The sequence below is a fragment of the Cupriavidus sp. FW306-1B-F12B genome (assembly GCF_058781795.1).
Window position 1 is genome coordinate 1 of sequence record NZ_JBYSXC010000002.1, and the last position, 57,525, is coordinate 57,525.

The 57,525-nt window shown below is 67.4% G+C and carries 47 protein-coding genes, 1 rRNA gene and 1 pseudogene (1 of these 49 only partly in view); 34 read left to right on the forward strand and 15 right to left on the reverse strand.

Annotated elements, in window-relative coordinates; translation table 11 throughout:
- Positions 1–166: 166 nt before the first annotated feature.
- Positions 167–279, forward strand: a 5S ribosomal RNA gene (gene rrf, locus AC3WLE_RS03280).
- Between the two features lie 278 nt (positions 280–557).
- Positions 558–1,526 (forward strand): DUF3047 domain-containing protein, encoded by a 969-nt coding sequence (locus AC3WLE_RS03285; RefSeq protein ID WP_492321598.1) that lies wholly within the window; start codon positions 558–560, stop codon positions 1,524–1,526.
- Positions 1,527–1,542: 16 nt separating this feature from the next.
- Here the strand turns inward: AC3WLE_RS03285 and AC3WLE_RS03290 are convergent, their stop codons facing one another.
- Together AC3WLE_RS03290 and AC3WLE_RS03295 are read right to left on the reverse strand one after the other, a co-directional pair.
- Positions 1,543–2,568 (reverse strand): DUF2891 domain-containing protein, encoded by a 1,026-nt coding sequence (locus tag AC3WLE_RS03290; RefSeq protein WP_492321597.1) that lies wholly within the window; start codon positions 2,566–2,568, stop codon positions 1,543–1,545.
- Between the two features lie 51 nt (positions 2,569–2,619).
- Positions 2,620–3,813, reverse strand: a complete 1,194-nt coding sequence (locus tag AC3WLE_RS03295; RefSeq protein WP_492357521.1) for a M20 aminoacylase family protein — start codon at positions 3,811–3,813, stop codon at positions 2,620–2,622.
- A 335-nt stretch (positions 3,814–4,148) separates the two neighbouring features.
- Here AC3WLE_RS03295 and AC3WLE_RS03300 point away from each other — a divergent pair, with 335 nt between their 5' ends.
- The 5 genes from AC3WLE_RS03300 to AC3WLE_RS03320 all read left to right on the forward strand — a co-directional run bounded on the left by AC3WLE_RS03300 (position 4,149) and on the right by AC3WLE_RS03320 (position 9,872).
- Entirely contained in the window at positions 4,149–5,735 is a 1,587-nt protein-coding gene (locus AC3WLE_RS03300) for an ABC transporter substrate-binding protein (protein ID WP_492357520.1), read from the forward strand.
- A gap of 153 nt (positions 5,736–5,888) precedes the next feature.
- Positions 5,889–6,866 (forward strand): ABC transporter permease, encoded by a 978-nt coding sequence (locus AC3WLE_RS03305; RefSeq protein ID WP_492321594.1) that lies wholly within the window; start codon positions 5,889–5,891, stop codon positions 6,864–6,866.
- A 3-nt stretch (positions 6,867–6,869) separates the two neighbouring features.
- Positions 6,870–7,802 (forward strand): ABC transporter permease, encoded by a 933-nt coding sequence (locus tag AC3WLE_RS03310; RefSeq protein ID WP_492321593.1) that lies wholly within the window; start codon positions 6,870–6,872, stop codon positions 7,800–7,802.
- A gap of 13 nt (positions 7,803–7,815) precedes the next feature.
- Positions 7,816–8,814 (forward strand): ABC transporter ATP-binding protein, encoded by a 999-nt coding sequence (locus AC3WLE_RS03315; protein WP_010814791.1) that lies wholly within the window; start codon positions 7,816–7,818, stop codon positions 8,812–8,814.
- Between the two features lie 26 nt (positions 8,815–8,840).
- Positions 8,841–9,872 carry an ABC transporter ATP-binding protein gene (locus AC3WLE_RS03320; protein WP_167686585.1) on the forward strand — a complete coding sequence of 344 codons (1,032 nt, stop codon included), beginning with the start codon at positions 8,841–8,843 and terminating at the stop codon, positions 9,870–9,872.
- 47 nt (positions 9,873–9,919) lie between these two features.
- Here AC3WLE_RS03320 and AC3WLE_RS03325 read toward each other — a convergent pair whose 3' ends face one another.
- Positions 9,920–11,122, reverse strand: coding sequence for an ABC transporter substrate-binding protein (locus AC3WLE_RS03325; RefSeq protein ID WP_492321592.1), 1,203 nt, complete (start codon positions 11,120–11,122; stop codon positions 9,920–9,922).
- A gap of 290 nt (positions 11,123–11,412) precedes the next feature.
- Between AC3WLE_RS03325 and AC3WLE_RS03330 the strand changes: the two genes are divergently transcribed.
- Positions 11,413–13,521, forward strand: coding sequence for a molybdopterin-containing oxidoreductase family protein (locus AC3WLE_RS03330; RefSeq protein WP_492357519.1), 2,109 nt, complete (start codon positions 11,413–11,415; stop codon positions 13,519–13,521).
- Positions 13,518–14,651, forward strand: coding sequence for an aminopeptidase (locus AC3WLE_RS03335; protein WP_492357518.1), 1,134 nt, complete (start codon positions 13,518–13,520; stop codon positions 14,649–14,651). The genes AC3WLE_RS03330 and AC3WLE_RS03335 overlap by 4 nt, the downstream gene beginning before the upstream one ends.
- Before the next feature lie 20 nt (positions 14,652–14,671).
- Here AC3WLE_RS03335 and AC3WLE_RS03340 read toward each other — a convergent pair whose 3' ends face one another.
- Positions 14,672–17,980, reverse strand: coding sequence for an acetyl-CoA carboxylase family protein (locus AC3WLE_RS03340; protein ID WP_492357517.1), 3,309 nt, complete (start codon positions 17,978–17,980; stop codon positions 14,672–14,674).
- Positions 17,981–18,193: 213 nt separating this feature from the next.
- Between AC3WLE_RS03340 and AC3WLE_RS03345 the strand changes: the two genes are divergently transcribed.
- Together AC3WLE_RS03345 and AC3WLE_RS03350 are read left to right on the forward strand one after the other, a co-directional pair.
- Positions 18,194–18,856, forward strand: a complete 663-nt coding sequence (locus tag AC3WLE_RS03345; protein WP_492321588.1) for a TetR/AcrR family transcriptional regulator — start codon at positions 18,194–18,196, stop codon at positions 18,854–18,856.
- Positions 18,857–19,044: 188 nt separating this feature from the next.
- A complete protein-coding gene (locus AC3WLE_RS03350) occupies positions 19,045–20,727 on the forward strand; it encodes a long-chain fatty acid--CoA ligase (RefSeq protein ID WP_492321587.1) in 1,683 nt (560 codons plus the stop codon).
- Between the two features lie 72 nt (positions 20,728–20,799).
- On the opposite strand, the gene AC3WLE_RS03355 is transcribed toward AC3WLE_RS03350, so the two are convergent.
- The 4 genes from AC3WLE_RS03355 to AC3WLE_RS03370 all read right to left on the reverse strand — a co-directional run bounded on the left by AC3WLE_RS03355 (position 20,800) and on the right by AC3WLE_RS03370 (position 24,192).
- On the reverse strand, positions 20,800–21,246 hold the full coding sequence (locus AC3WLE_RS03355) for a hypothetical protein (protein ID WP_492321586.1): 447 nt from the start codon (positions 21,244–21,246) through the stop codon (positions 20,800–20,802).
- Positions 21,243–21,746 carry a MarR family winged helix-turn-helix transcriptional regulator gene (locus AC3WLE_RS03360; protein ID WP_492358178.1) on the reverse strand — a complete coding sequence of 168 codons (504 nt, stop codon included), beginning with the start codon at positions 21,744–21,746 and terminating at the stop codon, positions 21,243–21,245. Before AC3WLE_RS03360 ends, AC3WLE_RS03355 begins: the two co-directional genes overlap by 4 nt.
- Before the next feature lie 130 nt (positions 21,747–21,876).
- Entirely contained in the window at positions 21,877–22,878 is a 1,002-nt protein-coding gene (locus AC3WLE_RS03365; protein WP_492356130.1) for a tripartite tricarboxylate transporter substrate binding protein, read from the reverse strand.
- Between the two features lie 174 nt (positions 22,879–23,052).
- Positions 23,053–24,192: a porin gene (locus tag AC3WLE_RS03370; protein WP_492321583.1), complete on the reverse strand. Its 1,140-nt coding sequence runs from the start codon at positions 24,190–24,192 to the stop codon at positions 23,053–23,055.
- A gap of 338 nt (positions 24,193–24,530) precedes the next feature.
- Between AC3WLE_RS03370 and coq7 the strand changes: the two genes are divergently transcribed.
- From coq7 to lpxC, 18 genes are all read left to right on the forward strand, one after another.
- Positions 24,531–25,154: a 2-polyprenyl-3-methyl-6-methoxy-1,4-benzoquinone monooxygenase gene (gene coq7 / locus AC3WLE_RS03375; RefSeq protein WP_492321582.1), complete on the forward strand. Its 624-nt coding sequence runs from the start codon at positions 24,531–24,533 to the stop codon at positions 25,152–25,154.
- A 418-nt stretch (positions 25,155–25,572) separates the two neighbouring features.
- Positions 25,573–26,001: a division/cell wall cluster transcriptional repressor MraZ gene (gene mraZ / locus AC3WLE_RS03380; RefSeq protein ID WP_010814778.1), complete on the forward strand. Its 429-nt coding sequence runs from the start codon at positions 25,573–25,575 to the stop codon at positions 25,999–26,001.
- A gap of 7 nt (positions 26,002–26,008) precedes the next feature.
- On the forward strand, positions 26,009–27,010 hold the full coding sequence (gene rsmH, locus AC3WLE_RS03385; protein WP_013958081.1) for a 16S rRNA (cytosine(1402)-N(4))-methyltransferase RsmH: 1,002 nt from the start codon (positions 26,009–26,011) through the stop codon (positions 27,008–27,010).
- Complete coding sequence (ftsL, locus tag AC3WLE_RS03390; protein WP_011616092.1) at positions 27,007–27,324, forward strand: cell division protein FtsL; 318 nt, start codon at positions 27,007–27,009, stop codon at positions 27,322–27,324. Before rsmH ends, ftsL begins: the two co-directional genes overlap by 4 nt.
- On the forward strand, positions 27,321–29,126 hold the full coding sequence (locus AC3WLE_RS03395; RefSeq protein ID WP_010814775.1) for a peptidoglycan D,D-transpeptidase FtsI family protein: 1,806 nt from the start codon (positions 27,321–27,323) through the stop codon (positions 29,124–29,126). Before ftsL ends, AC3WLE_RS03395 begins: the two co-directional genes overlap by 4 nt.
- Positions 29,123–30,685, forward strand: coding sequence for a UDP-N-acetylmuramoyl-L-alanyl-D-glutamate--2,6-diaminopimelate ligase (locus AC3WLE_RS03400; protein ID WP_492321599.1), 1,563 nt, complete (start codon positions 29,123–29,125; stop codon positions 30,683–30,685). Before AC3WLE_RS03395 ends, AC3WLE_RS03400 begins: the two co-directional genes overlap by 4 nt.
- On the forward strand, positions 30,682–32,082 hold the full coding sequence (locus AC3WLE_RS03405; RefSeq protein WP_492356128.1) for a UDP-N-acetylmuramoyl-tripeptide--D-alanyl-D-alanine ligase: 1,401 nt from the start codon (positions 30,682–30,684) through the stop codon (positions 32,080–32,082). The genes AC3WLE_RS03400 and AC3WLE_RS03405 overlap by 4 nt, the downstream gene beginning before the upstream one ends.
- 13 nt (positions 32,083–32,095) lie before the next feature.
- Positions 32,096–33,265: a phospho-N-acetylmuramoyl-pentapeptide-transferase gene (gene mraY / locus AC3WLE_RS03410; RefSeq protein WP_010814772.1), complete on the forward strand. Its 1,170-nt coding sequence runs from the start codon at positions 32,096–32,098 to the stop codon at positions 33,263–33,265.
- A gap of 69 nt (positions 33,266–33,334) precedes the next feature.
- Positions 33,335–34,846, forward strand: a complete 1,512-nt coding sequence (gene murD, locus AC3WLE_RS03415) for a UDP-N-acetylmuramoyl-L-alanine--D-glutamate ligase (RefSeq protein ID WP_492353046.1) — start codon at positions 33,335–33,337, stop codon at positions 34,844–34,846.
- Entirely contained in the window at positions 34,843–36,084 is a 1,242-nt protein-coding gene (gene ftsW, locus AC3WLE_RS03420; protein WP_010814770.1) for a putative lipid II flippase FtsW, read from the forward strand. The genes murD and ftsW overlap by 4 nt, the downstream gene beginning before the upstream one ends.
- A complete protein-coding gene (gene murG / locus AC3WLE_RS03425; protein WP_492321578.1) occupies positions 36,081–37,151 on the forward strand; it encodes an undecaprenyldiphospho-muramoylpentapeptide beta-N-acetylglucosaminyltransferase in 1,071 nt (356 codons plus the stop codon). Before ftsW ends, murG begins: the two co-directional genes overlap by 4 nt.
- Positions 37,152–37,173: 22 nt before the next feature.
- Positions 37,174–38,607 (forward strand): UDP-N-acetylmuramate--L-alanine ligase, encoded by a 1,434-nt coding sequence (gene murC, locus AC3WLE_RS03430; protein ID WP_492353047.1) that lies wholly within the window; start codon positions 37,174–37,176, stop codon positions 38,605–38,607.
- Positions 38,604–39,587 (forward strand): D-alanine--D-alanine ligase, encoded by a 984-nt coding sequence (locus AC3WLE_RS03435; RefSeq protein ID WP_492321576.1) that lies wholly within the window; start codon positions 38,604–38,606, stop codon positions 39,585–39,587. Before murC ends, AC3WLE_RS03435 begins: the two co-directional genes overlap by 4 nt.
- A gap of 27 nt (positions 39,588–39,614) precedes the next feature.
- Positions 39,615–40,538: a cell division protein FtsQ/DivIB gene (locus AC3WLE_RS03440; RefSeq protein WP_492321575.1), complete on the forward strand. Its 924-nt coding sequence runs from the start codon at positions 39,615–39,617 to the stop codon at positions 40,536–40,538.
- Positions 40,535–41,767 carry a cell division protein FtsA gene (gene ftsA / locus AC3WLE_RS03445; RefSeq protein ID WP_010814765.1) on the forward strand — a complete coding sequence of 411 codons (1,233 nt, stop codon included), beginning with the start codon at positions 40,535–40,537 and terminating at the stop codon, positions 41,765–41,767. Before AC3WLE_RS03440 ends, ftsA begins: the two co-directional genes overlap by 4 nt.
- 178 nt (positions 41,768–41,945) lie before the next feature.
- Positions 41,946–43,139 (forward strand): cell division protein FtsZ, encoded by a 1,194-nt coding sequence (ftsZ, locus tag AC3WLE_RS03450; RefSeq protein WP_316151592.1) that lies wholly within the window; start codon positions 41,946–41,948, stop codon positions 43,137–43,139.
- A gap of 450 nt (positions 43,140–43,589) precedes the next feature.
- On the forward strand, positions 43,590–44,096 hold the full coding sequence (locus AC3WLE_RS03455; protein WP_492321574.1) for a peroxiredoxin: 507 nt from the start codon (positions 43,590–43,592) through the stop codon (positions 44,094–44,096).
- A gap of 152 nt (positions 44,097–44,248) precedes the next feature.
- Positions 44,249–45,166 carry a UDP-3-O-acyl-N-acetylglucosamine deacetylase gene (gene lpxC / locus AC3WLE_RS03460; RefSeq protein WP_340529039.1) on the forward strand — a complete coding sequence of 306 codons (918 nt, stop codon included), beginning with the start codon at positions 44,249–44,251 and terminating at the stop codon, positions 45,164–45,166.
- Between the two features lie 63 nt (positions 45,167–45,229).
- Here lpxC and AC3WLE_RS03465 read toward each other — a convergent pair whose 3' ends face one another.
- Positions 45,230–45,733 carry a hypothetical protein gene (locus AC3WLE_RS03465; RefSeq protein WP_010814761.1) on the reverse strand — a complete coding sequence of 168 codons (504 nt, stop codon included), beginning with the start codon at positions 45,731–45,733 and terminating at the stop codon, positions 45,230–45,232.
- A gap of 295 nt (positions 45,734–46,028) precedes the next feature.
- On the opposite strand from AC3WLE_RS03465, the gene secA reads away from it, so the two are divergent.
- The 5 genes and pseudogenes from secA to AC3WLE_RS03490 all read left to right on the forward strand — a co-directional run.
- Entirely contained in the window at positions 46,029–48,806 is a 2,778-nt protein-coding gene (secA, locus tag AC3WLE_RS03470) for a preprotein translocase subunit SecA (RefSeq protein WP_492356127.1), read from the forward strand.
- 163 nt (positions 48,807–48,969) lie between these two features.
- Positions 48,970–50,196, forward strand: coding sequence for a bifunctional glutamate N-acetyltransferase/amino-acid acetyltransferase ArgJ (gene argJ / locus AC3WLE_RS03475; RefSeq protein ID WP_492320375.1), 1,227 nt, complete (start codon positions 48,970–48,972; stop codon positions 50,194–50,196).
- 42 nt (positions 50,197–50,238) lie between these two features.
- Entirely contained in the window at positions 50,239–51,144 is a 906-nt protein-coding gene (locus tag AC3WLE_RS03480; RefSeq protein ID WP_492320374.1) for an ATP-binding protein, read from the forward strand.
- A complete protein-coding gene (locus AC3WLE_RS03485; RefSeq protein ID WP_492320373.1) occupies positions 51,141–51,587 on the forward strand; it encodes an NUDIX domain-containing protein in 447 nt (148 codons plus the stop codon). Before AC3WLE_RS03480 ends, AC3WLE_RS03485 begins: the two co-directional genes overlap by 4 nt.
- A 122-nt stretch (positions 51,588–51,709) precedes the next feature.
- Positions 51,710–51,919 (forward strand): annotated as a pseudogene (locus AC3WLE_RS03490) (OPT family oligopeptide transporter); the annotation flags it as partial.
- A gap of 30 nt (positions 51,920–51,949) precedes the next feature.
- Here the strand turns inward: AC3WLE_RS03490 and AC3WLE_RS03495 are convergent.
- The 6 genes from AC3WLE_RS03495 to pilB form a co-directional block, all read right to left on the reverse strand.
- On the reverse strand, positions 51,950–52,138 hold the full coding sequence (locus AC3WLE_RS03495) for a DNA gyrase inhibitor YacG (protein WP_013958063.1): 189 nt from the start codon (positions 52,136–52,138) through the stop codon (positions 51,950–51,952).
- Positions 52,139–52,155: 17 nt separating this feature from the next.
- Positions 52,156–52,914, reverse strand: a complete 759-nt coding sequence (gene zapD, locus AC3WLE_RS03500) for a cell division protein ZapD (RefSeq protein WP_010814754.1) — start codon at positions 52,912–52,914, stop codon at positions 52,156–52,158.
- 209 nt (positions 52,915–53,123) lie between these two features.
- Positions 53,124–53,750, reverse strand: coding sequence for a dephospho-CoA kinase (gene coaE, locus AC3WLE_RS03505; protein WP_010814753.1), 627 nt, complete (start codon positions 53,748–53,750; stop codon positions 53,124–53,126).
- A 63-nt stretch (positions 53,751–53,813) separates the two neighbouring features.
- Positions 53,814–54,728 (reverse strand): prepilin peptidase, encoded by a 915-nt coding sequence (locus tag AC3WLE_RS03510; protein ID WP_492356126.1) that lies wholly within the window; start codon positions 54,726–54,728, stop codon positions 53,814–53,816.
- A 3-nt stretch (positions 54,729–54,731) separates the two neighbouring features.
- Positions 54,732–56,003: a type II secretion system F family protein gene (locus tag AC3WLE_RS03515; RefSeq protein WP_492320370.1), complete on the reverse strand. Its 1,272-nt coding sequence runs from the start codon at positions 56,001–56,003 to the stop codon at positions 54,732–54,734.
- Between the two features lie 65 nt (positions 56,004–56,068).
- Positions 56,069–57,525: the 3' portion of a type IV-A pilus assembly ATPase PilB gene (gene pilB / locus AC3WLE_RS03520; RefSeq protein WP_492353051.1), read on the reverse strand. Its footprint extends 268 nt past the window's final position; 1,457 of the gene's 1,725 nt are visible here — the last part of the coding sequence; its start codon lies beyond the right edge, outside the window — the gene reads right to left on this strand; it ends in the stop codon at positions 56,069–56,071.

Consider the following 57,525-nt stretch of genomic DNA (forward strand, 5'->3'; position numbering starts at 1 on the left):
GCGCAGTAATGCGTTAAGCTAACCAGTACTAATTGCCCGTAAGGCTTGATCCTATAACCAGTGTGTTTTGCCTGGTGAGTCGATCGCCTTGTGCCAGATACGCACAACCCCAACTACATCCCTATTCGCAGCGTTGACCTCAACCTCAGCGCTGCAACCCCTCATGCCTGGTGACCATAGCGAGCTGGAACCACCCCTTCCCATCCCGAACAGGTCCGTGAAACAGCTCCGCGCCGATGATAGTGCGGATTCCCGTGTGAAAGTAGGTCATCGCCAGGCTCTTATACCGCAGAACCCCCAGCCCCAAAGGCTGGGGGTTTTTGCTTTGGCGCGGCGCAAACGCCCGGGGGCCGGCGCAGGCACGCATGTCCTCGTTGTTTTCATGCCGCATCGCGGGTCGCCGAGCATTCCGGGACTGTCCGCCTTCTGCTATGGTCGACACCCAAGTGCCCACATGCGGCACGAAGGCGGTTGCAACGCGTGTTTGCAGCAAGTAGTGAGCAATAGCCGGACCCTTGCCAACAGAGCAGGTCCGGATTCGGGTTTCGAGGGGTTACATGACGGCCAAGGTGTTTCGGCTGGTTTTGACTGGCGCCGCCGGCGCGCTGCTGCTGGCAGGATGCGCATCCACTCCCCCTGTTTCCACGGTTCCCCCGGGTGACACGGCCACTATGGCCGACACTTCCGCGATCGATTGCCAGGCATTCGCCAGGCGCATGGCCGGGTACGCGGCAGCGCAGACGGACCCGGCGGTGACTGCGGTGTCGTCGCCCGATCCGCTGGCTGCCGCCGATCCGCTGGCTGCCGCCAACACCAGTGCGGCCGAAGCCGAGGCGGGCGACGACGGCGAAGCCGCCGATGCCGCGCCGCCGCTGACCCTGGCCACGCTGCCGTTGTTCTCGGTGTCACCGCATCGCGACCAGTTGCCGATCGGCTGGCAGCCTTGGACCATCAACCGCAACAAGACGCCCACCCGTTATTCGATGGCAGAGGTCGACCAGCGCGTGGTCGTCCATGCGCAGGCCGAGAGTTCGGCCTCCGGCCTGTATGTCCCGCTGCGCGATCGCGATGCCGGCATGCTGCGCTGGACCTGGAAGACCAGCGGCATTATCCGCAACGCCGACAACAGCCACGGCCCGCGCGAGGATTCGCCGTTGCGCCTGTTCGTCGCCTTCGACGGCGACAAGGGTGCACTGCCCTTGAAAGACCAGCTGATGTACGAGATGGCGCGGCTGACTACCGGCCGCGAAATGCCCTACGCCACGCTGATGTACATCTGGGGCGGACGGCGCGCGGAAGGCTCGTTGGTGAGGAATCCGCACACCGACCGGGTACGCATGATCGTGGTGGATAGCGGCATGAAGCACGCCAATGAGTGGCGTTGCCATGAGCGCGACCTGCGCGCCGACTACCGCAAGGCCTTCGGGACCGACCCCGGCCCGGTCATCGCCGTGGGCATCATGACCGATACCGACAACACCAAGAGCAAGGCCGAGTCCTGGTACGGCGACATCGCGCTGGACTGAAGCCCCCGCGGCGCCTTCAGCCGCCGATAGGCTCGGCCAGCGCGAGCACCGCGAACGAGGCCAGCCAGTGCGTGGACACATACTCGCCCTCGACCGCCTGCGGCAGCGATGCCTCGAGATGATCGGACCATGCCCGGATGGCCAGCGGCCGCAGCGGCTCGGGCAGGGCGGGCTCCAGCATGCGCCAGCACCAGGCACGCGAAAGGTTGAGCCCGTCCAGGTGCGAGGTCTTGGGGTCGCTGCGATTGGTCACTTCCACCGGCGTCAGCCAGTTGGCCAGTTCCGCCTGCCCCGGCACGAACAAATCCCACCATTCTGAAAACGCGCAGCCGTCCATCACGGCGTGCATCAGCACGGCTTCGGTCAGCCCGCCGGACAGGAATTCATCGCCGCCGGGCTCATATCGCGCCGGGTATTTCTGATCATGTCCGAACCAGCGGTGGGCGCGCCGCACGATGGCGCGCCGCAAGGTGAAGTCCTGGTGTGCGCGCGCATAGGCCATGGCCATCACCAGGGCGAAGGCGCTGTTGTAATGGGTGCCGGTGCGCACCGGGAATACCGCTGCATCCAGGAAATCCGCCAGTTGCCGTGACAGGTGCGATGCCAGCGGCGCACATGCCTCGGCCCAGGTGGCTGCCTGGGCGTCCTGCCGCGCCAGCGCCAGCAACTCCGCCTGCAGTTTCAGCATCCAGCCCCAGCCATAGGGGCGTTCGAAGGTGCGCGAAAGGGGCTGCTGGAAGTAGGCCAGTTCGACCGCGATGTGCTCTGGACGCAGTTGGGCGTCCAGCGTTGCGCGGATGCGGGGCGCCTCCTCCAGGTCCGGCGACAGCGCCAGCAGCCGCGCCAGCAACCAGTGCATGTGCACGCTGGAGTGCCAGTCGTAGCTGCCGCAGAAGACCGGATGCCAAGCCGACGGTTCGGCCAGGTCACCGGCGCTGGCCATCATGTGGTCCAGCTTGTACGGATAGCGGCGCAGGATATTGTCCAGCGCCACGCGCGCGAAGCTGCGCGCTGTCTCGCGATCCAGCGCCAGGCGGCCCATCGCGGATGCTCCCCGGTTTTTTATCGTTGTGCTGTGCTCAGGTACGTAACGTCACGCAGGCGCCAGCCACTTTTCCACCAGCCGCACGAAGAACGTCGAGCCGACCGGCAGCAGTTCGTCGTTGAAATCATAGCTCGGGTTGTGCAGCATGCAGGGCCCGATGCCATGGCCGGCGTCGCGATGGCCGCCGTCGCCGTTGCCCAGGAACAGGTAGCAGCCCGGCTTGTGCTGCAGCATGAACGAGAAGTCCTCGGCGCCCATGGTGGGCTCGACATTGCTGTCGACGTTGTCCGCACCGACCAGTTCCGCGGCGACCGTGGCCGCAAAGCCGGTCTCGGCCTCGCTGTTGATGGTCGGCGGATAGTTGCGGTGGAATTCGTATCCGATGGTGCAGTCGAATGCCGCCGCCACCGCGCGCGCCACTTCTTCCATGCGCCGTTCGATCAGGTCCAGCACCGGCACCGTGAACGTGCGCACCGTGCCGCCGATCCAGGCCTGGTCCGGCACGATATTGGTGGCGTCGCCTGCGTGGAACTGCGTGACCGAGATCACCGCGGTATCGATCGGGCGCTTGTTGCGCGTGATGATGCCCTGCAGCGCCGACACGATCTGCGCAGCGGTGAAGACCGGGTCGTTGCCGTTGTTGGGCATGGCCGCATGCGCACCCTTGCCGCGCACCACGATGCGGAACTCGTTGCTCGATGCCATCAGCGGGCCCGCGCGCGTGCCGAACGAGCCGACCGGCATGCCCGGCCAGTTGTGCACGCCGAACACCGCGTCGCACGGAAAGCGCTCGAACAGCCCGTCCTTGATCATTTCGCGGGCGCCGCCGCCGCCTTCCTCGGCCGGCTGGAAAATCAGGTGCACGGTGCCGTCGAAGGGCTTATGCTGCGCCAGGTAGCGCGCCGCGCCGAGCAGCATGGCGGTGTGGCCGTCGTGGCCGCAGGCGTGCATCTTGCCGGTGTGCTGCGAGCGGTGATCAAAGGTGTTCGCTTCCTGCAGCGGCAGCGCGTCCATGTCGGCGCGCAGGCCGATGGTGCGCGGGCTGTTGCCGTTGCGGATCACGCCCACCAGGCCTGTGGTGCCCAGGCCGCGATGCACTTCGATGCCCCACGATTCCAGGTTCTGCGCGACCACGTCGGCAGTGCGCTGTTCTTCGAAGCAGAGTTCCGGGTGGGCGTGGATGTCGCGCCGGATCGCGCGGATTTCGGCTTGTGCCTGCAGGATTTCGGGGATGAGCTTCATGATGCCTGGCTGCCCTGGACGTTAGGGGCGTTAGCGTTGGATACCCCGATCATACGATGCCTCTCCGCAAAGCGCCAAAATGCGGCGATTTCCTGCGCGCTTGCCAGGTTGGCGCAGTGCAATATGCCAGCGCGGGTGGGTTTCCCCGCATTGCCGCGACATGCGCACTGCTGGAACAGTTCATGCTTGAAGTGCCCGGCCGGCAAATTCGTCGCTTTGTGATGCGCAACCGCACCCCAAACCGCACCAAAACGCAGCGCCGCCGCGTGACCCGCGGCGCGGCGCATTGCCGATCCTAAAACGTCTGCTTCACTTCCTACAGGGAGAATTGCGCGATGTCCCTTCGCACTTTCAAGAAGGCAATTGGTGTGGTGGCGGTAGCCGGGGCCCTTGGCCTGGCGCTCGCCGGCACCGCCCAGGCCGCGGACCTCAAACTGGCCATGAGTTCGCCGCCAACCTCGATGGATCCGCACTTCTACAACCTGTTCTCCAACATCAACGTCTCCGAGCATATCTTTGACTCGCTGACCAAGATGGACCCGGACAGCCGCATCATCCCGGGCCTGGCCGAGTCGTGGAAGCTGGTCAACAACCTCACCTGGGAATTCAAGATCCGCAAGGGCGTGAAGTTCCACGACGGCTCCGAGCTGACCGCCGAAGACGTGATCTGGTCGCTGGACCGCCCGGCCACCATCCAGAACAGCCCGGGCAAGTTCGATGTCTACACCAAGGCGATCGTCAACAAGAAGATCATCGACAAGCACACCATCCAGCTGACCACCAACCAGCCTTATCCGCTGATGCTGAACGACCTCACGTCGATCTTCATCGTGCAGAAGAAGGCGACGCAGGGGCTGAGCTCGGATGACTTCGCGCAGGGCAAGGGCATGGTCGGCACCGGGCCGTTCAAGTTCGTCAGCTATGCCCGCGACGACCGGGTCGAGCTGGTGCGCAACAACGACTACTGGGGCGCCAAGCCGGCCTGGGACAAGGTCACGCTGCGCTTCATCCCCAATCCGGCGACGCGCCTGGCGGCGCTGCTGTCGGGCGACGTGCAGGCGATCGAGAACGTGCCCACGCCTGACCTGCCCAAGGTGCGCCAGGATCCCAAGCTGTCGTTCTTCTCCAAGATCTCGCACCGCGTGATCTACCTGTATTTCGATGCCAAGCGCGACAAGTCGCCCTATGTCACGACGAAGGAAGGCGCACCGCTGGACAAGAACCCGCTGAAGGACGCGCGCGTGCGCAATGCCATCAGCATGGCGATCAACCGGCAGGGCATCAAGGACCGACTGATGGAAGGCCTGTCCGAGCCGACCAACAACCTGGTGCCGCCGACGCTGTTCGGCTACAACCCCAACCTGAAGACGGTCAAGTACGACCCCGAGGCCGCCAAGAAGCTGCTGGCCGAGGCCGGCTTCCCGAACGGTTTCGGCGTGACGCTGCACACGCCCAACAACCGCTACGTCAACGACGAGAAGATCGCGCAGACCATTGCGCAGAACCTGACCCGCATCGGCATTGCCACCAGGGTCGAGGGCATGCCGATGGCCACTTACTCGTCCAAGGGCATCAAGCACGAGTGGTCGTTCGGCCTGCTCGGCTGGGGCGCCCAGACCGGCGAGGTCAGCTCGCCGCTGCGCGCGCTGCTGGCGTGCGAAGACAGCAAGAAGGGCTTCGGCACCACCAACTGGGGCGAGTACTGCAACCCGAAGATGGACGTGGTGCTGGAAAAGGCGCTGTCGACGGTGGACGACACCGAACGCTCCAAGCTGCTGCAGGAGGCCACCGCGATCGCGATCAACGATGGCGGTATCATCCCGATCCACCAGCAGGTGACCACCTGGGCCACGCAGAAGGGCATCGTCTACGTGCCGCGTACCGACGAGCGCACCTACGCGCATAACTTCAAGCCCCAGTAAGCTCCGGTCAGCCCAGACAGGAGCCTCGGCCGGCGGATGGTCTGCTGGCCGAGTTTGCGGTGCCGCGCATGGCTGCCGCGCCACACCCGGGAAGCGCCACGGCGCGGCCCGGGCGTGGCGTGCATTCGCGCGCGAAAGGAAAGTGGTTCGAATATGCTGGTCTTTATCATCCGGCGCCTGATGCAGAGCGTGGTCGTGCTCTTCGTCATGTCGCTGCTGGTTTTCCTCGGCGTCTTTGCCATCGGCAATCCCGTCGACATCCTGATCAACCCGCAGGCCGACCAGGAGGACATCAAGCGCACCATCGCGGCGCTGGGCCTGGACAAGCCGCTGTGGGAGCAGTACTGGGTGTTCCTGCAGAATGCGCTGCAAGGCAACCTGGGCACTTCGTTCGCGCACGGCACGCCGGCGCTCAAGCTGATCTTCGAGCGCATGCCCGCCACCATGGAGCTGGCCATCTGCGCGATCCTGCTGGCGATCGTGCTGGGCATCCCGCTGGGCCTGTGGGCCGGGCTGCGGCCCAAAGGCATGGCCGGCAAGTCGATCATGGCGGTGTCGATCTTGGGCTTCTCGTTGCCCACCTTCTGGGTCGGGCTGATGCTGATCATGGTGTTCGCGGTGCAGCTCGGCTGGCTGCCCTCCAACGGGCGCGGCGAGACCGTGCGCGTGCTCGGCATCCCGCTCAGCTTCCTGACTGCCGACGGCATCCGCCACCTGATCCTGCCGGCGGTGACGCTGTCGCTCCTGAATATCGCCATGGTGATCCGGCTCACGCGCGCCGGCACGCAGGAGGCGATGATGCAGGACTACGTCAAGTTCGCGCGCGCCAAGGGCCTGTCGAACACGCGCATTGTCGGCGTGCATGTGCTGAAGAACATCCTGATCCCGATCGTCACGGTGATCGCGCTGCAGTTCGGCTCGATCATCGCGTTTGCGATCGTGACCGAGACCATCTTCGCCTGGCCCGGCATGGGCAAGCTCATCATCGACTCGATCCAGCTGCTGGACCGGCCGGTGATCGTCGCCTACCTGATGGTGATCGTGACGCTGTTCATCCTGATCAACCTGGTGGTGGACATCATCTACAGCATGCTCGATCCGCGCGTGCGCATTGCCGACAACAAGGGCTGAGCCATGAGTGCCGTATCTGTAGAACAAGAGGACAAGACCCCGCCGCCCGCCGCGGCGCGCGAACAGTCGCCGTGGCGGCGCTTTGCCGCGGAGTTCTTCTCCAGCAAGATTGCCGTGGCCGGACTGGCCACGCTGGTCATCATCATCCTGATCGCCATCTTCGCGCCGTGGCTGGCGCCGCAGAACCCCTATGACCTGGCCACGCTGGACGTGCTCGACGCGCGCCTGGCGCCGGGCGAGCAGGCCGGCACCGGCATGACCTTCCTGCTGGGTTCGGACGAGCAGGGCCGCGACATCCTGTCGGCGGTGATGTACGGCCTGCGCATCAGCATCGGCGTGGGCGTGGTCAGCACCGTGATCGCGCTGCTGCTGGGCGCCACGCTCGGCCTGCTGGCCGGCTTCCTGGGCGGGCGCACCGAGGCCTTCATCATGCGCGTGGCCGACCTGCAGCTGTCGTTCCCGCCGATCCTGCTGGCGCTGATCCTGCTGGCCTTCCTGCGCCCGGGCCTGGGCAATATCGTGATCGCGCTGGTGGCGGTGCAGTGGGCCTACTACGCCCGCACCACGCGCAGCGCCGCGCTGGTGGAGCGCCGCAAGGAATATATCGAGGCCGCCACCTGCCTGGGCCTGCCGCCGATGCGCATCATGTTCCGCCACCTGCTGCCCAACTGCCTGCCGCCGCTGATCGTGATCGCGGCGCTGCAGGTGGCCTCGGCGATCACGCTGGAAGCGACGCTGTCCTTCCTCGGGCTGGGCGTGCCGGTCACCGAGCCCTCGCTGGGATCGCTGATCTCCAACGGGCAGCAGTACATGCTGTCGGGCAAGTACTGGATCAGCTTCTTCCCGGGCATCGCGCTGGTGGTCACCATCGTGGCGATGAACCTGGTGGCCGACCAGCTGCGCGATGTCCTCAACCCGCGCCTGCAGACGCAATAACCAGGAGCGGAACATGGCACAACCGACGTTGGTGGTTGAACACCTGAAGACGCAATTCCACACGCGCGGCGGCATCGCCAAGGCGGTCGACGACGTGTCCTTTACCGTGGGCCGCGGCGAGATCATGGGGCTGGTGGGCGAGTCCGGCTCGGGCAAGTCCATGACCGGCTATTCGATCATGGGCCTGATCGACCCGCCCGGGAAGATCGTCGACGGCCGCATCGCGCTGACCAGCCGCGACGGCATCACCCGCGACCTGCGCGCGCTCACGCCCGCGCAGCAGCGCGACGTGCGCGGCAACCGCATCGCGATGATCTTCCAGGACCCGATGATGACGCTGAACCCGGTCCTGCGCATCGACACGCAGATGATCGAGGCGGTCCTGGCGCATGAAAAGGTGGGCAAGGCGGTGGCGCGCGAACGCGCGCGCAATGCGCTGGCGCGGGTCGGCATCCCGTCGCCGGACGAGCGCCTGCAGGCCTATCCGCACCAGTTCTCGGGCGGCATGCGCCAGCGCGTGGCGATCGCGATCGCGCTGCTGAACAAGCCCGACCTGATCATTGCCGACGAACCGACCACCGCGCTGGACGTCACCATCCAGGGCCAGATCCTGTACGAGATGCAGACCCTGTGCCGCGAATCGGGTACGGCGCTGATCTGGATCACGCACGACCTGTCGGTGGTGGCGGGGCTGGCCGATACCGTGTGCGTGATGTACGCCGGCAAGATCGTCGAGGCCGGCGACGTGCGCCAGGTGCTGGAACACCCCGAACACCCCTACACCCACGGGCTGATCAGCTCGGCGCCGTCGCGCAATCCGCGCGGCACGCCGCTGCGGCAGATCCCGGGCATGACGCCGTCGCTGCTGAACCTGCCGGGCGGCTGTGCGTTCCGCGAACGCTGTCCCTACGCCACCGCTGCCTGCAAGACCGAGCCGCCGCTGGAGACCGCCGCCGACGGCCGCCGCCTGCGCTGCTTCCATCCGGTGCTGGCCAACCAGGAGGCAGCATGAGCGCAACTGAACTGCAATCCCGACCGATGACGAATCCTGCAGCGGAAGAGGGGGGCACGCCGAGCGCGCCGATCCTGGAGCTGCGCGGCGTGTCCAAGCGCTTCGTCAAGTCGCTCGACACCGCCGCGCGCATCGCCAACCTGTTCGGCGCCCATGCGCACGACGAGGTGGTGCACGCGGTCGACCGCGTCGACCTGAGCATCCGCGCCGGCGAAGTGGTGGGCCTGGTCGGCGAGTCCGGCTGCGGCAAGTCCACGCTCGGGCGCATGGCCGTGGGCCTGCACTCGCTGACCGAGGGCGAGCGCCTGTGGCGCGGCATCAACCTGGACCACCTGCCGCCCGACAAGCGCCGCGAGAAGCAGCTGGCGATCCAGATGATCTTCCAGGACCCGTACGCCTCGCTCAATCCGCGGCTGCGCGTGCTGGATATCGTGGGCGAGGCGCCGGTGGTGCACGGCATGGTCGAGCGCGGCGCGCAGAAGGGCTATGTGGAAGACATGCTGGTGCGCGTGGGCATGGACCCGACCGTGCTGCGGCGCTTTCCGCACCAGTTCTCCGGCGGGCAGCGCGCGCGCATCGGCATTGCCCGGGCGCTGGCGGTGAAGCCCGAGTTCCTGGTGTGCGACGAGTCGGTGGCGGCGCTGGATGTGTCGATCCAGGCCCAGGTGCTGAACCTGTTCATGCGCCTGCGTGAAGACCTGAACCTGACCTACCTGTTCATCAGCCATGACCTGGGCGTGGTCAAGCACATCAGCGACCGCGTGGTGATCATGTACCTGGGGCGGGTGGTGGAATCCGCGCCGACCGAAGACGTGTTCGCCGCGCCCAACCATCCCTATACCCAGGCCCTGCTGGCCGAGGCGCCCAAGCTGGAGGTGGCCCGCAAGACCTATGTGGCGATCCGCGGCGAGATCCCGTCGCCGCTGAACCCGCCGCCAGGCTGCCATTTCCACCCGCGCTGCCCGCATGCGATGCCGCGTTGCCGGGAAGAGCAGCCGCTGCTGAAGGAGATTGCGCCGATGCGGTTCTCGGCGTGTCACCTGAACGACATGGAGTAGGGCCTGGTTTTCTCCTCCCTGCGCGAGGGAGGAGAAAACCTTGAGTCTCAGCGGATCACCTGCCCCTTCGAATTGATGATCGTCATCTCCACGAACTTCGAGCCCACGTGATTCTCCGGCGTGAAGTTGACGATAAACCCGCCGAGGTCATAGCTGCGCATTGACTCGAGGGCGGTCACCAGCTTTTCGCGCGTCAGGTCCTTGCCCGCGCGGCGCAGGCCCTCGGTGAACGCCTTGGCGGCGATAAAGCCTTCGATGCTGGCGTAGTCGAATTCACTGGGCTTGCCGGCGGCCTGCAGCAGGCGCAGGTACTCCCGCACGATCGGCAGCGTGGCGTTGCCCGGGTGCGGCATCACCTGCGAGATGATCACGCCGCTGCCCTGCGCGCCGACCTCGTTGGCCAGCGCCTGCGTGCCGACGAAGGAGACGTTGTAGAACTGGCCGTTGTAGCCGCGGCGCAGCGCTTCCTTCACGAAGGCGCCGGCGGTGCGGTAGGCACTGATCATCACCACGGCGTCGGGCCTGGCCTTCATCGAACCCTGGATGGCGTCGCCGATTTCCGTGGTGTTGCGGACCACGGGTTCGCGCGCGACGATCTGCACGCCGCTGTCGGGCGCGGCCTTGAGCGCGCGCTCCAGACCATCCAGTCCGGCCTTGCCGTAGGCGTCCTCGTTGTAGACCACGGCCACGCGCCTGAGCCCGGTGGTCTGGATCTGGCGCAGGATGGCCGCGGTTTCCTCGTTGTAGCCGGCGCGCACATGGAAGACGTAGCGGCTGCGCGGCTCGCGCAGCGACTGCGCCCCGGTGTACGGGCCAAAGAACGGCACCCTGGCCTGGATTGCCAGCGGCAGCGCGGCCTGGCTGGTGGGCGTGCCGACATAGCCGAAGAGGGCGAAGACGCGGTCTTCCTCGATCAGCTTCCTGGTGTTCCTGGCGGCGGGCTCGGGTTCGTAGTAGTCGTCTAGCGCCTCCAACCGGATCTTGCGGCCGTGGATGCCGCCCTGCTGGTTGATATGGTCGAAATACAGCCGTGCGCCCGAGTTCATCTGCTTGCCGAGCACGGCGGTCGGGCCGGTCAGCGCGGCGGACTGGCCCAGCAGGATGGTGTCGGCGGTGACGCCGTTTTCGGATGTGGCGGGGATGCCCGCCGTGTTGGCCGCGAAGGCAGCGCAGGATGCGCCACCCGTGCCGATGGCGCACGCCACCAGCAGGCCGGCAAGCCGGCCATTGACCCCGGATCGGAACGACATAAACCCCCCGCGAAATGTGGTTCGATTACCCGTTTGCCGCGTCGGCCGGTCTCTCGCCGGCGAATTGCTCACGTCGTGCGGCATGGTGCGCGTACCGGTCTGTGCCGGCAGCGCGCCGGCACATCATAATCGAATACAATCGGATCGAGATACTCCCCGCCATCCCCCCGCACGGCCGGGAAAGCGCCGCCCGCCGGCGCGGCTCGGGCGCCGCTACCAGCGCGCCTGCGCCGGCATCTCCAGTTCCGTACGACCGAACGAAAAAACAACACACCCCGCCCGGAGACCCCATGGCTTCCCGCATCGTCCGCGCCGCCTGCCCGCATGACTGCCCCGACACTTGTGCCTTGCTCGTCACCGTCGAGGACGGCCGTGCCGTCAAGGTAGCGGGCGATCCCGACCATCCCGGCACGCAGGGCGTGCTGTGCACCAAGGTGTCGCGCTACACCGAGCGCACCTACCACCCGGACCGGCTGCTGACACCGATGAAGCGCATCGGCAGGAAGGGCGAAGGGAAGTTCGCGCCGATCTCCTGGGACGAGGCGCTCGACACCATCGCCACCCGCCTGCAGGCGATCGCGGCGCGCGATCCGCAGGCGATCGTGCCGTACAGCTACGCCGGCACCATGGGGCTGGTGCAGGGCGAGAGCATGGCCGCGCGCTTCTTCAACAAGCTGGGCGCGTCGCGGCTGGACCGCACCATCTGCGCCAGCGCCGGCGCCACCGCGCTGCGCTACACCTACGGCGCCAGCGTGGGCATGGACATGGAGCACGTGGTCGATGCCAGGCTGGTGATCATCTGGGGCGGCAACCCGATTGCCTCCAACCTGCATTTCTGGACCCGCGCGCAGGAAGCCAAGCGGCGCGGCGCCACGCTGGTCGCGATCGACCCGTACCGCTCGCTGAGCGCCGAGAAGTGCCACCGCCATATCGCGCCGATGCCCGGCACCGACGGCGCGCTGGCGCTGGCGCTGATCCATGTGCTGATCCGCGACGACCTGCTCGACCACGACTACATCGAACGCCACACCGTCGGCTTCGAGGCGCTGCGCGAGCGCGCGCAGGCCTACACCCCGGCACGCGCGGCCGAGATCTGCGCCATCCCGGCCGAGGACATCGAATGGCTGGCCGGCCTCTACGGCCAGCTGGCGGTGCGCGAGCGTCAGCCGGTGGCGATCCGCCTGAACTACGGCATGCAGCGCGTGCACGGCGGCGGCCAGGCGGTGCGCGCGGTGGCGTGCCTGCCGTCGCTGGTGGGCGCCTGGCGCCAGCCCGCGGGCGGGCTGCAGCTGTCGACCTCGGGCTTCTTCCCGATCAACGAAGCCGCCCTGCAGCGCCCCGACCTGCTGCCTGGCTGGCCGCAGCAGCTGCCGCGCATCGTCAACATGAGCACCATCGGCGACGCGCTGCTGGCCGAGCCGGCGCCCGGCGCGCCGCGCATCGAGGCCGTGGTGGTCTACAACAGCAACCCGGTCGCGGTGGCGCCGGAATCCGGCAAGGTCGCCGCGGGCTTCGCTCGCGAGGACCTGTTCACGGTGGTGCTGGAGCACTTCCGCACCGACACCGCCGACTATGCCGACATCCTGCTGCCGGCGACCACGCAGCTTGAGCACACCGACGTGCACAAGGCCTACGGCCACACCTATTTCCTGGCCAACAACGCCGCCATCGCGCCGATGGGCGAGGCCCTGCCCAATACCGAGATCTTCCGTCGGCTGGCGCAGCGCCTGGGCTTCACTGAAGCGTGCTTTGCCGACAGCGACGAGGCCATCGCCGCGCAGGCCATCATTCCGGGCGATGCGCGCGCGGCCGGCATCAGCTGGGAATCATTGAAGGAGCAGGGCTGGCAGAAGCTGGCGCTGCCGGCGGCGCCGTTCGCCGAGGGTGGCTTCCCGACCGTATCGGGCAAGTGCCAGTTCTATTCGGAGCCGATGGCGCGCGACGGCCTCGACCCGCTGCCTGACTACGTGCCGCAGTACGAGGCGCCGCTGACCGCGCCCGAACTTGCGGCGCGCTATCCGCTGGCGATGATCTCGCCGCCGGCGCGCAACTTCCTCAACAGCTCCTTCGTCAACGTCGACAGCCTGCGCGCCACCGAGGGCGAGCCGCACCTGGACATCCACCCGGCTGACGCCGCCGAGCGCGGCATCGTGCACGGCGCCATGGTGCGCGTCTTCAACGACCGCGGCAGCATGGTGGCGCGCGCCCGCGTCACCGACCGCGCCCGGCGCGGGCTGGTGGTGGGCCTGTCGATCTGGTGGAAGAAGCTGGCTTCGGACGGCAAGAACGCCAATGAGCTGACCAGCCAGCGCCTGACCGACCTGGGCCGCGCGCCGGTGTTCTATGACTGCCTGGTGCAGGTCGAGGCCTGCACGGAAGGGGCAGTCCGGCCGGCATGACGCCGCAGCCTGGCCGCCGGCGCTGGGCGGCACTCCTGGCGGCGACCGGCCTCACCACGGTGGTCCTGGTGACGGCCGGGTGTGAGGCCGTCGGCTACTACGCGCAGTCGATCGGCGGCCACTTGGGCGTGATGGCCCAGGCACAACCGCTGACCGACGCCATCGCCAGCGCGCGCGACGCCAACGATGCGCGCCTGGCGCAGCGGCTGGCGCTGGCCGGCCGCATGCGCGACTTCGCCTCGCGCGAACTGAAGCTGCCCGAGAACGGCAGCTACCGCCGCTACGCCAACCTGCACCGGCCCTATGTGGTGTGGAGCGTGTTCGCCACGCCCGAGCTGTCGATGGACCTGCGCAAGTGGTGCTTCCCCATCGTCGGCTGCATCAGCTACCGCGGCTACTACGCCCAGTCCGATGCCGAGCAGTATGCGCAGGGATTGCGCCGCGACGGGTTTGAGACGTACGTGGCTGGCATCCCCGCCTATTCGACGCTGGGCTATTTCGACGACCCGCTGCTCAATACCTTCGTCTATCTGCCCGAGGGCGAACTGGCGCGGCTGATCTTCCACGAACTGGCGCACCAGGTGGTGTACGTGCGCAACGACACCGCCTTCAACGAGTCCTTCGCCACCGCGGTGGAAGCCGCGGGCGTGGAGCGCTGGCTGGCCGAGGATGCGTCGGAGGACGCGCGCGCCAGCTATCGGCAGTACGATGCCCGGCGCCAGCAGTTCCGCGCGCTGTTGCTGGGCACGCGCGACCGGCTGGTGGCGCTGTACCAGACCCCGCTCGATGACGGCGCCAAGCGAGAGGGCAAGGCCAAAATCTTCGCCGACCTGCGCACCGAGTACGCGCGGCTGCGCACGGAGTGGGGCGGCTTCAGCGGCTATGACCGCTGGTTCGACCAGCCGCTGACCAACGCCCACCTGGCCGCGGTGGCCACCTACCAGCAGTGGGTGCCGGCCTTCACCGCGTTGCTGGCGCAGTGCAACGGCGACTGGCAGCGCTTCTATGACGAGGCCGCCCGTATCGGCGCGCTGCCCGCCGCCGAGCGCGAGGCCGCGCTGCAGCGGCTGGTGCCGCCGGCCACGCGCACCGGCACGCTGACCGCGGGCGGCAAGACCGCGGCCAACTAAGCCGCCGCCGCGCGCGCCGCTTACCAGGTATCGATGAAACGTCTCGGTGCGTTGGCCAGGCGGCCGAGGCTCCCCGGCGGCACCGAGGCCAGCCCGCGCAGCAGCCAGCGCCGCGTGTCGGCAGGGTCGATCACCGCATCGATCTCCAGGTGGCTGGCCATGTTGAGCGCGCGGCCGCGCTGGTAGGCGCCGTCGACCATGCGCGCGAACAACGCCGCGCGCTCGTCGGGGTCGGCCACGGCCTCCAGCTCCTTGCGAAAACCCAGCCGGATCGAGCCCTCGATGCCCATTGCGCCGAACTCGCCGCTGGGCCAGGCCGCGGTGAAGAAGGGCGCGGCAAAGCTGCCGCCGGCCATGGCCTGCGCGCCCAGCCCGTAGCCCTTGCGCAGCACCACCGTGAAGAACGGCACGCGCAGCGCGCCAGCGGTGACAAAGAGGCGCGACACGTGCCGCACCGTGGCGGTTTTCTCGGCCTGCGGCCCGACCATGAAGCCCGGGGTGTCGCACAGCGACACCATCGGCAGCCCGTGCGCGTCGCACAGCTGCATGAAGCGCGCGGCCTTGTCGGCGGCGGCGCTGTCGATGGCGCCGCCGAGGTGGCGCGGGTTGTTGGCGATGCAGCCGAAGGCGCGGCCTTCGATGCGGATCAGTGCGGTGATGATGCCGGTGCCGAACGCCGCGCGCAGCTCCAGCACCGAGCCGCTGTCCGCCATGGCGGCGATCACCGCGCGCATGTCGTAGCTGCGCAGGCGGTTCTCGGGGATGGCGTGGCGCAGGTGGCGCGGGTCATCCGCCTGCCAGTCATGGACGTCGCCCTGGAAGTAGGACAGGTAGCGTTGCGCGGCATCGACCGCGGCCGCTTCGTCATCGACCAGCACGTCGATCACGCCGTTGGGCCCCTGCACGCTGACCGGGCCCACTTCCTCGGGCGCGAACACGCCCAGCCCGCCGCCTTCAATCATGGCCGGCCCGCCCATGCCGATGGTGGCGCTGCGCGTGGCGATGATGACGTCGGCGCAGCCCAGCAGCGCGGCGTTGCCGGCAAAGCAGCGGCCGGACACGATGCCCACCAGCGGCACCTGGCCCGACAGCCGCGCGAACTGGATGAACGAGGTGCAGTCCAGCCCGGCCACCACCGGCATGTCGGTATCGCCCGGCCGGCCGCCGCCGCCCTCGGCAAACAGCACCACCGGCACCTGCCACTGGCGCGCCAGCGCCAGCATCCGGTCCAGCTTCTTGTGGCCATAGAAGCCCTGCGTGCCGGCCAGCACGGTGTAGTCGTAGGCCAGCACCATGCAGCGCGCATCGGCACCGGGAAAGCGCGCCGCGTTGACGGTGCCGATACCGGTGACGATGCCGTCGGCGGGCGTGGCGCTGACCAGGTCCTCGACGCTGCGGCGCTGCCGTTGCGCGGCGATGGCGAGCGCGCCGTACTCGATGAAGGAGTCGTCGTCGCACAGCTGGGCGATGTTCTCGCGCGCCGTGCGGCCACCCTGGGCGTGGCGCCTGGTGACGGCCTGGGCGCGTGCGGCGTCGTGGCCAAGGGCGTGGCGCTCCAGCGTTTCGCGAAGGTCCGCGCGCACATGGCCGAGGTCGGCCGCTGCGGCGGTCTCGGCGGCATGGCCGGCATCGTCGCCGGGCGCCAGCACGATCACCGCGGCCCCGGCGCGCAGCGTGGCACCTGCAACGGCCAGCACGCGCAGCACCGTGCCGGCGGCGGGCGCCTCCAGCGGATGCTCCATCTTCATCGCTTCGATGATGGCCAGCGGCTGGCCGCGCCTGACCGTGTCGCCTTCGCACACGTGGATGGCGGCGAGCGCGCCGTCCATGGGCGCCGGCACGGCGATGGCGTCGTCGGGGAGGTCGGCCAGCGCCTGGTCCGCATCGGCCAGCGCGCCGTCGGCGAGGGCGGGCGGCGCGTGCAGCACCGGGTGGTCGGCGTCGGCAGTCGCCAGTGCAGCCAGCGCCTGGTCCAGGTACTGCGTGTGCACGGCATTGCGGCGCACGTCGTCCAGCTGCAGCAGGTCCTGCAGCAAGCGGCGGTTGGTATCGATGCCTTCGATGCGGAACTCGCACAGCGCGCGGTAGGCGACCGCCAGCGCACGCGCGTAGTCGCCCCCGGGTTCGTGCACGATCAGCTTGGCCAGCAGCGAATCGAAGCGCGGATTCGCCGTCATGCCGGCAAAGCCCGCGCTGTCCACGCGCACGCCTGGCCCATTGGGCGGCTCGAACGCCGTCAGCGTGCCGCTGGCCGGGCGCAGCTGGCCCTGCGCGTCGAGGTGCTCGGCATTGATGCGCAACTGCACCGCGATGCCGCGCGGCGCGGGTGCCTGCTCCAGGCCCAGGTCGGCCAGGCGTGCGCCGGCGGCGATGGCCAGCTGGGTTTGCACGAGGTCGACGCCGGTCACCATCTCGGTCACCGTGTGCTCGACCTGCAGGCGCGGGTTGGCCTCCATGAACCAGAACGATGGGCCGCCAGCGCCGCCGTCTGCCACCAGGAATTCGAACGTGCCGATGCCGCGATAGGCGGCGGCGCGCGCCAGTGTGGCGGCGGCATCGGCCAGCCTTGCACGCAGTGCGTCATCCAATGACGGGCTGGGGGCGATCTCCACCAGCTTCTGGTGGCGGCGCTGCAGGCTGCATTCGCGCTCGCCCAGCGTCAGCACGCGGCCCTCGGCGTCTGCAACCACCTGGATCTCGATATGGCGCGGTGCGGCGACGATGCGCTCCACATAGACCGCGCCATTGCCGAATGCGCCGCTCGCTTCCGAGACGCAGCGTGCATAGGCCTCGTCGATCGCGGCAGCGCGATGCACGGCGCGCATGCCGCGCCCGCCGCCGCCGGCGAGCGCCTTGATCATCATGCCCGCTTGCCCGTCGGGGCTGGCGAAGAAGGCCCGCGCCTGCTCCAGCGAGGTCGGGCCAGCGGTGCCGGGCACGACCGGCACGCCATGCTCGCGCGCCAGCGCGCGGGCGCGGGCCTTGTCGCCGAACAGGCGCAGCACGTCGGGCGCAGGACCGGCGAAGACCAGCCCGGCGTCCAGGCAGGCCTGCGCAAAGTCGGCGTTCTCGGACAGGAAGCCGTAGCCGGGGTGCACCATGCCGCAGCCCGCCCGCCGCGCGGCGTCCACCACGGCGGCAATGTCGAGGTAGGCGCGCGGACCAGTGCCGGGCAGCGCCACCGCAGTGTCGGTCTTGCGCACGTGCAGCGCGTCGCGGTCGTCTTCGCTGTACAGCGCGACGCTGGGGATGCCCATGGCCGCGGCGGCCCGCGCGATCCGGATGGCGATTTCGCCGCGATTGGCGATCAGGAGCTTGTGGGTCGTCATGATGCGGGAGCGTTGATGGCGTCTGTTGTGCAGGGCGCAGTGCGGGTATGTACTCGTTGGTACATTTATTTACCGTTGGGTAAGATTCTGGGGTGATCGGGTATTCGCGTCAATCGGGCCGTTTTCCCTTTTCCCTTTGGCGCCGCAGACCGCGGCGCCAGGCAAGGGCTCGACAGGACTGGCGTAGCGAGCCCGCCATGCGAGAATTGCATCATGTCGATTGCACCCAGATCCGCACCGCTGAACCCGCCGTTGAGCACCCTGCCAGAGCCGCAGCCGGCCCGCCCGCATATTGCCGAGCGCCAGGAGGCCCGCCGCCGCCAGATCCTCGATACCGCCGCGCAGCTCTTCTACAGCAAGGGCTATCCCGGCATGACCATGAACGACCTGTGCCGCGCGCTGGGCGTGACCAAGCCGGCGGTCTACTACTACTTTACTGACAAGTACGAGATCTTCGACATCCTGTGCCGCGAGTCGGCCCAGACCTGCCTGCCCGTGATCCGCGAGACCGCGGACCCGGCGCTGCCGGTGCGCGAGCGCCTGCAGGCGTGCCTGCTCGAGATGGCGCGGCGCTGCGTCGCCTGCCATGTGCCGGCCACGCTGAGCTTTCGCGACAACCAGTACCTGCGCCCTGACACCGTGGCGTGGCTCGACAGCATGGCGCGGGACTTCTATCGCGATCTCTATGCGCTGCTGGAAGAGGGCAAGCGCGATGGCGTGTTCGCCTTCGGCGACGCACGCGTGACGGCCCATGCGATCGGCAGCGTGGTGGGGTTCCTCTACACCTGGCATGAACCCGGCCGCATGGACCCGGAGACGCTGGCGCAGGAGCTTGCCGCCAGCATGATGAAACTGGCGCTGCCCAGCGGCGGCTGAGTGCGGATTTGCCTCACTAGGGGTTATCCCCCTACTTGCGCCCGATCGGTGGCGCATAATGCCCGTCAGGGGCACCAAGGCCTGTCCGGTGGCCCTGAGGACTTCGTCTAAGTTGTTGTTTTAACCGGGGCGCACGTTTAGCATCTCGGCAAAATCGAACGACCATTCAGAAATCAGGAGACGGTGCTATGGAAAGAATTTGGCTGAAACACTACCCGGCCGGCGTCCCCGCCGAGATCGATGCCAGCCAGTTCCGCTCGCTTGCCGCGCTGCTCGAGGCGTCTTTCCGCACCTATGCCGACCGCAAGGCCTTCATCTGCATGGACAAGGCCATCACCTACGGCGAACTGGACCAGCTCTCGACGCACTTTGCCGCCTGGCTGCAGTCGCGCGGGCTGCGTCCCGGCGCACGGGTGGCGATCATGATGCCGAACGTGCTGCAGTACCCGGTGGTGCTGGCGGCGGTGCTGCGCGCGGGCTTCGTGGTGGTCAACGTCAACCCGCTCTACACCCCGCGCGAGCTCGAGCACCAGCTCAAGGACAGCGGCGCCGAGGCCATCGTGATCCTGGAGAACTTTGCCTCCACGCTGCAGCAGGTGCTGGCCAAGACCCCGGTCAAGCACGTGGTGGTGGCCAGCATGGGCGACATGCTGGGCGGGCTGAAGGGAGCGATCGTCAATTTCGTGGTGCGCAACGTCAAGAAGATGGTGCCGGCGTGGGAGCTGCCCACCTGCGTGCGCTTCAACAGCGTGCTGGCCGAAGGCCGCAAGCTGACGCTGCAGCCGGCCACCACCGGCCCGGATGACATCGCCTTCCTGCAGTACACGGGCGGCACTACCGGCATCTCCAAGGGGGCGGTGCTGCTGCACCGTAACGTGGTGGCCAACGTGCTGCAGTCCGAGGCGTGGATGCAGCCGGCGCTGAACAAGGGCGCACATATCGACCAGCCCATCACCATCACTGCGCTGCCGCTGTACCACATCTTTGCGCTGACGGTCTGCTGCCTGCTGGGCATGCGCAGCGGCGGCACCAGCGTGCTGATCCCGAATCCGCGCGACATTCCGGGCTTCATCAAGGAACTGCAGAAGTACAAGTTCAACATGTTCCCGGCCGTCAACACGCTGTACAACGCACTGATCAACAATCCGGAAATCAGCAAGGTCGATTTCTCCGGCCTGCGCGTGGCCAACGGCGGCGGCATGGCGGTGCAGGAGGCGGTGGCCAAGCAGTGGCTGGCCAAGACCGGCTGCCCGATCATCGAAGGCTACGGCCTGTCCGAGACCTCGCCCTCGGCCACCTGCAACCCGACCGACACCAATGTGTTCTCCGGCACCATCGGCATGCCGCTGCCGTCGACCGAAGTGGTGATCCGCGACGATGACGGCAAGGACGTGCCGCTCGGCCAGCCGGGCGAGATCTGCATCCGCGGCCCGCAGGTGATGGCCGGCTACTGGAACCGCCCGGACGAGACCGCCAAGGTCATGACCCCGGACGGCTTCTTCAAGACCGGCGACATCGGCGTGATGGACGAGCGCGGCTACACCAAGATCGTCGACCGCAAGAAGGACATGATCCTGGTGTCGGGCTTCAACGTGTATCCGAACGAAGTCGAAGGCGTGGTGGCCGAGTGCCCGGGCGTGCTGGAGGTGGCGGCCGTGGGCGTGCCTGACACGCACTCGGGCGAGGTGGTCAAGCTGTTCGTGGTGAAGAAGGATCCGGGGCTGACCGAGGCCGATGTGATCGAGTTCTGCAAGGAGCGCCTGACCGGCTACAAGCGGCCCAAGTACGTCGAGTTCCGCACCGAGCTGCCCAAGACCAACGTCGGCAAGATCCTGCGCCGCGAACTGCGCGACAGCCGCAAGGCCGCCTGAGCGGCCGCCGCTGCCAACGACAACGGCCTCCCGAGTGGAGGCCGTTGTGCTTTCAGGCTGCGCCGCGGCGGTTCAGCACTCGTTCGATGGCGCCAGGCGGGGTTCCTGGCTGCCGTCGGGGTAGATCACCCGCACGCACGCGCCAGGCTCCAGCCCTGGCACCGCCGGCGCGTTGGCCGACACGATCGCGCCATCCATGGTTCGCACCTTGTACTGGAACAGGTCCACCTGCTGCACCGGCGCGGGCTTGTTGAACAGCCGGCTCAGGTCGAAGGCAAAGCCCACGCCCACCCCGCCACCCCCGCCGCCACCCGCGGCGCCCACGCCGACGCTGGTGCCGCCGCCGTAGTACGGGGGCACCTGGGCCACGTCCAGGCGAGTCAGGAACGTCCTCTCGGTGACACGGCCAAGCTTGATGGTGGCGTTCACCGGCGTGACCTGCGGCGGCTGCGGCGTGCTGCTGCAGGCAGCCAGCACCGGCAGCAGGCCGCACAGGGTAAGGAGGGCAAGCGGTTTCATGGCGAGATCAGGCCGGTCTTGAGCCGGCCAAGCAGTCGGAACAGGGCGCGCCGGTCGGTCTCGGCCAGGCCGGAGAACAGTTGCCCGATCCAGTCCTCATGCGCGCGCGCCATGCGCGAGAACGCGGCGCGCCCGGCCGGGGTCAGGCGGATCAGGTAGGCCCGGCGGTCAGCGGGCAGGGCCTCGCGCGAGACCAGGCCTTCCTGCTGCAGCTGGTCGGTGATGCCGGTGACGTTGCCGCCGGTCACCATCATGCGGCGCGACAGCTCGCCCATCTTCAGGCCTTCCGGATGGCGGTCGAGCTGTGCCATCAGGTCGAAGCGCGGCAGCGTGCAGGCAAAATCCTGGCGCAGCCGCGAACGGATATCGCTCTCGATCAGGGTGGTGCAGGTCAACAGCCGCAACCACAGCCGCAGGGCTTCGTGCTCGGTCTGGTCGGCACGGGTTTCAAGGTCGACCGGCGCGCTTTCGGCGCCGGCGGCAGGGGAGGGGTTTGGCATCTTCAGTGCATCGGTGCGCAGGTGTGCGGCCGCAGCCGCCAGGGGCCGCCCACGAGGCGGGCAGCCAACATTTGATGCCTCAAGTATATGCGCGATACGCGCCGCCGCCCTGCCGGCGATCAAATCGGCGTCAATCCACCTTGGCGCCGGAATCCTTGACCACCTTGGCCCACTTGGCGGTCTCGGCGCGGATGAATGTGGCGAACTGCTCCGGCGTATTGCCGACAGGCTCGGCGCCCTGCGCCTGCAGGCGTTCGCGCACGGCCGGGGCGTTCAGCGCCTTGGCCACTTCCTGCTGGATGCGGTGGATGACGTCAGGCGGCGTGCCGGCCGGCGCCAGCATGCCGAACCAGGAGCTGGCTTCATACTGCGGCAGGCCCGCGGCCTGGGCGATGGTCGGCACGCCCGGCAACGCCGGCGACGGCCTGGCGCTGGTCACCGCCAGCGCCTTGAGCTTGCCGCTCTTGATCAGCGCCATCGACGACGGCAGGTTGTCGAACATCACCTGCATGGTGCCCCCGGCCAGGTCAGTCAGTGCCGGCCCGCTGCCCTTGTACGGGAAGTGGACCATATAGGTCCTGGTCTGCGTCTTGAACAGCTCCCCGGCCAGGTGGATCGAGGTGCCGTTGCCGCTGGAGGCCATGTTGATCTTGCCGGGGTTGGCGCGCGCGTAAGTGATCAGGTCCTTGACGCTGTCGATCTTGTTCTGCTGCGCAAACGCCGGGTTCAGCACCAGCACGTTGGGCACGGCCGCCACCTCGGTGACCGGGGCGAAGTCCTTGATCGGATCGAACGGCAGCTTGCCGTACAGCGACTGGTTGATGCCATGGGTGCCCACGGTGCCCATCAGCAGCGTGTAGCCGTCCGGCGCGGCCTTGGCGACGATGTCCGCGCCAATATTGCCGCCGGCACCGGGCTTGTTGTCGACCACCACGTTCCAGCCCGGCAGCCTGGCCAGCTCTGCGGCCACGGCGCGGGCCAGGATGTCGGTGGTGCCGCCGGCGGCAAAGGGCACCACCAGCCGGATCGGCTTGGCCGGGTACGGGTCGGCGGCCAGCGCCGGCTGGCTGGCGAGCGCAGCAAGGCTGGCGGACAGCAGCAGCGCAACGACGCGCCGGCGAGTGGGTTGCATGGGTGGTCTCCTGGTGTGGCCCGCTCCCGGTGTCCTGGGGGCGGCTATGGTCAGTGCATTCTAGTCGGCACCCGCAGTGGCGCCGATGAGGTAATGCCCTATGGGGCCGCAGCGCCGCGCCAATGGAAAAAGGCACCCGAAGGTGCCTTTCAAGCTCAGTCTTGCGACTGGCGATCAGAACTTGTGGCGGATGCCGATGGCGGCGCCAATCATCTTGTCTTCGCCGGTACCCAGGAAGTAACCATTGGCGAAGCTGATTGCCGAGGTGTCGAAGTTCAGGCCGGCGTTCTTCGAGAAAGCCGTGGTCAGGTACACGTCGGTGCGCTTGGACAGGTTGTAGTCGGCCACGAACGAGATCTGCCAGGGGTTCTTGATGTTGTTGGTGGTGTTGACGGTGGCAGCGGCCGGGTTGAAGTTCTTGACGTCGTCGTAGTAGTACGCGAGCGTCAGGCCCAGTGCCGGCGTGACCTGGTAGTTGGCGCCGACCCAGTAGTAGTTGTCCTTCAGGATCGTATTGTCGTTCACATGCTTGCTCATGCCCCAGCGATAGCCAGCCATCAGCTTGGCCGGACCGAAGGCATAGCTGGCAGCGACTGCGGCCTTCTTGAATTCGCCGGTGCCGCCGGCGGCGTTCAGGGTCGGGTTGTACTGGTCATAGGCGCCGCTGATGCCGAACGGGCCGGCTGCCCACGACACGCCGGCACCGTAGCCGGTGTCGCGGCGGAACTGGCCGGCGACTTCGCCACCGCCTGCAACGCCGTTGCCGAACGACCAGTGCGCGACCGCGGTCACCGGGCCGAACTTGCCGGTGTACTTGGCAGTGTTGTCCGAGCGGAAGTTCAGGCCCAGTTGAGCGACCACCGGCTCGTACTGGGTGGCATAGCCGGTCGGCGAGAAGTTGGCCATCATGTCGAACAGCGAGGTGTACTGGCGACCGAAGGTCACGCGGCCCACCTGGGCGCTTTCCAGGCCGACATAAGCCTGACGACCGAACAGGCGGCCGCCTTGCTGCGAGCGCCCGTCATCCAGGCCGAAACCGCTTTCCATCACGAACAGTGCCTTCAGGCCGCTGCCCAGGTCCTCAACGCCGCGCAGACCCCAACGCGAACCGGACAGGCCGCCGGACGACATGCGGAAGAGGTTCTCCGACGGGCCGGTCGCAAATCCGTTGGCCGCCGACGGCGTGACGCTCGACATATTGCTCACGTACTCGATGTTGGCATCCACCACACCGTAGAGCGTGACGCTCGATTGGGCCTGCGCCGCCCCAGCAAATGCGCCAAGCGCTGCCAGCGCCAGAAGCGATTTCTTCATGCTCGTTGATCTCCACTGTAAGAATTATTGGTGACGGCCCGGGAGAACCTCCTGTTGGTCTCCATCCCCCGTGCGTCAAACTTCCTTGGAAGTTGCGAAGTACTGTAACAAACAACCCTTAATTCACTACTCAGGCCAATCCCCCTTGTCTTCTTTTAACAACTCAGGGTTTCTGAGTAGCCGGGCGCATCAATGCAAGGCGGGATGCGGGTTGGCGCCGATTAGAGGCAAGCTACAATGCGGGTAATCCCGATGGCCCCCTGCGCGTACCGCAGCCGCAGCTGCGCACCCCACGATCGCTGGGACTGCCGGGAACGAAGACCAACTGCCTCTGCGACATGGACACCCTGATCAAAGAATTCGACGTGGCATTGCGCGCCATTGCCGGCGCTACGCGCACCGCGCGCGCCAACCCGGCCGACCGGTTGGCGCCGGACACCGAACAGATGAGCGCCGATGAACGCCGCCACGTGGCCGGGCTGATGCGCATCAACCATGTCGGCGAGGTCTGCGCGCAGGCCCTGTACCAGGCCCAGAAGCTCACCGCGCACGACGGCGCGGTGCGCGCGCAGATGGATGCCGCGGCGCGCGAAGAGGAAGACCACCTGGCCTGGTGCGCCGAGCGCCTGCGCGAGCTGGGCTCGCGCCCGAGCCTGCTCAACCCGTTGTGGTACGCCGGCGCCTTCGCCATCGGCTGGATGGCCGGCCGCGCCGGCGACCGCGTCAGCCTGGGCTTTGTCGCCGAGACCGAGCGCCAGGTCGAGCACCACCTGGGCGGGCACCTGGACCGCCTGCCCGAGGCCGACGGCCGCTCGCGCGCCATCCTCGAGCAGATGCGCGACGATGAGATCCGCCACGGCGATGCCGCGCGCGATGCCGGCGGGATCCCGTTGCCCGCCCCGGTGCGGGCGCTGATGCGCGGCGCCTCGCGCGTGATGACCACCGCCGCCTACCGGATCTGAGCCGGCCCTGCCTGCCCCCCGCCGGCCCTGGTTCCGGCGGGGCTGGCGGGCAATTGTTGTATCCTTCCTTCGCGCGACGGGGCAGGTCTTTCCCGTGCCGCCGGCAGTTCCTCCGCAAGTGGTTCTCAGGTGGTTTCTCGGCTTTCCTCCCTAAGATCTTCATTTCATTAAGGATTCACTTTTTCGGTGCGTGAGGTGTGCGCGCTAAGTCATTGTTCTGATTCAAAAAAACTCGTTTGCTGCCCTGCAACCAGCCTTGACCCGCCATATCGCTTCCTCTAAAGTGGGAAATAGTGTGAGGAAGTGTATTTTTGTGTGAAATTGGGCCCCGGCCGTGGGATGATGTCGCCATAGTCGGAACAGAAGGGATTCACGCGCATGCTGGCCGACTACCGGCCGGCATGGACCGGGAGCAAGCTTGTTTCAGGGAGCATCGGCACTCTCGCTGGATGCCAAGGGGCGGATGTCCATTCCGTCCCGGCACCGCGAGGCGCTGCAACAGCAGGCCGAGGGCCGGGTGACGCTGACCAAGCACCCGGATGGCTGCCTGTTGCTGTTTCCCCGGCCCGAGTGGGAAACCTTCCGCACGCGCATTGCAGCGCTGCCGATGGATGCGCACTGGTGGAAGCGCATCTTCCTGGGCAACGCCGCCGACGTGGAAATGGACGGCGCGGGCCGGGTGCTGATCGCCCCGGAGCTGCGCAGTGCCGCCATGCTCGACAAAGAAGTCATGCTGCTCGGCATGGGCAGCCATTTCGAAGTGTGGGATGCCGCGACCTACGCCGCCAAGGAACAGCAGGCGATGGCGCAGGGCATGCCCGAAGCATTGAAGAATTTCTCTTTCTGACGAGGTCATGAGTCCAACCGGAACGCCGGCAACCCCCGCCCTGCGCCATCGCACCGTGCTGCTGGACGAGGCCGTCGACGCCTTGGTCTGGCGGCCCGACGGGGTCTACGTCGACGGCACCTTCGGCAGGGGAGGGCACAGCCGGGCGGTGCTGGCCCGGCTGGGGCCAGACGGGGCCCTGGTTGCGTTCGACAAGGACCCAGCAGCAATCGCAGAAGCGGGCACCATCAAGGATGCCCGCTTCTCCATTGAGCACGCGAGCTTTGCGGCCATGGCCGAGCGCCTGTCGGGGCGCGGCCACGTCGCCGGCGTGCTGCTCGACCTGGGGATCAGCTCGCCCCAGATCGACGAGGCGGCGAGGGGGTTTTCCTTTCGTTTCGAGGGCCCGCTGGACATGCGCATGGACACCACGCGCGGCATCACTGCCGCGCAGTGGCTGGCGCAGGCGGATGAGCAGGACATTGCCAGGGTGATACGAGACTATGGGGAAGAACGGTTTGCTGTACAGATTGCAAAGGCGATTGTTGCTCGCCGGAGCGAACCCGGCGATGGCGGACCCATCGCCACTACTGCCGACCTTGCCGCGCTCGTGGCGAAAGCCGTCAAAACACGCGAGAAGGGTCAGGACCCTGCGACCCGCACCTTTCAGGCTCTACGGATTCACGTCAATCAAGAGCTTGAGGACCTCGAAAGAGGGCTGAAGGCGGCGTATGAACTGCTGCAGGTCGGAGGGCGCCTGGTGGTGATCAGCTTCCACTCGCTGGAGGACCGCATCGTCAAGCGGTTCATGGCGGCGCACGCCCGTCCCCAGCAGGATGCCGACCCGGCGCTGCGCCGCGCGCCGCTGCGCGCGGCCGACCTGCCGCAACCGACGCTGCGCCTGCTCGGCCGCTACAAGCCGGGCACTGAAGAGGTGGCCGCCAACCCGCGCGCGCGCTCGGCCGTGATGCGCGTGGCCGAGAAGCTGGCCCCTGCCGCGACCCCTGCGGGCGGAGGCGCACGCGCATGAACCGCCTGACCTTCTTCCTGCTCGCCGCGCTGATCCTGTGCGCGCTGTCGCTGGTGAGCGCGCAGCACCAGGCGCGCACGCTGTTCGTCGCGCTGGAGCGGGCCCAGGCTGAAGAGAAGCAGCTCGATATCGACTGGTCGCGCCTGCAGTACCAGCAGAGCGCGCTGGGCAAGAGCGCGCGCATCGCCGACGCGGCGCGCGCGCAGCTGAAGATGGCGCCGGTCAACCCCGGCAAGACCCAGTACCTGTCCGGCATCGTGCTGCCGCCGCCTGCCGAGGCGGCGTCGGCCAGTGCCGCGGAGGCGCGCCGATGAGCATGGCCCGTCCCAACCCGCCCCGCCGTGACCGCAACGGCACCGCCTCGCGCCCGCGCAGCGGCCAGTTCTCGGCCAGCCCGGTGCTGGGCCTGCGCCTGCCGATGTGGCGCTCCAAGCTGGTGGTGTTCCTGATGTTCGCCGCCTTCGGCGCGCTGGCCCTGCGCGCGGCCTGGATCCAGGGCCCCGGCAACCAGTTCTACGAGGCCGAGGGCAAGAAGCGCTTCCAGCGCACGCTGGAGCTGCCGGCCACGCGCGGCAAGATCCTGGACCGCAACGGCCTGGTGCTGGCCACCAGCCTGCCGGTCAAGGCCGTCTGGGCGGTGCCCGAGGACGTGCCCAACCAGGTCGAGGCCGCCAAGATCCGCCAGCTGGCGAAGTTGCTCGGCATGTCCGAGAAAGACCTGGGCAAGAAGCTGTCCGAGGACAAGGGCTTCGTCTACCTGAAGCGCCAGGTGCTGCCTGACGTCGCCGACAAGATCGCCGCGCTGAAGATCGAGGGCATCCACCAGACCCGCGAATACAAGCGCTTCTACCCGGAAGGCGAGGCGATGGCCCACATCGTCGGCTTCACCAACGTGGAAGACCGCGGCCAGGAAGGCGTGGAGCTGGCGCGCGAGCCAGGCCTGGCCGGCCGGGCCGGCGCGCGCCAGGTGATCAAGGACCGCCTGGGCCGCGTGGTCGAGGACGTCGGCGTGCTGAAGACCCCGCGCGACGGCGAGGACATCCAGCTGTCGATCGACGCCAAGATCCAGTACCTGGCCTACAACGAGCTCAAGGCCGTGGTCGAAAAGCACAAGGCCAAGGCCGCCAGCGCGGTGGTGCTCGACGCCCAGACCGGCGAAGTGCTGGCGCTGGCCAACTGGCCCACCTACAACCCCAACGACCGTACCCGGCTGTCCGGCGAGCAGCTGCGCAACCGTGTGCTGACCGACACCTTCGAGCCCGGCTCGATGATGAAGCCGATCACGGTCGGCCTGGCGCTGCAGCTCAAGCGCGTGACGCCGTCCACGGTGATCACCACCACCGGCAAGTACAACTTCGAAGGCGCCACCATCAGCGATACCCACAACTACGGGGCGCTGACGGTGAGCGGCGTGATCCAGAAGTCGAGCAACATCGGCACGACCAAGATCGCGATGATGATGAAGCCGCAGGAGATGTGGGACATGTACACCAGCATCGGCCTCGGCCAGGCGCCCAAGATCGGCTTCCCCGGCGCCGTGGCCGGCCGCGTGCGCCCGTTCAAGAGCTGGCGCCCGATCGAGCAGGCCACCATGTCATACGGCTACGGCCTGTCGGTGTCGCTGTTCCAGATGGCGCATGCCTACACCATCTTCGCGCATGACGGCGAGCTGATCCCGGTGTCGATGTTCCGCACCAGCGGCCCCGCCACCGGCGAGCGCATCCTGTCGCCCCAGGTGGCGCGCGACGTGCGCGCCATGATGGAGACCGTGACCGCTCCCGGCGGCACCGCCCCCGAGGCGCAGGTGATGGGCTACCGCGTCGGCGGCAAGACCGGTACCGCCTACAAGCATGAAGGCCGCGGCTACAACCGCAGCAAGTACCGCGCCTCGTTCATCGGCCTGGCGCCGATGTCGAATCCGCGCATCATCGTGGCCGTCAGCGTGGACGAACCCACCGCGGGCAGCCACTACGGCGGCCTGGTGGCCGGCCCGGCGTTCGCGGCCATCACCGGCGGCACGCTGCGCGCACTGAATGTGCAGCCCGACTCGCCGATCCGCCAGCTGGTGGTCAGCGACAAGGTGCAGGAGAGCGAACCGTGGAGCTCGACCCAATGACGGCCAAGCCACTGCTCCCGCTCGAGGTCACCGCCCAGGCCAGCAACGCGCTGGCCTGGCTGCGTACCAACGTGGCCGCCGCCGCGCAGTTGACCGGAGATACCCGGCGCCTGGCGCGTGGCGATGTGTTCTTCGCCTACGTGCTCGGCAACGCGCGCCTGGCCACCGATGGCCGGCCCTATATCGCCCAGGCGATCGCCGCCGGCGCGGGGGCCATCGTCTATGAGGCCGACGGCTTCGACTGGCCCTTCGGCGACGTCGTGCCGCATCTCGCGGTGAGCCGCCTGCACCAGCTGGCTGGCCCGATCGCCGCCGGCTGGCATGGCAACCCGGTGCGCGGCCTGGCCGTGACCGGCATCACCGGCACCAACGGCAAGACCTCGTGCAGCCAGTGGCTGGCACGGGTGCTGCAGGCCGCCGGCACGCCCTGCGCGACCATTGGCACGCTGGGCTCCGGCTTCCCGGGCGCGCTGCAGGCTACCGGCTTCACCACGCCCGACGCGGTGCAGCTGCAGGCCAGCCTGGCGTCCCTGCACGACGCCGGCGCGCGCGCAGTGGCGATGGAGGTGTCCTCGCACGGCCTGGAGCAGGAGCGCGTGGCCGGCACGCATTTCTCGGTGGCGGTGCTGACCAACCTGACCCAGGACCACCTCGACTACCACGGCTCGATGGCCGAGTACGAGGCCGCCAAGGTGAGCCTGTTCCGCTGGGACGGCCTGCGCACAGCGGTGGTCAACCGCGACGACGCCATGGGCCAGCGCCTGCTGGCGGCGGACGCCGCCGCCATCGGCGCGCCGCACGTGATCGAATACGGCATCGACGGCCCCGGCGCGGCCACGGTGCGCCGCCCGCGCGGCGAGTGGCTGCGCGCCACCAAGGTGCGCGCCACGCCCACCGGCACCGCCTTCCATATCGACGGCAGCTTCGGCAGCGCCGAGATGGCCACGCCGATGATCGGCGCCTTCAACGTCAGCAACCTGCTGGCGGTGCTGGGTGCGGCGCTCGCCAACGGCGTGGCGTGGGACGCGGCCATCGCCGCGCTGCGCGCGCTGACGCCGGTCGAAGGGCGCATGGAGTTGTTCGGTGCCGCCGGCGGCCCGGATGCGCCGCTGGCCGTGGTCGACTACGCCCATACCCCGGACGCGCTGGCACAGACGCTGGCCGCGCTGCGCCCGGTGGCGCAGGCGCGCAACGGCCGCCTGTGGTGCGTGTTCGGCTGCGGTGGCGACCGCGACCCGATCAAGCGCCCGCTGATGGGCGCGGTGGCCGAGCGCGAGGCCGACGAGGTCATCCTGACCAGCGACAACCCGCGCAGCGAAGACCCACAGGACATCCTGGACGCCATTGCCGACGGCATGGCCGAGCGCGCGCGCGCGCGCCAGATCGAAGACCGCGCCGCCGCCATCCTCTATGCCGTCAGGCACGCGGCACCGGCCGACGTGGTGCTGGTGGCGGGCAAGGGCCATGAGGCCACCCAGGAGATCCAGGGGCGCAAGCGCCCGTTCTCCGATCGCGAACATGTACGACTGGCGCTTGCCACCCGTGGAGTATCGGCATGAGCCAGACCCCAATGACCACCTTGCAGCAAGCCGCCGGCTGGATCGCCGGCGCGCGCGTTTGCGGCGACGGCGCCGTGGAGTTTTCGCGCGTGCATAGCGACAGCCGCAGCGTCGAGCCCGGCGACCTGTTCATCGCCCTCAAGGGCGAGCGCTTCGACGCGCATGATTTCATCGCCGACGTGGTGGCGCGCGGCGCTGTCGCCGTGCTGGTCAGCCGCGAGGTCGATGCCGGCGTGCCGGCCATCGTCGCGCCGGACACGCGCCTTGCGCTGGGCGAGCTTGGCGCCGGCTGGCGCCGCCAGTTCACGCTGCCGGCGGTGGCGGTGACCGGCAGCAACGGCAAGACCACGGTCAAGGAAATGATCGCGGCCATCTTCGCCGCGGCGGTAGGCGAGGAGCAGCGCCTGGCCACCGGCGGCAATCTGAACAACGATATCGGCCTGCCGCTGACGGTGCTGCGCCTGCGCGCCACGCACAAGCTGGCGGTGCTGGAGCTCGGCATGAACCATCCGGGCGAGACGGTCTACCTGGCCGGCATCGCCCAGCCCACCGTGGCGGTGATCACCAACGCGCAGCGCGAGCACCAGGAGTTCATGGTCAGTGTGGAAGCCGTCGCCCACGAGCACGCTGCCGCGATTGCGGCGCTGCCTGCCAACGGCGTGGCGGTGTACCCGCTCGACGCGGAAAGCGGCGGCGCCTACGCGCCGGTGTGGCGCAATGCCGCGGGCGCGCGCCGCGCGCTGTCGTTCGGCACCTCGCAGCGCGCCGATGTGCACGCCACCGTGACGCTGGTCGACGGCGCACAGGTGATGCAGGTACGCGCGCCTGGCCATGCCTTCGACGTGCGCCTGGCGCTGCTGGGTGAGCACAACGTGCGCAACGCGCTGGCGGCCATCGCCTGCGCGCTGGCCGCGGGGGTGCACGTGCCGGCGATCCAGCGGGGCCTGGCCGGGTTCCAGGCGGTCAAGGGCCGGCTGCAGGTCAAGTACACGCCGGGTGGGACGGTAGTCATCGACGACACATACAACGCCAACCCCGACTCCATGCGCGCCGCCATCGACGTGCTGGCCGGCTTTGCCGCGCCGCGTGTGCTGGTGCTGGGCGACATGGGCGAAGTGGGCGACCAGGGCCCCGCATTCCACCAAGAGATCGGTGCCTACGCCAAGGCGCGCGGCATTGGCACGCTGTGGGCGACCGGTGAACTGGCCGTGCATGCGGTGCAGGCATTCGGCGCGGGTGGCCGGCATTTCGGCACCGCGGAAGCCCTGGCAAAGGCGCTGGAGGAAGACAGCAGGGGCATGGTGGCGCAAGTGGGCGCCGTGCTGGTGAAGGGATCGCGCTTCATGCGCATGGAACGGATGGTCGCGGCGCTGGTCGCAGACACTTCCGCACATTAAATAAGACAACACGATGTTATTGGCTCTGGCCCAGTGGCTGCAAAACGACTACAGCTTCCTCCGGGTCGTCAACTATCTGACTTTCCGCGCGGTGATGGCCAACCTCACCGCGCTTCTGATCGGGCTGGCGTTCGGTCCGTGGGTGATCCGCAAGCTGACCGAGCTGAAGGTCGGCCAGGCGGTGCGCACCATCGGCCCGCAGACCCACCTGGTCAAGGCCGGCACGCCGACCATGGGCGGCGTGCTGGTGCTGGTCTCGATCGCGGTGTCGACGCTGCTGTGGTGCGACTGGGGCAACCGTTTTATCTGGGTGGTGATGCTGGTCACCTTCGGCTACGGCGCGATCGGCTGGGTCGACGACTACCGCAAGGTGGTGTATCGCGACCCGCGCGGCATGTCGAGCCGCGAGAAATTTTTCTGGCAGACGCTGATCGGCCTTGTGGCCGCGGTCTACCTGGCGTTTTCGGTATCGGAAAGCAGCAACGTGCGGGTGTGGGAGCTGTTCCTGAACTGGGTCGAGGGCGGGCTGTCGCTGGACATGCCGTACAAGTCCAACCTGATCGTGCCCTTCTTCAAGGAGATCAGCTACCCGCTGGGCGTGGCCGGCTTCATCGTGCTGACCTACCTGGTGATCGTGGGCTCGAGCAACGCCGTCAACCTGACCGACGGCCTGGACGGGCTGGTGATCATGCCGGTGGTGCTGGTTGGCGGCGGGCTGGGCGTGTTTGCGTACGTGATGGGCAACTCGGTCTACAGCAAGTACCTGCTGTTCCCGCATATCCCGGGCGCGGGCGAACTGCTGATCTTCTGCTCGGCATTGGCCGGCGCGGGGCTGGCCTTCCTCTGGTTCAACGCGCACCCGGCGCAGGTTTTCATGGGCGACGTGGGCGCGCTGGCGCTGGGCGGCGCGCTCGGCACGGTGGCGGTGATCGTGCGCCAGGAGATCGTGCTGTTCGTGATGGGCGGTATCTTCGTGGTGGAAACACTGTCGGTGATGGCGCAGGTGACGTGGTTCAAGATCACCAAGCGCCGCTATGGCGAAGGCAGGCGGCTATTCCGGATGGCGCCGCTGCACCACCATTTCGAGCTGGGCGGCTGGAAGGAAACCCAGGTCACGGTGCGCTTCTGGATCATCACCATGCTGCTGGTGCTGATCGGGTTGTCGACGCTGAAGTTGCGTTAATGGTTGCGCGGGTCAGGGACTGACGGCGCATTCTATATAGATACAGGAAAACAAAGGCAGGAAATCGAAGTGTTTGGCGAGCTGCAAAAACCTCATGTGCTGGTACTGGGCCTTGGTGAGTCGGGCCTGGCCATGGCGCGCTGGTGTGGCCTGAACGGCTGCGCGGTGCGCGTGGCAGACACGCGCGAGGCGCCCGCCAACCTTGTCTTCCTGCAGGCCGAGCTGACTTCGGCCGAATTCGTCGGCGGCCCGTTCGCCGACAGCCTGCTCGACGGCATCGGCCTGGTGGCGATCAGCCCGGGCCTGTCGCCGCTGGAAGCCGCCACTGGCGCGCTGCTGGCCGCGGCGCAGGCGCGCGGCATCCCGGTGTGGGGCGAGATCGAGCTGTTCGTGCGCGCGCTGCGCCACCTGGAAGCCGAGTCCGGCTACGTGCCGAAGATCCTGGCGATCACCGGCACCAACGGCAAGACCACCACCACCGCGCTGACCGGCCGGCTGGTGGAGCGCGCCGGCAAGAGCGTGGCGGTGGCGGGCAATATCAGCCCGTCGGCGCTGGACAAGCTGTCGGCCTGCATCGCCTCGGCATCGCTGCCGGAGGTGTGGGTGCTTGAGCTGTCCAGCTTCCAGCTGGAAACCACGCACACGCTGGCGCCCGCCGCGGCGACTGTGCTCAACGTCACCCAGGACCACCTGGACTGGCATGGCTCGATGGAAGCCTATGCCGCGTCCAAGGCGCGCATCTTCGGGCCGGCCGGCAGCGAATGCGTGCAGGTGCTCAACCGCAACGACCGCCTGACCATGGACATGGCACGGCCCGGGCGCACGCCGCTGACCTTCGGCACCGACCTGCCGGAAACGCCGGGCAGCTTCGGCATCCTGCGCGAGGGCGGCATGCCCTGGCTGGTGCTGGCCGAACCGGATCCGGAAGCGGAAGGGGAGGGCAAGCCGCGCCGCCGCAAGGCCGCCGAGGTGGTCCAGGAAGCCGTGCCGGTGCGCCACAAGCGCCTGATGCCGGCCGACGCGCTGCATATCCGCGGCATGCACAACGCCACCAATGCGATGGCCGCGCTGGCGCTGTGCCGCGCCATCGACCTGCCGATGAACGCACTGCTGCACGGCCTGCGCGAATACCGCGGCGAGCCGCACCGCGTGGAGTGGGTCGCGACCATCGACGATGTCGAGTATTTCGACGACAGCAAGGGCACCAACGTGGGCGCCACCGTGGCTGCGCTGTCTGGGCTGGACAAGCGCGTGGTGCTGATCGCCGGCGGCGAAGGCAAGGGCCAGGATTTCTCGCCGCTGGCCGCGCCGGTGGCGCAGTACGCGCGCGCGGTGGTGCTGATCGGCCGTGCCGCGGGTGAACTGCGCGATGCATTGCAGGGCAGCGGTGCCAGCCTGGTCGACGCCGGCACGCTGGAAGAGGCCGTGACCAAGGCTGCCCGACTGGCCGAGAACGGCGATGTGGTGCTGCTGTCGCCGGCGTGCGCCAGCCTCGACATGTTCCGCAACTATGTGCATCGCGCCGAGGTGTTCCGCGGCGCGGTGGAAGAACTGGCGCTGTCCCGGGGGATCCTGCCATGAGCGAAGCACAGGTCAAGCGCAGCGGCTTTATCGGCGCCACCATCGGCAATGCCTGGGGTGGCCTGCGCGACGCCGTGTCGGGCGTCAAGCCGACCCGCTCGCGCATGATGGAGTACGACCAGCCCATGCTGTGGGTGTCGATCGTGCTGCTCGCGCTCGGCCTGGTGATGGTCTATTCGGCCTCGATCGCGCTGCCGGACTCGCCGCGCTACGCCAACTACCGCGAGAGCCACTTCCTGATGCGCCATGCGTTCGCGCTTGGGATCGGGCTGTCGGTCGGGCTGGCGTCGTTCCAGGTCCCGGTCAAGGTGTGGGACCGCTATGCGCCCAAGCTCTTTATCTTCGCGCTGATCCTGCTGGTGATCGTGCTGGTGCCGTTCGTCGGCAAGGGCGTGAACGGCGCGCGGCGCTGGATTCCGCTGGGGGTGATGAACTTCCAGCCGTCCGAGCTGATGAAGCTGGCGGTGGTGCTGTACGCGGCCAACTACACCGTGCGCAAGCAGGAGTGGATGCAGACCGTGTCCAAGGGCTTTTTGCCGATGGGCGTGGCGGTGGTGGTGGTGGGCATGCTGCTGCTGCTCGAGCCCGACATGGGCGCGTTCCTGGTGATCGCCGCGGTGGCGATGGGCATCCTGTTCCTGGGCGGCATCAACGGCAAGCTGTTCGCCGGGCTGGTGGGCGTGGCAATAGGCGCGTTCGCGCTGCTGATCACGGCTTCGCCCTGGCGGCGCGAGCGGATCTTCGCCTACCTGAACCCGTGGGAAGAGAGCAACGCACTGGGCAAGGCCTACCAGCTCACGCACTCGCTGATCGCCTTCGGCCGCGGCGAATGGACCGGGGTGGGGCTGGGCGGCAGCATCGAGAAGCTGCACTACCTGCCCGAGGCCCATACCGACTTCATCCTCGCGGTGATCGGCGAGGAATTTGGCTTTGTCGGCGTGCTGGTGGTGATCGTGCTGTTCTACTGGCTGGTGCGGCGCGCCTTCAATATCGGCCGCACCGCGCTGCAGCTGGACCGCACCTTTGCCGGCCTGGTGGCCAAAGGCATCGGCGTGTGGATCGGCTGGCAGACCTTTATCAATATGGGCGTGAACCTGGGCCTGCTGCCGACCAAGGGGCTGACGCTGCCGCTGGTGAGCTATGGCGGCTCGGGGATCTTGATGAACTGCGTGGCGCTGGCGATCCTGCTGCGCATTGATTATGAAAATCGAGTATTGATGCGCGGAGGGAAGGTATGACCGGACCGCGCACCTTGCTCGTGATGGCCGGCGGCACCGGGGGACATGTGTTCCCGGGGCTGGCGGTCGCGCAGGCGCTGCGTGAGCAGGGCTGGAAAGTGGTCTGGCTGGGCAACCGCACCGGCATGGAGGCCACGCTGGTGCCCAAGCACGACATCCCGATGGAGTTCATCCAGTTCGGCGGGCTGCGCGGCAAGGGCCTGGTGACCAAGTTCCTGCTGCCGCTGAACCTGCTGCGCGCGTTCTGGCAGAGCATAGCCGCGCTGCGCCGGGTGCGCCCGAGCGTGGTGCTGGGCATGGGCGGCTATATCACCTTCCCGGCCGGCATGATGGCGTCGCTGCTGGGGCGCCCGCTGGTGCTGCACGAGCAGAACTCGATCGCCGGACTGGCCAACAAGGTGCTGGCCAAGGTGGCCGACCGCGTGCTGTGCGCGTTCCCGGACACGCTGCCCGGCGGCGAATGGACCGGCAACCCGGTGCGCGAGGAACTGGCGCACCTGGATGCGCCCGAAGCGCGCTATGACCAGCGCAGCGGCCCGCTGCGCATCCTGGTGGTGGGCGGCAGCCTGGGCGCCGCGGCACTGAACGAGGTGGTGCCCAAGGCCATCGCGCGGCTGCCCGAGGGCGAGCGCCCGGTGGTCACGCATCAGGCGGGCGCGAAGCAGATCGACACGCTGCGCACCAACTACGCGGCCGCGCAGGTGCCCGCGCAGACCCTGCCGTTTATCGACGACATGGCGCGCGCTTACGCCGATGCGGACCTGGTGATCTGCCGCGCCGGCGCGATGACGGTGTCGGAAGTGGCTGCCGCAGGCGTGGCGGCGATGTTCGTGCCGTTCCCGCATGCGGTGGACGACCACCAGACCACCAACGCGGAATTTTTGTCGAAGCAGGGAGCGGCCCTGCTGGTGCAGCAGAAAGACCTGACGGCCGAGGGGCTGGCGCAAACCATCGCCAGCCTGACCCGGCCGCAGCTGAAAGACATGGCGCGCCTGGCGCGCGGACTGGCCAAACCTGAGGCAACCCGGCGCGTCGCCGAGATCTGCAGTCAGCTGGCCAGGGACTGAAGCCTATATAAGCAGCAATCGAATGAAGCATATCGTCAAGAACATCCACTTCGTGGGCATCGGCGGCGCCGGCATGAGCGGCATCGCCGAGGTCCTGCTGAACCTGGGATACAAGGTCTCGGGCTCGGACGTGGGCAACAATGCCGCCACGCGGCGCCTGGCTTCGCTGGGCGCCACGGTCATGCACGGGCATGACGCGGCCAACGTGACCGGCGCCAACGCGGTGGTGGTGTCGACCGCCGTCAGCGGCGACAACCCCGAAGTGCTGGCCGCCCGCAGCAAGCGCATCCCGGTGGTGCCGCGCGCGGTGATGCTGGCCGAACTGATGCGCCTGAAGCAGGGCGTGGCCATTGCCGGCACGCACGGCAAGACCACCACCACCAGCCTGGTGGCCTCGGTGCTGGCCGAAGGCGGGCTGGACCCGACCTTCGTCATCGGCGGCCGCCTGAATTCGGCCGGCGCCAACGCGCGCCTGGGCACGGGCGACTTCATCGTGGCCGAGGCCGACGAGTCGGACGCATCGTTCCTGAACCTGTTCCCGGTGATCGAGGTCATTACCAATATCGATGCCGATCACATGGACACCTACGGGCATGACTTTGCCCGGCTCAAGCAGGCGTTCATCGAATTCACCCAGCGGCTGCCGTTCTACGGCATCGCGGTGCTGTGCGTGGATGACCCCAACGTGCGCGAGATCCTGCCGTTCGTGTCCAAGCCGGTGGTGCGCTACGGCTTTGCCGAGGATGCCCAGATCCGCGCCGTGGACGCGCGCGCGGTCGACGGCCAGATGCACTTCACCGTGCTGCGCCAGCTCGACGGCCATGCCGAGCCGCCGCTGGAGATCGTGCTGAACCTGCCCGGCCTGCACAACGTGCAGAACGCGCTGGCGGCGATCGCCATCGCCACCGAGCTGGAGGTGCCCGATGCCGCCATCGTCAAGGCACTGCGCGAGTTCCACGGTGTGGGCCGCCGCTTCCAGCGCTACGGCGAGGTGGCCACGCCCGATGGCGCCGGCACCTTCACCCTGGTGGACGACTACGGCCACCACCCGGTGGAGATGGCGGCCACGCTGGCCGCCGCGCGCGGCGCGTTCCCGGGGCGCCGCCTGGTGCTGGCGTTCCAGCCGCACCGCTTTACCCGTACGCGGGATTGCTTTGAGGACTTCGTCAAAGTGCTGGGCACCGTCGATGCCCTGCTGCTGGCCGAGGTCTACGCTGCCGGCGAAGCCCCGATCGTGGCCGCCGACGGCCGTGCGCTGACCCGCGCGCTGCGCGTGGCCGGCAAGGTCGAACCTGTTTTCGTGGAGCAGATGGAAGAAATGCCGCAGGCCATCCTGGATGCCGTCCGGCCGGGCGATGTGGTCGTGACGATGGGCGCGGGCTCGATCGGGGCCGTGCCGGGGCAGCTGGTGTCGCACCAGCAATCGACGCAATCAACGCAGGGAGGCCAGGCATGAGCTTCGTCGCCCATCCCAATATCGATCCCAAGTCGCTGGGCAAGGTCGGCGTGCTGCTGGGTGGACGCTCGGCCGAACGCGAGATCTCGCTGATGTCGGGCAACGGCGTGCTGGCCGCGCTGCAGTCGCGCGGCGTGGACGCGCACGGCTTCGACCCGGGCCTGCAGAGCGTGGCCGAGCTGGCCGCTGCCGGCTTTGACCGCGTCTTTATCGCGCTGCATGGCCGCTATGGCGAGGATGGCACGATCCAGGGCCTGCTCGAGCAGCTGGGCGTGCCGTACACCGGCAGCGGCGTGCTGGCATCAGCCATGGCCATGGACAAGCAGGCCACCAAGCGCTTGTGGATGACCTATGACCTGGCCACGCCGCGCTTTGCCATGCTGCATGCGGACACTGATTTTGATGCCGTGGCGGCCGACCTGGGCCTGCCGCTGATCGTCAAGCCGGCGCGCGAGGGTTCGTCGATCGGCCTGACCAAGGTCACTGCCGCCGACCAGATGCGCGCGGCCTTCGACAAGGCCGCGGCGCTGGACAACGACGTCATTGCCGAGACCTTTATCGACGGCGCCGAGCTGACCTGCCCGATCGTGGGCGAGGGCGACAGCGCCGAAGCGCTGCCGGTGATCCGCATCGTCGCGCCCGAAGCCAACTACGACTATCAAAATAAGTACTTTACTGACGATACCCAATACTTGTGCCCGTCGGGCCTGGACCCAGAAGTCGAACGCGAGGTCCGGGCACTGGCGGTGCAGTCCTACCGCGTGCTGGGCTGCCGCGGCTGGGCGCGCGCCGACCTGATGCTGCGCGCCGACGGCAAGCCTTTCCTGCTCGAGATGAATACCTCGCCCGGCATGACCGGCCATTCGCTGGTGCCGATGGCGGCGCGCGCGGTTGGCATCAGCTACGAGGACTTCGTGATGCAGGTGGTGGCCGCGGCCACGCTGGACCTGCATCCCAACGAGCATTGGAAACCCGAATAACGCAACCGAACAGGACCGTACCGGACCATGTGGCATAACGCACGCCTGCTCAACCTGATCGCCTCCGCGCTGTACGCGCTGGTGGTGCTGATGGCGCTCGCGGCAGGCCTGCTGTGGCTGGCGCAGCGGCCGGTGTTCGCCATCACCCATGTGGAGATCGGCCCGCTGGACGGCGGCGCCCTGCGCCACGTGAACGCGCCCAGCGTGCGTGCCAGCGCGCTGGGCAAGCTGACCGGCAATTTCTTCACGCTGGACCTGAACGCGGCCCGGCAGGCGTTCGAGTCGGTGCCCTGGGTGCGGCGCGCCAGCGTGCGGCGCGAGTGGCCCAACGGCCTGGCGGTCGAGGTCGAGGAACACGAGGCGCTGGGCACCTGGGGTACGCCCGACAGCGGGCGCCTGATCAATACCTATGGCGAGGTTTTTGTTGCCAACACCGCCGAGGCGGAAGAAGACGCACAGCTGCTGGCGCTGGACGGGCCGCCGGACAGCGAGGGCGATGTGATCGAGAAGCTCGAGGTCATGCGCCAGTGGTTCAAGCCGCTCAAGGCCGAGCCGCTGGCGGTGGCCCTGTCTGGCCGCTATGCCTGGCGCGCGAAGCTGTCCAACGGCATGGAGGTCGAACTGGGCCGCGAGCAGAACGATGAGGATCGCGTGGCGATGGACCAGCGGGTCCGGCGCTTCGTCGCGGCCTGGCCGCAGGTCACCCAGCAATGGGGCAGCCAGATCGAGTATGCCGACTTGCGCTATCCCAACGGCTTTGCCATCCGCGCCGCCAATGCCCGCTTCCTGACCGAGGCGCAGATCGCAGCGGCGGTCAGGGCGGAGAAGGCGGAGAAGGCGGCGAAAGCAGCGAAGGCGGCCAAGCCGGCGCCGGCGGCAGCAGCGGTTTCAGGTACTTCCAACAACAATCCGACGCGACTGAAGAGCAAGAACGCGGAGAAAACCCGATGAGCAAGGAATACAAGGACCTGTTGGTCGGTCTGGATATCGGCACCTCGAAGGTGGCGGCGGTGGTCGCAGAACTGCGCCCCGACGGCAGCTACGAGGTGATCGGGATGGGCCAGTCAGAGTCCAAGGGTCTGAAGAAAGGGGTCGTGGTCAATATCGAGGCCACCGTGCAGTCGATCCAGAAGGCGCTGGAAGAGGCCGAGCTGATGGCCGACTGCAAGATTTCGGAGGTCTTCACCGGCATTGCCGGCAGCCACATCCGCAGCTTCAACTCCAGCGGCATGGTGGCGATCAAGGACAAGGAGGTCACGCAGACCGATGTGGCGCGCGTGATCGAGACCGCCAAGGCGGTCAATATCCCGACCGACCAGCAGATCCTGCACATCCTGACGCAGGAATTCATCATCGACGGCCAGGAGGACGTGCGCGAGCCCATCGGCATGAGCGGCATCCGCCTGGAAGTGAAGGTGCATATCGTCACCGGCGCGGTCAGCGCCGCGCAGAACATCGTCAAGTGCGTGCGCCGCTGCGGCCTGGAAGTGCACGACCTGATCCTGCAGCCGCTGGCCTCCAGCCTGGCGGTGCTGACCGAGGACGAGAAGGAACTGGGCGTGGTGCTGGTCGACATTGGCGGCGGCACCACCGACATCGCCATCTTCAGCGAAGGCGCGATCCGCCATACGGCCGTGATCCCCATCGCCGGCGACCAGATCACCAACGACATCGCCATGGCGTTGCGCACGCCGACGCCCGATGCCGAGGACATCAAGATCCAGTACGGCATCGCCAAGCAGGCGATCGCCGACCCGGACGACATGATCGAGGTGCCCGGCGTGGGCGACCGCGGCACGCGCACGCTCAGCCGCCAGGCACTGGCCGCGGTGATCGAGCCGCGCATCGAAGAGCTGTACTCGCTGGTGCACCAGGTGGTGCGCGAGTCGGGCTATGAAGAACTGTTGTCGTCCGGCGTGGTCATCACCGGTGGTACCGCGATGATGCCGGGCATGGTCGAGCTGGGCGAGGACATCTTCCTCAAGCCTGTGCGCGTGGGCGTGCCGGAGTATCGCGGCAACCTGCACGAGGTGGTGAAGAGCCCGCGCTACGCGACTGTGATGGGCCTGCTGCTGGAAGGCCGCGTGCAACGCATGCGCGGGCGCAAGGTGGCCGTGCAGAGCGGCTCGGTCAAGCAGGTGTGGACCCGCATGAAGGAATGGTTTGTCGGCAATTTCTGATCAATGCGGAAATTGACGCGCTGACGATGCAACGGCGCACGGGCAGGGCGGTCTACCGGACAGGCCTGCGTGCCATGGAAGTTTTCTGGTTTTCTTTTTATTGGTTTCTTGTTCAGAAACCAGGGGTTGCGGCGGGGAGGCTGCATCGTCTGGGGACTGATTCTTCTCGGAGGCAGTGATGGACTTTGACATGATCGAAACGGAAGTGATGGACGGCACCATCATCAAGGTGGTCGGCGTGGGCGGCGCGGGCGGCAATGCCGTGCAGCACATGATCAGCCGCGGCGTCCAAGGCGTCGAATTCATCTGCATGAATACCGACGCCCAGGCGCTCAAGCGTTCCACCGCTTCGCGCGTGCTTCAACTCGGCAATACGGGCCTGGGCGCCGGTGCCAAGCCGGAAGTCGGCCGCGGTTGCGCCGATCAGGCCCGCGAGCAGATTGCCGACGCGCTGCGCGGCGCGCACATGGTCTTCATCACTGCCGGCATGGGCGGCGGCACCGGCACGGGCGCCGCGCCGATCGTCGCGCAAGTGGCCAAGGAGATGGGCATCCTGACCGTGGGCGTGGTCAGCAAGCCGTTCGACTTCGAAGGCGCGCGCCGCGCCAAGGTGGCCGAACACGGTTCCAGCGAGCTGGAATCGAGCGTCGACTCGCTGATCGTGGTGCTCAACGAGAAGCTGTTCGAAGTGATGGGCGACGACGCCGAGATGGACAAGTGCTTCCAGTGCGCCGACGACGTGCTGCACAACGCGGTGGCCGGCATTGCCGAGATCATCAACGTTGACGGCCTGGTGAACGTCGACTTCGAAGACGTGAAGACGGTGATGGGCGAGCAGGGCAAGGCCATGATGGGGACGGCCACCGTGTCGGGCGTGGACCGCGCCCGCCTGGCGGCCGAGCAGGCCGTTGCCAGCCCGCTGCTGGAAGGCGTTGACCTGTCCGGCGCGCGCGGCGTGCTGGTCAACATCACCGCCAGCCGTTCGCTGAAGCTGTCGGAAACCAAGGAAGTCATGAACACCATCCGCAGCTACGCCGCGGAAGATGCGACCGTGATCTTCGGTACGGTGTACGACGACTCGATGAGCGATGCGCTGCGCGTGACGGTGGTGGCCACGGGCCTGGGCCGCTCGGCCAAGAAGCAACAGCCGATGACCCTGCTCAAGACCGGCACGGACAACATGCCGGTGCAGATGATGGCCAACATGACCGCCGCCGCGGCCACGCACAGCTCGCCGGACTACAGCAACCTGGATACGCCGGCAGTGTGGCGCAGCTCGCGTGAGTCGGCGTCGGCCCACGTGGCGGCGCTGCAGGAAAAGGGTGTGGATACGTACGACATCCCGGCCTTCCTGCGCAAGCAGGCAGACTGAGCCCTGCCTGGCGCGGCATCGGTGCCTCCACCGGCCGCCTGACGGAACGCGTCGCCTTGTCGCGATGCACGTGCGCTCCCCATCCGCGCGTGCCTTGCATGGATTGACGTGAACCGCCGGGCTGCTGGCGGCGCCGCGCCTGCGCCGGACTGGGCTTCACCCGCATCCCGTTGCCGGGACGGGCGTGCCGCTGGCCGCCTCCCCGGACTGGTTTCCCGCCTTCCCGGTCGGGATGTATCAGCGTCCGCGCGGCGCACCCAAGAGGTGCGCCGCGCGGACGTCTTTGTAGCAAGGTGTATCGGATCCGCGCCGGATGTCACCGGATGTGACCCGGCTTTGGCAATGCGGGCTAGGCGCCTATGATCTTGAGATTGCCCGTCTGCCTGAGTGCGGGCGCCTGCGCCCCGGCATCCGGACTATTCTTCAGAAAACCCAGAAGGACCACGACCCATGATCACTGTCGGTTCCCGCGTCCCCGACGCCACGCTGCAGGAATTCTTCGAAACCGAAGGCAACGGCTGTGCGCTCGGCCCCAATGCCTTCAAGGTGGCGGACCTGGTCCGCGGCCGCAAGATCGTGGTGTTCGGCCTGCCCGGCGCTTTCACGCCGACCTGCTCGGCCAAGCATGTGCCGGGCTTTGTGCAGCACGCCGCGGCGCTGCGCGAGGCCGGCATCGACGAGGTCTGGTGCGTGTCGGTCAACGACGCCTTCGTGATGGGCGCCTGGGGCCGTGAGCAGCAGACTGGCGGCACGGTGCGCATGATGGCCGACGGCAGCGCCGAGTGGACCCGCGCGTTGGGCCTGGACCAGGACCTGGGCGCGCGCGGCATGGGCGTGCGCTCCAAGCGCTACGCGATGGTGATCGACGACGGCGTCGTCACCCGGCTCGACGTCGAGGCACCGGGCGAATTCCGCGTCAGCAGCGCCGAGGCAGTGCTGGCGGCGTTGCGTGGCTGACACAGTCATCCGGGTAAACGTGGCTAATACGCAACTTGTTAAGGCGGTGTTAACAGCCGGAAACAAAACCCGGCTGCAGCGCCCTGAGGTGGTGGTAAAATCCCTTAATCAGAAAAGCCGCCCGATAGATTTTTATAATAGTTGAGGCTGTCATGCTCAAGCAGCGCACCATCAAATCCCTGGTAAAGACCGTTGGCATCGGCCTGCACTCGGGACGCAAGGTCACGTTGACCCTGCGTCCCGCGCCGGCGGACACCGGCATCGTCTTTACCCGCGTCGACCTGCCCGAGGCCGTCGAGATTCCCGTGGCCGCGTCGGCCATCGGCGACACGCGCCTGGCATCGGTGCTGCAGAAGGATGGCGCGCGCGTTTCGACCGTCGAGCACCTGATGTCGGCCTGTGCGGGCCTGGGCATTGACAACCTCTATGTCGATGTCGACGCCGAGGAAATCCCGATCATGGACGGCAGCGCCGCGTCCTTCGTGTTCCTGCTGCAGTCGGCCGGCATTGAAGAGCAGAACGCGCTGAAGACCTTTATCCGCGTCAAGAAAGCGGTGGAAGTGCGCGAGGGCGACAAGCTGGCGCGGCTGGAGCCGTTCTTCGGCTTCAAGCTGTCGTTCACCATCGACTTCCGCCACCCGGCGGTCGACAAGACCGGTCAGACCTTCTCGATCGACTTTGCCGACACCAGCTACGTGCGCGAGATTGCCCGCGCCCGCACCTTCGGCTTTGCGCACGAGGTGGAAGCCCTGCGCGAGATGGGCCTGGCGCGCGGCGGCAGCCTGGACAACGCGATCGTGCTGGACGAGCACCGCATGCTCAACAATGAAGAGCTGCGCTACGGCGACGAGTTCGTGCGCCACAAGATCCTGGATGCGATCGGCGACCTGTATGTGGTGGGCCATCCGCTGATCGGCGCCTATGTGGCGAACAAGTCGGGCCACGGCCTGAACAACCAGCTGCTGCGCGCGCTGCTGGCCGACCAGGAAGCGTACGAGCTGGTCACCTTCGACCGCGTCGAGGAAGCCCCGGCCGCGTTCCTGCCGCAGGCGCAGCCGGCGTTTGCCTGATCCTGGCGAACTGGCGCCAAAAAAGCCGACCCGAGGGTCGGCTTTTTTGTGTTCGGCACCGGGCTAGCGGTGATGGGCGAGCAGCGTATTGAGCGCGTCGCGCAGCGGCGAATCCGGCAGGCTGCGCGCCAGCTGGTCGAGGTTGGCGAGTCCTGTGGGCGTCATGCGGCCGCCGGTGCGCTGGCGTTGCACGGGCTCCACTTCCCAGTCCGCGTGGCGCGACACCTCCGGCTGCACCCGCACCCGGATCGCGGTGATGTGCGAGCCGCGCTGCTGCAGCCGTGCCAGCAGCGTCGGCACCACCTGGCGCACGCGGGCAGCGGCGGCGCCGTGCGCGGCCAGCAACAGCAGCACCTGGGCGTTCGGGTCGGTGGCGTCACGCTTGACGCCGGCCACGGCCAGGCCGTCGCGCATGCCGGCGGGCAGCAGTGCCAGCACCTCGGCCTCAAGCACCGACAGCTGGCGCGCGGTCTGCATCAGCGTCGAAACCGGGCCGGCCTTGGCCAGCCAGTCGTTGAGCGGCTTGGCGGCGGGGGTCTGCAGGGCGTGATGGGTGAAGCGGCGCATGCATGCATTCTAGCAAGGGGCGCGGGGGCCGCCTTGCCCGACTGCGGATTGAAGCTGCGGCGGCCGCCCCAAACTGTCGCTGACGGGGCGCGCGGGCAATCATGAGCACGACACGCGTGGTCAACATTCGGCAGGCTTGCCCGCCCTTGCGGGATGGGGCCAGGCGCGTTCCGGCCGTGACCCCGGCACATGATAAACTCGGCGTTTTGCGCCAATCTATCCATTCCTCGCCCGGCCGCCGGAGCAGCCCGCATCCCTGGGGTGCCACCCGGTTCCGCGCAGGTGAAAGCAATCGATGATCACCGGCCTTCTCAAGAAAGTCTTCGGCAGCCGCAATGAGCGGCTGATCAAACAATATCGCCGCACGGTGGCGCAGATCAATGCGCTGGAGCCGAAGTTCGAGCAGCTCTCGGACGACGAACTGCGCGGCATGACGGAGACCTTCCGGCAGCGCCACGCCGGCGGCGAATCGCTCGAGGCGCTGCTGCCCGAGGCCTTCGCCGTCTGCCGCGAGGCCAGCAAGCGTGTCATGAAGATGCGCCACTTCGACGTGCAGCTGATCGGCGGCATGGTGCTGAACGACAACAAGATCGCCGAAATGCGCACCGGCGAAGGCAAGACGCTGACCGCGACGCTGGCCGTGTACCTGAATGCCATCACCGGCCAGGGCGTGCACGTGGTCACCGTCAACGACTACCTGGCGCAGCGCGATGCCGAGTGGATGGGCCGGCTGTACAACTTCCTGGGCCTGTCGGTGGGCGTGAACCTGTCGCAGATGCCGCACGATGCCAAGCAGGCGGCGTACAACTCGGACATCACCTACGGCACCAATAACGAGTTCGGCTTCGACTACCTGCGCGACAACATGGTCTACGACCCGTCGCAGCGCGTGCAACGCCCGCTCAACTACGCCATCGTCGATGAAGTGGACTCGATCCTGATCGACGAGGCCCGCACCCCGCTGATCATCTCCGGCCAGGCCGAGAACCAGACCGACCTGTACCAGCGCATGAACGGCATCCCCAAGCTGCTCGAGCGCCAGATCGGTGAAGAGAAGGCCGACGGCACCGGCGTCGAGAAGCCGGGCGACTACTACGTCGACGAGAAGGGCCACCAGGTCTACCTGACCGAAGCCGGCCACGAGAAGGCCGAAGAGATCCTGTCGCAGCAAGGCCTGATCGGCGAGGGCGAGTCGCTCTACGCGCCGCAGAACATCACGCTGATGCACCACCTGTACGCCGCCCTGCGCGCGCACAGCCTGTTCCATCGCGACCAGCACTATGTGGTGCAGAACGACGAAGTCGTGATCGTCGACGAGTTCACCGGCCGCCTGATGACCGGCCGCCGCTGGTCCGACGGCCTGCACCAGGCCGTGGAGGCCAAGGAAGGCGTCACCGTCCAGCAAGAGAACCAGACGCTGGCGACGATCACCTTCCAGAACTACTTCCGCATGTACAACAAGCTGGCCGGCATGACCGGCACGGCTGACACCGAAGCGTATGAGTTCCAGGAGATCTACGGCCTGGAAGTGGTGGTGATCCCGACCAACCGCCCGGCCCAGCGCAAGGACCAGCAGGACCAGATCTACAAGACCGGCAAGGAGCGCTACGACGCCGTGGTGCGCGATATCCGCGACTGCTACGAGCGTGGCCAGCCGGTGCTGGTGGGCACCACCTCGATCGAGACCTCGGAATACCTGTCGGGCCTGCTCGATCGCGAGCAACTGCCGCACCAGGTGCTCAATGCCAAGCAGCACGCGCGCGAAGCCGAGATCGTGGCCCAGGCCGGCCGCCCCAAGATGATCACCATTGCCACCAACATGGCCGGCCGCGGTACCGACATCGTGCTGGGCGGCAATGTGGAGAAGCAATCCGGCTTTATCGAGGTGGACCCGAACCTGTCCGACGCCGAGAAGGCCGCGCGCATCAAGCAGCTCGAGGATGAGTGGCATTCGCTGCACGAGCAGGTCAAGGCCGCCGGCGGCCTGCATATCGTCGGCACCGAGCGCCATGAGTCGCGCCGTATCGACAACCAGCTGCGCGGCCGTGCCGGCCGCCAGGGCGACCCGGGTTCGTCGCGCTTCTACCTGTCGCTGGACGACCAGCTGCTGCGCATCTTCGCCGGCGACCGCGTGCGCGCCATCATGGAGCGCCTGAAGATGCCCGAGGGCGAGCCGATCGAAGCCGGCATCGTCACGCGCTCGATCGAATCGGCGCAGCGCAAGGTCGAAGGCCGCAACTTCGACATCCGCAAGCAGCTGCTGCAGTACGACGACGTCGCCAACGACCAGCGCAAGGAAATCTACAAGCTGCGCAACGACGTGCTGGAAGCCCAGGATGTCGGCGACATGGTGACCAACCTGCGCGAGAGCGTGCTGGTTGAGCTGTTCCGCGACCACGTGCCGGCCGACACCATGGAAGAGCAGTGGAACATCGCCGGCCTGGAAACGCGCCTGCGCGAGGACTGGGGCCTGGAAGTGCCGCTGGCGCAGACCATCGAGGGCGCGCAGAGCATCGAGGACGAAGAGCTGCTCAACCTGATCATGAAGGCGGCCGCGGAGCGCTACGACGGCAAGGTCGCGATGGTCGGCCGCGAGTCGTTCGCCGGCTTCGAGCGCTCGGTCATGCTGCAGAGCATCGATACGCACTGGCGCGAGCACCTGGCCGCGCTGGACCACCTGCGCCAGGGCATCCACCTGCGCGGCTATGCGCAGAAGGATCCCAAGCAGGAATACAAGCGCGAGTCGTTCGAGCTGTTCGCGCGCCTGCTGGACCTGATCAAGAACGAAGTCACGCGCGTGACCTTCAACGTGCAGATCCAGTCGCCGGAAGAGCTGGAGCAGGCTTCGGAAGAGATCGAGGAAGGCCTGTCGCACCTGGAGAACATCCAGTACAAGCACGACGAGTTCGCCGAAGGGCGCGAGCCGGTCGAGGAAGCGCCGTCGCCCCGCACCGGTGCGGCCATGGCCGCCGCCGAGCTGGCGCTGGCGGGCATGCCCAAGGTCGGCCGCAATGACCCGTGCCCGTGCGGCTCGGGCAAGAAGTTCAAGCAGTGCCACGGCAGGCTCAGCTGAACTGAGCCCGGCCGGGTACCCGGCATGACGTCGTTCCCGCTGTGTGGGGAGTGACGCGAAAGGAAACGACATGCCCGCCCTTAGCGGGCATGTTCGTCTGATGACAAGCAAGTTGCGAGCAGAAGCCGCAAGCAGATAACGCAAGCAGGAAAGAGGAGTCCACATGCCCGTCAATCTTCCGCTGCCCCAGGCAGAGAACCTGAAATCCGTCGCCGGCGTGGAGCTGGGCTGGGCCGAGGCGGGCATCCGCAAGGCCAACCGCAAGGACGTGCTGGTGGTGCGCGTGGCCGATGGCAGCACCGTGGCCGGCGTCTTCACCAGCAACCGCTTCTGCGCCGCGCCGGTGCAGGTCTGCCGCGAGCACCTGGCCGCTGGCAAGGGCATCCGCGCGCTGGTGGTCAACACCGGCAATGCCAACGCCGGCACCGGCGAACCGGGCCTGGCCAATGCCCGCGCCAGCTGCGACGCGCTGGCAGCGCAACTGGGCATCGCCGCCGAGCAGGTGCTGCCGTTCTCGACCGGCGTGATCCTGGAACCGCTGCCGGTCGACCGCCTGGTGGCCGGCCTGCCCGCCGCCATCGCCAACGCGAAGCCGGACAACTGGCTGGCCGCCGCCGAAGCCATCATGACCACCGACACGCAGCCCAAGGCCGCGTCGCGCACGGTGCAGATCGACGGCAAGACCGTGACGCTGTCGGGCATCAGCAAGGGCGCCGGCATGATCCGCCCGAACATGGCGACCATGCTCGGCTTTATCGCCATGGACGCCGCCGTGGCCCAGCCGGTGCTGCAGGCGCTGGTCTCCTACGCCGCCGACCATTCGTTCAACAGCATCACCATCGACGGCGATACCTCGACCAACGACTCGTTCGTGCTGATCGCCACGGGCAAGTCCGGCGCCGTGGTCGAGCGCGCCGAAGGCCCTGCCTTCGAGGCGCTGCGCGACGCGGTGACCGCGCTGGCGCAGGAACTGGCGCAGATGATCGTGCGCGACGGCGAAGGCGCCACCAAGCTGATGACCATCCGCGTCGAAGGCGGCAAGGACGTCGCCGAGTGCCGCCAGATCGCCTATGCGGTGGCGCACTCGCCGCTGGTCAAGACCGCGTTCTATGCGTCGGACCCCAACCTGGGCCGCATCCTGGCCGCGGTCGGCTACGCCGGCGTGACTGACCTCGACGTCGGCCGCGTCAACCTGTGGCTGGACGATGTCTGGGTGGCCCGCGACGGCGGCCGCAACCCCGACTACCGCGAGGAAGACGGCCAGCGCGTGATGAAGCAGGCCGAGATCACCGTGCGCATCGCGCTCGGCCGCGGCAAGGCCGAAGCGACGGTCTGGACCTGCGACCTGTCGCACGACTACGTGTCGATCAACGCGGATTACCGCTCATAACTGCCAGCAACACGCTGACCCCTACTGCCACACGCCCCTGCCATGTCTGACCTCGCCGCCCGCCTCGACAACTTCCTCGCCCGACTCGAACAATGGCTGCCGCCGCAACTGAGCGACGCCGACTGGCAGGAGGCCGTGGCGTTCCGCTGGCGCAAGCGGCAGAGCCTGTTCGGCAATATCGGCTACCTGCAGCCGGTGCGCCAGCTGCCGCCGATCCACCTGGACGACCTGAAGAACATCGAGCGGCAGAAGGACGCCATCGTCGCCAACACACGCCAGTTCGTGAGCAAGCTGCCGGCCAACAACGTGCTGCTGACCGGCGCGCGCGGCACCGGCAAGTCGTCGCTGATCAAGGCCTGCCTCAATGCCTTCGTCAGGGACGGGCTGCGGCTGGTTGAGGTGGACAAGGATGACCTGGGCGACCTCGGCGATATCGTCGAGCTGGTTGCGCAGCGCCCCGAGCGCTTCGTGATCTTCTGCGACGACTTGTCGTTCGAAGAAGGCGAGTCGGGCTACAAGTCGCTCAAGTCGGCGCTGGACGGCTCGGTGGCGGCGCAGTCGGACAACGTGCTGATCTACGCCACCTCCAACCGCCGGCACCTGCTGCCGGAGTACATGAAGGACAACGAGACCTACCGTCACACCGACGATGGCGAGATCCATCCCGGCGAAGTGGTGGAAGAGAAGATTTCGCTGTCCGAGCGCTTCGGGCTGTGGCTGTCGTTCTACCCGCCCAAGCAGGACGAATACCTGGCCATCGTCGGCCACTGGCTCAGGCACTTCGGCTGCACCGACGAGGACATCGCCGCGGCGCGCGGCGATGCGCTGGTGTGGGCGCTGGAGCGCGGCTCGCGCTCGGGCCGCGTGGCGTGGCAGTTTGCGCGCGACTGGGGCGGCAAGCATGGCAAGCCTTATATCGCCGACGTGGACGGCGACGCCAAGGCATGAGCGCATCCATGCAAAGCCCCGCAGACACGGCCGGCAATTCTCCGCGCAAAGTCACCGAGGTCGCCGTGGGCGTGATAGTGCAGCCCGACGGCCGCTTCCTGTTGGCGCAACGCCCTGCGGGCAAGCCCTACGAGGGCTATTGGGAATTCCCCGGCGGCAAGCTGGAGCCCGGTGAGTCGGTGGAGGCAGCACTGGCCAGAGAACTCCATGAAGAGCTGGGCCTTGATGTAACGCAATGCGAGCGCTGGCACATCCTTGAACATGACTACCCGCACGCCTATGTGCGGCTGTACTTTTGCAAGGTCACGGCCTGGCGGGGCGATCCCATCGGCCGCGAAGGCCAGGCCTTCTCCTGGCAGCAGACGCCCGTGACAGTCGGGCCGCTGCTGCCCGCCACCATCCCGGTGGTGGAATGGCTTGCCGAGGAAGCGCGCGACAGCTGACCTTGCCCTTTGCCGCCGGTGGGCTGCGCCTGCTGGCCGAGGGCGCCAACTTCTGGCTGTCGGCCGGGGCCTCGGTGGTGCGGCTGTCGACGCGCTTCTCGCTGGCGCTGGAACATGCCGAGCGACGCGGCACGCTGCTGGCCTCGGGCCTGATCGTGGGGGAAAGCCTGGTCGGGGTGATGCTGGCCGCGCTGATCGGCCTGTCGGGCAAGGATGCGCCGCTGGCGCTGGTCGGGGCCGGGTTTGAAGCGACCGCGCAGTGGCTGGGCCTGGCGGTGTTCGCACTGGTGTGCGTGGGCTTCTACCGCCGCGTGCTGGCGGCGGCGCACTGAACCACGGGGGGCGCTGAAGGCGCGGGCGCGTCAGTCGTCCTCGTCTTCAGGCTGGTCGGCGGAGGTTTCGCCCGGCTTGCCGCCGATCACGTATTTCTCGGACGCCCAGGCGCCGAGATCGATCTGCTTGCAGCGCTCGGAACAGAAGGGGCGGAATTTGTTGTCGGGCACCCAGGCCACCTCGGTGCCGCAGGTGGGGCATTTGACGACAGCAGGCATAGCGTTCAGCGCAGGCTTCAGAAATTGCAGAGTTTCAGCAGGAACGGGATATCCGCATCGACCGAGCGTGGGCGCAGGTCGCCGTCCTGCTGCGTGAAGCGCACCCACAGCATGTACTTGTTGGCGCTCATCTCGGGGATGAAGGCCAGCAGCGAGTCATCCAGGTAGACCTGCATCAGCTGGTAGCTGCGCCCGGACAGCATCTGCTGGTAGCTGCCGCCGGTGGCGATCACCTTGCCGCTCTGGCCGGCTTCGCGCAGCAGGCGCAGCACGATGGTGGTGCCCATGCGCAGCGACAGCAGCGGACGTACCCACTTCAGGATATCGGCGCGGCGGTCTTCGGCAGGGCGGTGCTGCCAGGCATAGTAGGCCGGCAGGTCGAACTCGCAGGTGCCGCCGGGAATGATCGCGCGGCTGCGGATGCTGGTCAGCCACTCATTGTCGGCCAGCAGCTGGCCGGCCTTGCCCACGGTCTGGTTGAGCATGGCGATGCCTTGCTCGATCTCGCCGATGACGGCGTCCAGCGCCTCCTGGTCGATCTGCGGGCTGGCGCGCAGCGGCGCCAGTGCCTGGCGCTGGCGTTCCAGTTCCTTGATCAGGTCGGTCTTGAGGTCGGCGCGGCCGGCCACGTCGATGATCTCGAACAGCGTGGTCAGCGCGACATGGTGCTGGTGGGCATGATCCTGGCCGAGAAAGTATTCCAGCCGATCGAACAGGTCCTCCAGGCGCAGGAGTGTCCTGATGCGTTCGTTGAAAGGGTATTCGTACAGAATCAAGTGCAATGTCCGTGCAGGGCGTCGGGCGCTTTCAGGAGCGGCCCGGTGCAGAATGAGGCCCGGGAAATGCCGGAAGGGGCGATATATGGCGGGCGGTTGCCGGCAGTATGCGGTGATTTCCCCGCATATTCCAGCGCATTCTATGCGAGACACGAGCCGAGGACAATGTCGCGTGCATGATGCCTTGCGCTGGCGCGCCGGGTTGCGCGTTATGGATGGACCCTGGCCGCCGCCGACAGTTCACGATAGTAGCGGTCGAGCCGGTCGACCTGGTCCACCAGCGCCTCCACCGGGCCGTCGTTGTCGATGACGTCGTCGGCACATGCCAGGCGCTCGGCGCGGGTGGCCTGTCTGGCCATGATGGCCTGCACCTGCTCGCGGCTGAAGCCGTTGCGCGACATCACGCGCGCTACCTGGGTGGCCTCGGTGCAGTCCACCACCAGCACGCGGCCCACGCGCTCGCGCCATGAGCCCGATTCCACCAGCAGCGGCACCACGTAGATCAGGTAGGGATGGTCGCCGGCATCGCGGATCGCGTGGGCGCGCTCGGTGGTCAGTGCACGGATCAGCGGGTGGGTGATGGCTTCAAGCCGCGCCTTGGCTGCGGGGTCGGCAAACACCAGTGCGCGCATCGCGTCGCGGTCCATGGCGCCGTCGGGACGCAGGCAGGCCGGGCCGAAGGCCTCGACCAGGGCCGGGATGGCGCGCCCGCCCGGGGCGGTGATCTCGTGCGCGAGCAGGTCGGTGTCGATGATCGCGGCACCGCGCGCGGCAAACATGTCGGCCACGCGGGTCTTGCCGCTGCCGATGCCGCCGGTCAGTCCGATTTCCAGCATGTGAGGCTCTGTTGACGATGTTGCCGCAACGATACCAGCTTCAGCGGTGATCGTCGGACACCGTCATGGCCATGCAAACAGCGGCAGCACGCCGGGGCCGAACAGCAGCACCACCACGCCGGCCAGCGCGATGAAGGGCCCGAACGGGAACGGCGTGTCGCGCTCCTGGCGGCGCAGCGCGATATTGGCCAGCCCGAACAGCACGCCGACCACCGACGACAGCAGCACCAGCGCGGGCAGCGCCTGCCAGCCGAACCAGGCGCCCAGCGCCGCCATCAGCTTGAAGTCGCCAAAGCCCATGCCTTCCTTGCCGCGCACCAGCCGGAACAGCCAGTAGGCCGTCCACAGCACCAGGTAGCCGGCAGCAGCGCCGATCACGGCGTCGGGCAGCGCCACGAACACGCCGCCCAGGTTCAGCAGCAGGCCCAGCCACAGCAGCGGCAGGGTGATCTGGTCCGGCAGCAGTTGCGTATCGGCATCGATCATGGTCAGCGCCAGCAGCGCCCACACCAGTACCAGCGCGGCCAGGGCCTGTCCGCCGGGGCCGAAGCGCCACGCCGCCAACGCGCTCAGCACGCCACAGGCCAGCTCGACCAGCGGATAGCGCACACTGATCGGCGCCTTGCATGCCGAGCAGCGCCCGCGCAGGAACAGGTAGCTCAGCACCGGCACGTTCTCCCACGGCGCAATCGCGTGGCCGCAATGCGGGCAGGCCGAGCGCGGCACCATCAGGTTGTAGCGGCCGGGGTAGGGCAGCGGGTCGCCGCGCAGCTCGGCGATATAGTTGGCCTCGTCGCGCTCCATCATGCGTGGCATCCGGTGGATGACCACGTTGAGGAAGCTGCCGACCACCAGCCCGAGCAGCGCGGCGGCCGCCACCAGGAAGGCGGGCGGCAACGCCGTCAGCGCCTCGACCAGCGGCGCGCCGCCGGTGGAGGCCGACGAAGGGTAGGGAGAAGCAGACCACGCAGGCAACATCGCTTACACCACCTGTCCCAGCTTGAAGATCGGCAGGTACATCGCCACCACCATGCCGCCGATCAGCACACCCAGCACCACGATGATCAGCGGCTCGATCAGGCTGGAGATCGCGGCCACGGCATCGTCGACCTCGCGCTCGTAGAACTCCGCCACCTTCAGCAGCATGTTGTCCAGCGCGCCGGACTCCTCACCGATCTGCGTCATCTGCAGCACCATGTTGTCGAACACATGGGTGGCCTGCATCGCGTTGGTCAGGCTGGTGCCGATGCGCACCGATTGCTCGATCTCGCGCGTGGCGTCGTAGTAGACCCAGTTGCCGGCCGCGCCGGCCACGGACTCCATTGACTCCACCAGCGGGGTGCCGGCGGCGAACATGGTGGCCAGCGTGCGGGTCCAGCGCGCGATCACGGCCTTGCGGAACAGGCTGCCGAAGATCGGCAGCTTCAGCAGCGTGCGGTCGGTGGCGCGCTGCACCTTCTCCGATTTCTTCAGTGCGCGCAGGTAGAAGGAGATGCCGGCCACCGGCACCCCGATCACCAGGTACCAGTACTGGACAAAGAAGTCCGAGATGGCGATCACCAGCAGCGTCGGCGCCGGCAGGTTGGCGCCGAAGCTGGAGAACACGCCCTTGAACGCCGGGATCACGAACAGCATCAGGATCACGGTCACGGCAAAGGCCACCGTCAGCACCGCGATCGGGTAGATCATCGCCGACTTGATCTGGCCTTTCAGCGCGATGGTCTTTTCCATGTAGAGCGACAGGCGCTCCAGCAGCGAGTCCAGGATACCGCCCTGTTCGCCGGCATCGATCAGGTTGCAGTACAGCGTATCGAAGTACTTCGGATGGCGCCGGAATGCCGCGGCCATGCTGCTGCCGGCCTCGATGTCGAAGCGGATGTCGGACAGCAGCTGGGTGAAGTTGGGATTCACGTGGCCACGCGCGATGATGTCGATCGACTGCAGCAGCGGAATACCGGCCTTGAGCATGGTCGACAACTGCCGGGTGAAGTAGGCGATGTCCTTCTCGGTGATCTTGCGCCCGCGCGCGGCCTTGCGCTTCTTCAGCTTGACGATGGTCAGGCCCTGCTTGCGCAGCGTGGCGGTGACCTCGGCCTGGTTCTCGGCGCGCAGTTCGCCGGTGAAGGTCTTGCCCTTGCGGTCCTTGCCTTCCCACTCAAAGATGTACTGGGTGGGTGCCTTGCGCCCCTTCCCTGATTTCGCCCGTGACGGTGCCGCCGTCCGGGCGCTCGCCGCTGGTGCACGCGTCGCCATGATATTGACCCCCGATGTAAATGACGCTTGTTCTGCGTCTTGTATTTACGTTGTGTCCTGCTTCCCTAAGTGTTTGTTGTCGCCAGCACTTCTTCGAGTGACGTGACGCCCTGCTTCACCTTCAGCAGCCCCGCTTCGCGCAACGATAGCACGCCGTCCTTGCGCGCCTGCTCGGCGATTTGCAGTGCCGTTCCGTGCGTCAGGATGATCTCCTGCATGGCCTCGGTGATCGGCATGACCTGGTAGATGCCGCAGCGGCCCTTGTAGCCGGTGCCGTTGCAGCGCTCGCAGCCGACCGGGTGGTAGGGCTGCCAGCTGCCGTCCAGGTCTTGTTCGCGGAAGCCCGCCTCCAGCAGCGCCTCGCGCGGGATCTCGCCCTCGCGCTTGCAGGTGCACAGCCGCCGCGCCAGCCGCTGCGCGGTGATCATCAGCACGCTCGAGGCAATATTGAAGGCCGCCACGCCCATGTTCATCAACCGCGTCAGCGTGGTCGGCGCATCGTTGGTGTGCAGCGTCGACAACACCAGGTGACCGGTCTGCGCGGCCTTGATCGAGATGTCGGCGGTTTCCAGGTCGCGGATTTCGCCGACCATGATGATGTCCGGGTCCTGCCGCAGGAACGAACGCAGGGCCGCGGCAAAGGTCAGGCCCGCCTTGTCGTTGACGTTGACCTGGTTGATGCCGGGCAGCTGGATTTCCGCCGGGTCCTCGGCGGTGGAGATATTGATGTCGCCCTGGTTGAGCAGGTTCAGGAAGGTGTACAGCGACACCGTCTTGCCGCTGCCGGTGGGGCCGGTCACCAGCACCATGCCGTAGGGGCGCTTGATCACGTCCAGCAGCAGCGCCTTCTGCTCGGGCTCATAGCCGAGCTGGTCGATGTCGAGCTTGTCGGACGAAGATTCCAGGATCCGCATCACGATCTTCTCGCCGAACAGCGTCGGCAGCGTCGACACGCGGAAATCCACTGCCCGCTCGACCGTCTCCTTGGCGTCCTTGTCCTTGGGCAGGGCAATCAGCAGCTTCATGCGGCCGTCCTGCGGCACGCGCTTTTCAGAAATATCCAGGCGCGACAGCACCTTGATGCGGGTGGCGATCTTGTCGCGGATGTCCAGCGGCGGGCGTGCAACCTCCTGCAACACCCCGTCCACGCGGAAGCGGACGCGGTAGAAAGTCTCGAACGGCTCGAAGTGCAGGTCGGACGCGCCGCGATGGAAGGCCTCGGTCAGCAGCTTCTGCAGGAAGCGCACCACCGGGGCGTCGTCGATATTGTCAGCGGTGGTGCGGTTGCGCTGGTTGCCGGCCGCGGCCACCGGATCGTATTCGATCATCTTGCGCTCGGCCTGCACCGGCGAGATGTTCTTCAGCGTGCCCAGGGCCTCGCCGGCGGAGCGCACGTGCTTCATCAGCTTGTCGTGCTCGACCACCACCGCTTCGACCGGCAGCTTGTACTTTTCCTTGATCGCATCCAGCCCGGCCTGGTTGGACGGGTCGGACATCGCCAGCACCAGCCGGTTCTCGCGCC

Coding starts and splice junctions, on each gene's coding strand:
- AC3WLE_RS03325 (WP_492321592.1), bottom strand. CDS start 11,122: ATGTCGTTCCGATCCGGGGTCAATGGCCGGCTTGCCGGCCTGCTGGTG.
- AC3WLE_RS03370 (WP_492321583.1), bottom strand. CDS start 24,192: ATGAAGAAATCGCTTCTGGCGCTGGCAGCGCTTGGCGCATTTGCTGGG.
- AC3WLE_RS03435 (WP_492321576.1), top strand. CDS start 38,604: ATGAGCTTCGTCGCCCATCCCAATATCGATCCCAAGTCGCTGGGCAAG.
- AC3WLE_RS03335 (WP_492357518.1), top strand. CDS start 13,518: ATGACGCCGCAGCCTGGCCGCCGGCGCTGGGCGGCACTCCTGGCGGCG.
- murG (WP_492321578.1), top strand. CDS start 36,081: ATGACCGGACCGCGCACCTTGCTCGTGATGGCCGGCGGCACCGGGGGA.
- AC3WLE_RS03365 (WP_492356130.1), bottom strand. CDS start 22,878: ATGCAACCCACTCGCCGGCGCGTCGTTGCGCTGCTGCTGTCCGCCAGC.
- AC3WLE_RS03480 (WP_492320374.1), top strand. CDS start 50,239: ATGTCTGACCTCGCCGCCCGCCTCGACAACTTCCTCGCCCGACTCGAA.
- rsmH (WP_013958081.1), top strand. CDS start 26,009: ATGAGTCCAACCGGAACGCCGGCAACCCCCGCCCTGCGCCATCGCACC.
- secA (WP_492356127.1), top strand. CDS start 46,029: ATGATCACCGGCCTTCTCAAGAAAGTCTTCGGCAGCCGCAATGAGCGG.
- AC3WLE_RS03495 (WP_013958063.1), bottom strand. CDS start 52,138: ATGCCTGCTGTCGTCAAATGCCCCACCTGCGGCACCGAGGTGGCCTGG.
- AC3WLE_RS03305 (WP_492321594.1), top strand. CDS start 5,889: ATGCTGGTCTTTATCATCCGGCGCCTGATGCAGAGCGTGGTCGTGCTC.
- AC3WLE_RS03310 (WP_492321593.1), top strand. CDS start 6,870: ATGAGTGCCGTATCTGTAGAACAAGAGGACAAGACCCCGCCGCCCGCC.
- murC (WP_492353047.1), top strand. CDS start 37,174: ATGAAGCATATCGTCAAGAACATCCACTTCGTGGGCATCGGCGGCGCC.
- coaE (WP_010814753.1), bottom strand. CDS start 53,750: ATGCTGGAAATCGGACTGACCGGCGGCATCGGCAGCGGCAAGACCCGC.
- AC3WLE_RS03300 (WP_492357520.1), top strand. CDS start 4,149: ATGTCCCTTCGCACTTTCAAGAAGGCAATTGGTGTGGTGGCGGTAGCC.
- AC3WLE_RS03340 (WP_492357517.1), bottom strand. CDS start 17,980: ATGACGACCCACAAGCTCCTGATCGCCAATCGCGGCGAAATCGCCATC.
- AC3WLE_RS03400 (WP_492321599.1), top strand. CDS start 29,123: ATGACGGCCAAGCCACTGCTCCCGCTCGAGGTCACCGCCCAGGCCAGC.
- AC3WLE_RS03465 (WP_010814761.1), bottom strand. CDS start 45,733: ATGCGCCGCTTCACCCATCACGCCCTGCAGACCCCCGCCGCCAAGCCG.
- AC3WLE_RS03440 (WP_492321575.1), top strand. CDS start 39,615: ATGTGGCATAACGCACGCCTGCTCAACCTGATCGCCTCCGCGCTGTAC.
- AC3WLE_RS03345 (WP_492321588.1), top strand. CDS start 18,194: ATGTCGATTGCACCCAGATCCGCACCGCTGAACCCGCCGTTGAGCACC.
- ftsL (WP_011616092.1), top strand. CDS start 27,007: ATGAACCGCCTGACCTTCTTCCTGCTCGCCGCGCTGATCCTGTGCGCG.
- AC3WLE_RS03320 (WP_167686585.1), top strand. CDS start 8,841: ATGACGAATCCTGCAGCGGAAGAGGGGGGCACGCCGAGCGCGCCGATC.
- mraY (WP_010814772.1), top strand. CDS start 32,096: ATGTTATTGGCTCTGGCCCAGTGGCTGCAAAACGACTACAGCTTCCTC.
- coq7 (WP_492321582.1), top strand. CDS start 24,531: ATGGACACCCTGATCAAAGAATTCGACGTGGCATTGCGCGCCATTGCC.
- AC3WLE_RS03455 (WP_492321574.1), top strand. CDS start 43,590: ATGATCACTGTCGGTTCCCGCGTCCCCGACGCCACGCTGCAGGAATTC.
- AC3WLE_RS03315 (WP_010814791.1), top strand. CDS start 7,816: ATGGCACAACCGACGTTGGTGGTTGAACACCTGAAGACGCAATTCCAC.
- AC3WLE_RS03355 (WP_492321586.1), bottom strand. CDS start 21,246: ATGAAACCGCTTGCCCTCCTTACCCTGTGCGGCCTGCTGCCGGTGCTG.
- AC3WLE_RS03510 (WP_492356126.1), bottom strand. CDS start 54,728: ATGTTGCCTGCGTGGTCTGCTTCTCCCTACCCTTCGTCGGCCTCCACC.
- AC3WLE_RS03515 (WP_492320370.1), bottom strand. CDS start 56,003: ATGGCGACGCGTGCACCAGCGGCGAGCGCCCGGACGGCGGCACCGTCA.
- argJ (WP_492320375.1), top strand. CDS start 48,970: ATGCCCGTCAATCTTCCGCTGCCCCAGGCAGAGAACCTGAAATCCGTC.
- ftsZ (WP_316151592.1), top strand. CDS start 41,946: ATGGACTTTGACATGATCGAAACGGAAGTGATGGACGGCACCATCATC.
- AC3WLE_RS03360 (WP_492358178.1), bottom strand. CDS start 21,746: ATGCCAAACCCCTCCCCTGCCGCCGGCGCCGAAAGCGCGCCGGTCGAC.
- AC3WLE_RS03285 (WP_492321598.1), top strand. CDS start 558: ATGACGGCCAAGGTGTTTCGGCTGGTTTTGACTGGCGCCGCCGGCGCG.
- AC3WLE_RS03295 (WP_492357521.1), bottom strand. CDS start 3,813: ATGAAGCTCATCCCCGAAATCCTGCAGGCACAAGCCGAAATCCGCGCG.
- AC3WLE_RS03405 (WP_492356128.1), top strand. CDS start 30,682: ATGAGCCAGACCCCAATGACCACCTTGCAGCAAGCCGCCGGCTGGATC.
- AC3WLE_RS03330 (WP_492357519.1), top strand. CDS start 11,413: ATGGCTTCCCGCATCGTCCGCGCCGCCTGCCCGCATGACTGCCCCGAC.
- AC3WLE_RS03485 (WP_492320373.1), top strand. CDS start 51,141: ATGAGCGCATCCATGCAAAGCCCCGCAGACACGGCCGGCAATTCTCCG.
- lpxC (WP_340529039.1), top strand. CDS start 44,249: ATGCTCAAGCAGCGCACCATCAAATCCCTGGTAAAGACCGTTGGCATC.
- AC3WLE_RS03395 (WP_010814775.1), top strand. CDS start 27,321: ATGAGCATGGCCCGTCCCAACCCGCCCCGCCGTGACCGCAACGGCACC.
- ftsW (WP_010814770.1), top strand. CDS start 34,843: ATGAGCGAAGCACAGGTCAAGCGCAGCGGCTTTATCGGCGCCACCATC.
- ftsA (WP_010814765.1), top strand. CDS start 40,535: ATGAGCAAGGAATACAAGGACCTGTTGGTCGGTCTGGATATCGGCACC.
- AC3WLE_RS03290 (WP_492321597.1), bottom strand. CDS start 2,568: ATGGGCCGCCTGGCGCTGGATCGCGAGACAGCGCGCAGCTTCGCGCGC.
- AC3WLE_RS03350 (WP_492321587.1), top strand. CDS start 19,045: ATGGAAAGAATTTGGCTGAAACACTACCCGGCCGGCGTCCCCGCCGAG.